This window comes from Pseudomonas sp. TWR2-1-1 (assembly GCF_049897045.1).
Lineage (GTDB): Bacteria > Pseudomonadota > Gammaproteobacteria > Pseudomonadales > Pseudomonadaceae > Aquipseudomonas > Aquipseudomonas versuta.
Window position 1 is genome coordinate 114162 of sequence record NZ_JAFCVM010000006.1, and the last position, 55354, is coordinate 169515.

General features: G+C 59.4%; 50 protein-coding genes and 1 riboswitch (1 of these 51 running past the window's edge). Of the genes, 21 read left to right on the top strand and 29 right to left on the bottom strand.

Translation table 11 applies throughout. The annotated features are described in order from the left end of the window. From ACP7BO_RS16630 to trhA, 3 genes are all read left to right on the top strand, one after another. A protein-coding gene (locus tag ACP7BO_RS16630; RefSeq protein WP_426211521.1) for an Hpt domain-containing protein crosses the window boundary here: on the top strand, positions 1-924 show its 3' end. Its footprint begins 4593 nt before the window's first position; 924 of the gene's 5517 nt are visible here — the last part of the coding sequence; its start codon lies beyond the left edge, outside the window; it ends in the stop codon at positions 922-924. After that, positions 917-1369 carry a chemotaxis protein CheW gene (locus ACP7BO_RS16635; protein WP_060696599.1) on the top strand — a complete coding sequence of 151 codons (453 nt, stop codon included), beginning with the start codon at positions 917-919 and terminating at the stop codon, positions 1367-1369. Before ACP7BO_RS16630 ends, ACP7BO_RS16635 begins: the two co-directional genes overlap by 8 nt. Before the next feature lie 137 nt (positions 1370-1506). Then, a complete protein-coding gene (gene trhA / locus ACP7BO_RS16640; protein ID WP_426211523.1) occupies positions 1507-2124 on the top strand; it encodes a PAQR family membrane homeostasis protein TrhA in 618 nt (205 codons plus the stop codon). A 74-nt stretch (positions 2125-2198) separates the two neighbouring features. Here the strand turns inward: trhA and ACP7BO_RS16645 are convergent, their stop codons facing one another. Both ACP7BO_RS16645 and ACP7BO_RS16650 read right to left on the bottom strand, forming a co-directional pair. Then, positions 2199-3044: a formate/nitrite transporter family protein gene (locus ACP7BO_RS16645; protein WP_426211525.1), complete on the bottom strand. Its 846-nt coding sequence runs from the start codon at positions 3042-3044 to the stop codon at positions 2199-2201. Positions 3045-3223: 179 nt separating this feature from the next. Beyond that, a complete protein-coding gene (locus ACP7BO_RS16650) occupies positions 3224-3625 on the bottom strand; it encodes an acyl-CoA thioesterase (RefSeq protein ID WP_060696602.1) in 402 nt (133 codons plus the stop codon). 195 nt (positions 3626-3820) lie between these two features. After that, positions 3821-3927, top strand: a riboswitch (S-adenosyl-L-homocysteine riboswitch). Between the two features lie 22 nt (positions 3928-3949). Between ACP7BO_RS16650 and ahcY the strand changes: the two genes are divergently transcribed. The 3 genes from ahcY to ACP7BO_RS16665 all read left to right on the top strand — a co-directional run bounded on the left by ahcY (position 3950) and on the right by ACP7BO_RS16665 (position 8536). Continuing rightward, positions 3950-5359, top strand: coding sequence for an adenosylhomocysteinase (ahcY, locus tag ACP7BO_RS16655; RefSeq protein WP_060696603.1), 1410 nt, complete (start codon positions 3950-3952; stop codon positions 5357-5359). A 105-nt stretch (positions 5360-5464) separates the two neighbouring features. Next, positions 5465-6310: a methylenetetrahydrofolate reductase [NAD(P)H] gene (metF, locus tag ACP7BO_RS16660; protein WP_060696604.1), complete on the top strand. Its 846-nt coding sequence runs from the start codon at positions 5465-5467 to the stop codon at positions 6308-6310. A 366-nt stretch (positions 6311-6676) separates the two neighbouring features. Further along, positions 6677-8536, top strand: a complete 1860-nt coding sequence (locus tag ACP7BO_RS16665) for a DEAD/DEAH box helicase (RefSeq protein WP_060696605.1) — start codon at positions 6677-6679, stop codon at positions 8534-8536. 262 nt (positions 8537-8798) lie between these two features. On the opposite strand, the gene ACP7BO_RS16670 is transcribed toward ACP7BO_RS16665, so the two are convergent. Both ACP7BO_RS16670 and ACP7BO_RS16675 read right to left on the bottom strand, forming a co-directional pair. Beyond that, the gene (locus ACP7BO_RS16670) at positions 8799-9377 is read right to left on the bottom strand and encodes a YceI family protein (protein WP_397455495.1); all 579 of its coding nucleotides are present in this window, start codon (positions 9375-9377) and stop codon (positions 8799-8801) included. A gap of 32 nt (positions 9378-9409) precedes the next feature. After that, the gene (locus ACP7BO_RS16675; RefSeq protein WP_426211529.1) at positions 9410-9961 is read right to left on the bottom strand and encodes a cytochrome b; all 552 of its coding nucleotides are present in this window, start codon (positions 9959-9961) and stop codon (positions 9410-9412) included. Between the two features lie 286 nt (positions 9962-10247). Here ACP7BO_RS16675 and ACP7BO_RS16680 point away from each other — a divergent pair, with 286 nt between their 5' ends. Further along, a complete protein-coding gene (locus ACP7BO_RS16680) occupies positions 10248-11654 on the top strand; it encodes an adenosylmethionine--8-amino-7-oxononanoate transaminase (RefSeq protein ID WP_426211531.1) in 1407 nt (468 codons plus the stop codon). Positions 11655-11716: 62 nt separating this feature from the next. After that, on the top strand, positions 11717-12436 hold the full coding sequence (locus ACP7BO_RS16685; RefSeq protein WP_426211533.1) for a 16S rRNA (uracil(1498)-N(3))-methyltransferase: 720 nt from the start codon (positions 11717-11719) through the stop codon (positions 12434-12436). Positions 12437-12490: 54 nt separating this feature from the next. Here the strand turns inward: ACP7BO_RS16685 and ACP7BO_RS16690 are convergent, their stop codons facing one another. Together ACP7BO_RS16690 and ACP7BO_RS16695 are read right to left on the bottom strand one after the other, a co-directional pair. Next, positions 12491-13456 (bottom strand): GlxA family transcriptional regulator, encoded by a 966-nt coding sequence (locus tag ACP7BO_RS16690; RefSeq protein WP_426211535.1) that lies wholly within the window; start codon positions 13454-13456, stop codon positions 12491-12493. Further along, positions 13453-13650, bottom strand: a complete 198-nt coding sequence (locus tag ACP7BO_RS16695; RefSeq protein ID WP_426211537.1) for a hypothetical protein — start codon at positions 13648-13650, stop codon at positions 13453-13455. The genes ACP7BO_RS16690 and ACP7BO_RS16695 overlap by 4 nt, the downstream gene beginning before the upstream one ends. Here ACP7BO_RS16695 and ACP7BO_RS16700 point away from each other — a divergent pair. Beyond that, positions 13649-14290: an HD domain-containing protein gene (locus ACP7BO_RS16700; RefSeq protein ID WP_397455499.1), complete on the top strand. Its 642-nt coding sequence runs from the start codon at positions 13649-13651 to the stop codon at positions 14288-14290. The genes ACP7BO_RS16695 and ACP7BO_RS16700 overlap by 2 nt on opposite strands. A gap of 9 nt (positions 14291-14299) precedes the next feature. Here ACP7BO_RS16700 and ACP7BO_RS16705 read toward each other — a convergent pair whose 3' ends face one another. The 3 genes from ACP7BO_RS16705 to ACP7BO_RS16715 are packed head-to-tail and all read right to left on the bottom strand — an operon-like array spanning position 14300 to position 16843. Continuing rightward, positions 14300-15202, bottom strand: a complete 903-nt coding sequence (locus ACP7BO_RS16705; RefSeq protein ID WP_397455501.1) for a transporter substrate-binding domain-containing protein — start codon at positions 15200-15202, stop codon at positions 14300-14302. 26 nt (positions 15203-15228) lie between these two features. Beyond that, entirely contained in the window at positions 15229-15579 is a 351-nt protein-coding gene (locus ACP7BO_RS16710; protein ID WP_397455502.1) for a RidA family protein, read from the bottom strand. 31 nt (positions 15580-15610) lie between these two features. Beyond that, complete coding sequence (locus tag ACP7BO_RS16715; RefSeq protein WP_426211540.1) at positions 15611-16843, bottom strand: D-amino acid dehydrogenase; 1233 nt, start codon at positions 16841-16843, stop codon at positions 15611-15613. Positions 16844-16951: 108 nt separating this feature from the next. Between ACP7BO_RS16715 and ACP7BO_RS16720 the strand changes: the two genes are divergently transcribed. Then, a complete protein-coding gene (locus ACP7BO_RS16720) occupies positions 16952-17869 on the top strand; it encodes a LysR family transcriptional regulator (RefSeq protein ID WP_426211542.1) in 918 nt (305 codons plus the stop codon). Positions 17870-17989: 120 nt separating this feature from the next. Here ACP7BO_RS16720 and ACP7BO_RS16725 read toward each other — a convergent pair whose 3' ends face one another. The 3 genes from ACP7BO_RS16725 to ACP7BO_RS16735 all read right to left on the bottom strand — a co-directional run bounded on the left by ACP7BO_RS16725 (position 17990) and on the right by ACP7BO_RS16735 (position 21762). After that, positions 17990-19987 (bottom strand): pyrroloquinoline quinone-dependent dehydrogenase, encoded by a 1998-nt coding sequence (locus ACP7BO_RS16725; protein ID WP_426211544.1) that lies wholly within the window; start codon positions 19985-19987, stop codon positions 17990-17992. Between the two features lies 1 nt (position 19988). After that, positions 19989-20360 carry a hypothetical protein gene (locus ACP7BO_RS16730; RefSeq protein ID WP_060696618.1) on the bottom strand — a complete coding sequence of 124 codons (372 nt, stop codon included), beginning with the start codon at positions 20358-20360 and terminating at the stop codon, positions 19989-19991. Between the two features lie 136 nt (positions 20361-20496). Further along, on the bottom strand, positions 20497-21762 hold the full coding sequence (locus ACP7BO_RS16735; RefSeq protein WP_426211546.1) for a cation:proton antiporter: 1266 nt from the start codon (positions 21760-21762) through the stop codon (positions 20497-20499). Positions 21763-21912: 150 nt separating this feature from the next. Here ACP7BO_RS16735 and ACP7BO_RS16740 point away from each other — a divergent pair, with 150 nt between their 5' ends. Beyond that, positions 21913-22746, top strand: a complete 834-nt coding sequence (locus tag ACP7BO_RS16740; protein WP_060696620.1) for a DMT family transporter — start codon at positions 21913-21915, stop codon at positions 22744-22746. Positions 22747-22759: 13 nt separating this feature from the next. After that, positions 22760-23146 carry an MAPEG family protein gene (locus tag ACP7BO_RS16745; RefSeq protein ID WP_060696621.1) on the top strand — a complete coding sequence of 129 codons (387 nt, stop codon included), beginning with the start codon at positions 22760-22762 and terminating at the stop codon, positions 23144-23146. 97 nt (positions 23147-23243) lie between these two features. Here the strand turns inward: ACP7BO_RS16745 and ACP7BO_RS16750 are convergent, their stop codons facing one another. Then, a complete protein-coding gene (locus ACP7BO_RS16750) occupies positions 23244-24398 on the bottom strand; it encodes a murein transglycosylase A (RefSeq protein WP_397455509.1) in 1155 nt (384 codons plus the stop codon). A 121-nt stretch (positions 24399-24519) separates the two neighbouring features. Between ACP7BO_RS16750 and ACP7BO_RS16755 the strand changes: the two genes are divergently transcribed. Beyond that, positions 24520-24969 carry a c-type cytochrome gene (locus ACP7BO_RS16755; protein WP_073509836.1) on the top strand — a complete coding sequence of 150 codons (450 nt, stop codon included), beginning with the start codon at positions 24520-24522 and terminating at the stop codon, positions 24967-24969. 99 nt (positions 24970-25068) lie between these two features. On the opposite strand, the gene ACP7BO_RS16760 is transcribed toward ACP7BO_RS16755, so the two are convergent. From ACP7BO_RS16760 to ACP7BO_RS16775, 4 genes are all read right to left on the bottom strand, one after another. Further along, the gene (locus ACP7BO_RS16760) at positions 25069-25464 is read right to left on the bottom strand and encodes a DUF1090 domain-containing protein (protein ID WP_426211550.1); all 396 of its coding nucleotides are present in this window, start codon (positions 25462-25464) and stop codon (positions 25069-25071) included. 68 nt (positions 25465-25532) lie between these two features. After that, positions 25533-27197, bottom strand: coding sequence for an NAD-dependent DNA ligase LigB (gene ligB / locus ACP7BO_RS16765; RefSeq protein ID WP_426211552.1), 1665 nt, complete (start codon positions 27195-27197; stop codon positions 25533-25535). Between the two features lie 188 nt (positions 27198-27385). Next, positions 27386-28576, bottom strand: coding sequence for a methionine adenosyltransferase (gene metK / locus ACP7BO_RS16770; protein ID WP_397455512.1), 1191 nt, complete (start codon positions 28574-28576; stop codon positions 27386-27388). Positions 28577-28595: 19 nt separating this feature from the next. Then, complete coding sequence (locus ACP7BO_RS16775; RefSeq protein WP_060696627.1) at positions 28596-29591, bottom strand: ArsR/SmtB family transcription factor; 996 nt, start codon at positions 29589-29591, stop codon at positions 28596-28598. A 271-nt stretch (positions 29592-29862) separates the two neighbouring features. Between ACP7BO_RS16775 and tkt the strand changes: the two genes are divergently transcribed. The 5 genes from tkt (at position 29863) to fba (ending at position 35817) form a co-directional block, all read left to right on the top strand. Beyond that, positions 29863-31860, top strand: coding sequence for a transketolase (tkt, locus tag ACP7BO_RS16780; protein WP_426211555.1), 1998 nt, complete (start codon positions 29863-29865; stop codon positions 31858-31860). A 136-nt stretch (positions 31861-31996) separates the two neighbouring features. After that, positions 31997-33052: an erythrose-4-phosphate dehydrogenase gene (epd, locus tag ACP7BO_RS16785; RefSeq protein WP_426211557.1), complete on the top strand. Its 1056-nt coding sequence runs from the start codon at positions 31997-31999 to the stop codon at positions 33050-33052. 26 nt (positions 33053-33078) lie between these two features. After that, the gene (locus ACP7BO_RS16790) at positions 33079-34242 is read left to right on the top strand and encodes a phosphoglycerate kinase (protein ID WP_426211559.1); all 1164 of its coding nucleotides are present in this window, start codon (positions 33079-33081) and stop codon (positions 34240-34242) included. A 32-nt stretch (positions 34243-34274) separates the two neighbouring features. After that, positions 34275-34493, top strand: coding sequence for a hypothetical protein (locus tag ACP7BO_RS16795; protein ID WP_073509861.1), 219 nt, complete (start codon positions 34275-34277; stop codon positions 34491-34493). A 259-nt stretch (positions 34494-34752) separates the two neighbouring features. Then, positions 34753-35817 carry a class II fructose-bisphosphate aldolase gene (gene fba, locus ACP7BO_RS16800; RefSeq protein ID WP_016782491.1) on the top strand — a complete coding sequence of 355 codons (1065 nt, stop codon included), beginning with the start codon at positions 34753-34755 and terminating at the stop codon, positions 35815-35817. Between the two features lie 11 nt (positions 35818-35828). Here fba and ACP7BO_RS16805 read toward each other — a convergent pair whose 3' ends face one another. Together ACP7BO_RS16805 and ACP7BO_RS16810 are read right to left on the bottom strand one after the other, a co-directional pair. Then, complete coding sequence (locus ACP7BO_RS16805) at positions 35829-36224, bottom strand: hypothetical protein (protein WP_426211562.1); 396 nt, start codon at positions 36222-36224, stop codon at positions 35829-35831. Positions 36225-36382: 158 nt separating this feature from the next. Further along, positions 36383-37054, bottom strand: a complete 672-nt coding sequence (locus ACP7BO_RS16810; RefSeq protein WP_397455519.1) for a polysaccharide lyase family 7 protein — start codon at positions 37052-37054, stop codon at positions 36383-36385. A gap of 173 nt (positions 37055-37227) precedes the next feature. On the opposite strand from ACP7BO_RS16810, the gene ACP7BO_RS16815 reads away from it, so the two are divergent. Then, the gene (locus ACP7BO_RS16815; protein ID WP_073509830.1) at positions 37228-37728 is read left to right on the top strand and encodes a M48 family metallopeptidase; all 501 of its coding nucleotides are present in this window, start codon (positions 37228-37230) and stop codon (positions 37726-37728) included. A gap of 55 nt (positions 37729-37783) precedes the next feature. Continuing rightward, positions 37784-38080 carry a winged helix-turn-helix domain-containing protein gene (locus ACP7BO_RS16820; protein ID WP_397455520.1) on the top strand — a complete coding sequence of 99 codons (297 nt, stop codon included), beginning with the start codon at positions 37784-37786 and terminating at the stop codon, positions 38078-38080. Here ACP7BO_RS16820 and ACP7BO_RS16825 read toward each other — a convergent pair. The 10 genes from ACP7BO_RS16825 to betI all read right to left on the bottom strand — a co-directional run bounded on the left by ACP7BO_RS16825 (position 38071) and on the right by betI (position 52432). Further along, entirely contained in the window at positions 38071-38541 is a 471-nt protein-coding gene (locus ACP7BO_RS16825) for a GNAT family N-acetyltransferase (RefSeq protein WP_426211565.1), read from the bottom strand. The two genes, ACP7BO_RS16820 and ACP7BO_RS16825, sit on opposite strands and share 10 nt — an antisense overlap. Positions 38542-38606: 65 nt before the next feature. Further along, a complete protein-coding gene (gene yccS / locus ACP7BO_RS16830; RefSeq protein ID WP_060696637.1) occupies positions 38607-40781 on the bottom strand; it encodes a YccS family putative transporter in 2175 nt (724 codons plus the stop codon). A gap of 139 nt (positions 40782-40920) precedes the next feature. Then, a complete protein-coding gene (locus ACP7BO_RS16835; RefSeq protein WP_397455522.1) occupies positions 40921-42099 on the bottom strand; it encodes an NAD(P)/FAD-dependent oxidoreductase in 1179 nt (392 codons plus the stop codon). 151 nt (positions 42100-42250) lie between these two features. Next, a complete protein-coding gene (dbpA, locus tag ACP7BO_RS16840; RefSeq protein ID WP_232286864.1) occupies positions 42251-43588 on the bottom strand; it encodes an ATP-dependent RNA helicase DbpA in 1338 nt (445 codons plus the stop codon). A gap of 218 nt (positions 43589-43806) precedes the next feature. Next, a complete protein-coding gene (mdtD, locus tag ACP7BO_RS16845; RefSeq protein WP_060696639.1) occupies positions 43807-45237 on the bottom strand; it encodes a multidrug transporter subunit MdtD in 1431 nt (476 codons plus the stop codon). Positions 45238-45378: 141 nt separating this feature from the next. Next, positions 45379-46716 carry a TldD/PmbA family protein gene (locus ACP7BO_RS16850; protein WP_426211567.1) on the bottom strand — a complete coding sequence of 446 codons (1338 nt, stop codon included), beginning with the start codon at positions 46714-46716 and terminating at the stop codon, positions 45379-45381. After that, positions 46716-48158 carry a TldD/PmbA family protein gene (locus tag ACP7BO_RS16855; RefSeq protein WP_426211569.1) on the bottom strand — a complete coding sequence of 481 codons (1443 nt, stop codon included), beginning with the start codon at positions 48156-48158 and terminating at the stop codon, positions 46716-46718. The genes ACP7BO_RS16850 and ACP7BO_RS16855 overlap by 1 nt, the downstream gene beginning before the upstream one ends. Positions 48159-48435: 277 nt before the next feature. Continuing rightward, on the bottom strand, positions 48436-50139 hold the full coding sequence (gene betA, locus ACP7BO_RS16860) for a choline dehydrogenase (protein ID WP_397455526.1): 1704 nt from the start codon (positions 50137-50139) through the stop codon (positions 48436-48438). Between the two features lie 118 nt (positions 50140-50257). Then, positions 50258-51730, bottom strand: coding sequence for a betaine-aldehyde dehydrogenase (gene betB, locus ACP7BO_RS16865; RefSeq protein WP_397455527.1), 1473 nt, complete (start codon positions 51728-51730; stop codon positions 50258-50260). 108 nt (positions 51731-51838) lie between these two features. Then, positions 51839-52432, bottom strand: a complete 594-nt coding sequence (gene betI / locus ACP7BO_RS16870) for a transcriptional regulator BetI (protein ID WP_060696643.1) — start codon at positions 52430-52432, stop codon at positions 51839-51841. 452 nt (positions 52433-52884) lie between these two features. Here betI and ACP7BO_RS16875 point away from each other — a divergent pair, with 452 nt between their 5' ends. Then, on the top strand, positions 52885-54825 hold the full coding sequence (locus ACP7BO_RS16875; protein WP_397457349.1) for a BCCT family transporter: 1941 nt from the start codon (positions 52885-52887) through the stop codon (positions 54823-54825). Positions 54826-55354 lie beyond the last annotated feature (529 nt).

Genomic DNA, 55354 nt, shown 5'->3' on the forward strand with positions numbered 1-55354 from the left:
ATGACCATCGATTCGGTGGCCGGCCAGGGCGTGCACTTTCAAATCCGCCTGCCGTTCAGTGTGTCGCTCAATCGGGCCCTGATGGTGCAGTGCGCCGACGAGCAATACGCCATTGCCCTCAATACAGTCGAAGGCATTGTGCGGGTCATGCCCAATGAGCTCGAAAGCTACTACCAGCTCAACCCGCCGCGGTATCACTACGGCGGGCAAACCTATGAATTGCGTTACCTGGGTGAATTGCTGCAAACCGTAGGCAAGCCCAGGCTGGCCGGTGAAAGCCATTCCGTGCCGGTGCTGCTGGTGCATTGCCAGGACCAGCGCGTGGCGCTGCAAGTCGATGCCCTGGCAGGCTCGCGGGAAATCGTGGTCAAAAGCCTGGGGCCGCAATTTACCGGGGTTCATGGCTTGTCGGGCGCGACCATTCTGGGTGACGGGCGCGTGGTGCTGATCCTTGATCTGCTGGCTTACATCCGCGCCCATCAGGCGCGCCAGCCTTTGCTGCGGGCGCAACAAGAGGCGGTCGGCGCGCTGGAGTTCATCCCGGCGCTGCGTCCGCTGCTGGTGCTGGTGGTCGACGACTCGGTCACTGTGCGCAAAGTCACCAGCCGTCTGCTGGAGCGCAACGGCATGAACGTGATTACCGCCAAGGACGGGGTGGACGCCATGAGCGTGCTCGAAGAACACACCCCGGACCTGATGCTGCTGGACATCGAAATGCCGCGCATGGACGGCTTTGAAGTTGCCACTCGCGTGCGTAATGATCCACGTCTTAAAGACCTGCCCATCATCATGATTACCTCGCGTACCGGGCAGAAACACCAGAACCGGGCCATGGCCATCGGCGTCAACGACTACCTGGGCAAGCCGTACCAGGAGTCGGTATTGCTGGAACGCATCGCCTACTGGAGCAAACTCCATGCTTGATCATCGCGTGGGCAGCCTGACCGGGTTGCTGCTACCGCTTGCGGACCGCTACCTGCTATTGCCCAACGTTGCGATAGCGGAGCTGATCGACTGGCAGCGCGGCGAGCCCAGCAGTGACTCGCCGCCCTGGCATCTGCGCCAGATCACCTGGCGTGACCGTGAATTGCCGCTGATCAGTTTCGAAGCGGCGTGTGGCAGCCCTCTTGTGACCGGCGAACGCGCGCGCATCGTTATCCTCAATACCCTGGGTGGTAATCCGGATCTGAAATTCATCGCCATGGTGGTGCAGGGCATACCCCGCTCCTACAAGGTCGATAGCCAGTTGAGCTTTGTCGACGTGCCGCTGTGCCCGCTGGAACGTGCGGCGGTGCAAGTGGGGGATCACGTGGCCAGGATTCCGGATCTGCTGGCGCTGGAGAGGCTGGTGTCGGGGGAAGAGGTTTGACGGTATCTGCACCGTCTCGCCAGAAGCAGGCGCGCAGTTCTCGACGATCGCCGTATTGCCCTTTAAGGTCGCAACCTTGACCCTTATCTCGTAACAAGGTGACACGGTCGCACTATCGGATCTTGAGGATGTTGCACATGTATCACGGTGAAAAATTCAATGCCTGGACCCACCTTGTGGGCGCGATCCTGGCGGCGGCAGGGAGTATCTGGTTGTTGGTGATGGCGTCTCTGGACGGCAGCCCGCAGAAGATAATAAGTGTGGCGATTTATGGCGTGACGCTGGTGTTGCTGTACAGCGTGTCAACCGTGTACCACAGCGTGCGCGGGCGCTCTAAGGTGATCATGCAGAAGTTTGATCACCTGTCGATTTACCTGTTGATCGCCGGCAGTTACACCCCGTTTTGTCTGGTCACGCTGCATGGGCCCTGGGGCTGGTCGCTGTTCGGCATTGTCTGGGGCATGGCGGTGATCGGCATGTTGCAAGAGATCAAGCCGCGCTCCGAAGCGCGCATTCTGTCCATTGTGATTTACGCAGTAATGGGCTGGATTGTGCTGGTGGCAGTCAAGCCGTTGCTGGCGGCGCTGGGTACCGCCGGCTTTATCTGGCTGGCTACGGGCGGGGTGATGTACACCGTGGGGATTATCTTTTTTGCGCTGGATCACCGTCTGCGCCATGCCCACGGCATTTGGCACCTGTTCGTGATTGCCGGCAGCCTGCTGCACTTTGTGGCCATCGCGCACTACGTGATCTAGCCCTGGTACCCGTAGGGGCGAGCTGTGCTGCTTTGAAAAAGCTCGCGAGCAAGCTCGCTCCTACAGGATTTGGCTCAGGGTTTTTGCGGTTTTTTGGTATCGCTGCGGATTTGGGCGTGGCTGATCAGGGCGAAAATAAAACTGCCGCCGATGATGTTGCCGGCCAGGGTCGGGCCGGCGAATATCAGCCAGAAGTCTTTCCACGGCAGTTCGCCGGCAAATACCAGATACGACACTTCTGCCGTACCGACCACGATGTGAGTGAAGTCACCCAGCGCCATCAGGTAAGTGATGAGGATGATGATCCACATCTTGGCGCTTTCCATCGACGGGATCATCCACACCATGGTGGCAATCATCCAGCCCGAGATAATCCCTTTGGAGAACATCTGGCGGGCGTCGTTTTCCATGACCTTGCGCCCGATTTCAAGAAAGGCCTTGTCGGTCTGGTTATCGAAAATCGGCAGGTGCAGCATCGCGTAGGCAACCAGCAGCGTGCCCATCAGATTGCCCACCAGCACCACTGTCCACAGCCGGAACAGGCGCCCGAAATTATTGAGCGTGGGCTTGCTCATGATCGGCAGCACGGCGGTCAGGGTGTTTTCGGTGAATAGCTGCTGGCGCGACAGAATGACGGCCAAAAAGCCTGCGCAGTAACCGAAGCTGGCGATGACCTTGAAGGCTTCACCGCTGGGCAGGCGCGAGTTGAGTAAGCCCATGGCCATCAACGACAGGCCCATGGTCAGTCCGGCAGCAAGGGCCGACCAGAACAGCGCGGCGATGCTGCGCTCCAGTTCCAGATCGCCCTGCACGCGAATGATTTCGTGCAGTACAGCGGCCCGGGGTGGCTGGTTTTTAGTGACGTCGTGCTCTTCTTCAGCCGACAGGTTGGGGGTCTTGCCGCTTTTTTGAGTGTCCATTGGGGCTCGTCACCGTAAGCATGTGTAAGCGTACGACACGCGCGGTTGCAAGCTGTTCACTCAGGGTGGCCGGTTGATGCATGACGTGTGGGAGCTGGCTTGCCAGCGATGCGGTCTGGCGCTGAGAGCCAGGTGATGCATTCGCCGGCAAGCCGGCTCCCACAGAGCCCGATGTTTGATCAGGCCAGAGTGTCATCCTGAAACTGGTCTTTGACGTATTTGATCTCGGTGCGGCCGTGGGGAGATGGCAAGCCGTCTTCACCCAGGTTGACGAAGACCATTTTGTCGACGGTCAGGATGCTTTTGCGGGTGATCTTGTTGCGCACTTCGCAGGTCAGGGTGATCGAGGTGCGGCCGAACGCAGTGGCAGTGATGCCCAGTTCGATGATGTCGCCCTGGCGCGAGGCGCTGACAAAGTTGATTTCGGAGATGTACTTGGTCACGACACGCTGGTTGCCCAATTGCACGATGGCGTAGATCGCCGCTTCTTCGTCGATCCAGCGCAACAGGCTGCCGCCGAACAGGGTGCCGTTGGGGTTGAGGTCTTCGGGTTTAACCCATTTGCGGGTGTGAAAATTCATATTCGCTCCTGACCGTCTTGCCTTAGATGCCGGGCATGATGTCAGACCACAGCCCTTAGCTCTATTAACCTTGGACTATGGTCTCGATTAAGCAAATGAAAAAGCCTTGGATAAATCCTTGGGAACCAGGGCACGGATGGCTATAATCACCCCCGCTTCAAAACGGTCATATTTACCCAGTACCGTTCCCGCCACCTGTCCGAGGGGCGCTGCAGCAGGTTCAACCTGTCAGGCTCGGATGGGGCGTTGTTTGTTCAGGGCTCCCTGTTCAGGCACTAAACGCACAACGGCGCCCATTCGCGATTAAACGAATGGAGGCTCTTGATGAGCGCTGTAAACACGCCTGCAGGTTTTACCGACTATAAAGTCGCTGATATGTCCCTGGCCCAATGGGGCCGCCGCGAAACCTTCATCGCCGAGTCCGAAATGCCGGCTCTGATGGGTCTGCGTCGCCGCTATGCAGCAGAACAACCGCTCAAGGGCGCGAAGATTCTGGGCTGCATTCACATGACCATCCAGACTGCCGTGCTGATCGAAACCCTGGTTGCCCTGGGTGCCGAAGTGCGTTGGTCCTCGTGCAACATCTTCTCGACTCAGGATCAGGCCGCTGCCGCTATCGCTGCTGCCGGCATCCCGGTATTTGCCTGGAAAGGCGAGACCGAAGAAGAGTACGAGTGGTGCCTTGAGCAAACCATCCTCAAAGATGGCGCGCCTTGGGATGCCAACATGATCCTCGACGACGGCGGCGACCTGACCGAGCTGCTGCACAAGAAATACCCGGACATGCTGAAAAAGATCCACGGCGTGACGGAAGAAACCACCACGGGCGTACACCGTCTGTTGGACATGCTGGCCAAAGGCGAGCTGATGATCCCAGCGATCAACGTCAACGACTCGGTGACCAAAAGCAAAAACGACAACAAGTACGGCTGCCGTCATAGCCTGAACGATGCCATCAAGCGTGGTACTGACCACCTGTTGTCCGGCAAGCAAGCGCTGGTGATCGGCTACGGCGACGTGGGCAAGGGCTCGTCTCAGTCCCTGCGTCAGGAAGGCATGATCGTCAAGGTTTCGGAAATCGACCCGATCTGCGCCATGCAAGCCTGCATGGACGGTTTCGAAGTGGTTTCGCCATTCATCAATGGCCAGAACGACGGCACTGCCGCCAGCATCGACGCTGCGCTGCTGGGCAAGATCGACCTGATCGTGACCACCACCGGTAACGTCAACGTGTGCGACAAGAACATGCTGGCTGCGCTGAAAAAACGCGCCGTAGTGTGCAACATCGGTCACTTTGACAACGAAATCGACACCGCTTTCATGCGCAAAAACTGGGCATGGGAAGAAGTGAAGCCACAAGTTCACAAGGTTCACCGTACTGGCCTGGGCGAATTCGACCCGCAGAACGACGACTACCTGATCCTGCTGGCCGAAGGCCGTCTGGTTAACCTGGGCAACGCCACAGGTCACCCGAGCCGCATCATGGACGGTTCGTTTGCCAACCAGGTTCTGGCACAGATCTTCCTGTTCGCCCAGAAATACGCTGATCTGCCAGCCGAGCTGCAAGCCGAGCGCCTGACTGTAGAAGTGCTGCCCAAGAAGCTCGACGAAGAAGTGGCCCTGGAAATGGTTCGCGGCTTCGGTGGCGTAGTAACGCAACTGACCAAGCAACAGGCTGACTACATCGGCGTTACCGTCGAAGGCCCGTTCAAGCCGGATGCTTACCGCTACTGATTGATCAGACTGTCCGCTTCCCCGGGGGGGAGCGGGCTTGCCCGCGCTGGCAAGCCTGCTCCTGCCGGGGATGCGTCCGGCTTTCGTATTGCCAAGGATTTGACTATGTCTCAAGACCGTCGTTACAGCTTCGAGTTTTTCCCGACCAAGACCGATGCTGGGCATGAAAAACTGATGAATACGGCTCGCCAGCTGGCGACCTACAACCCGGATTTTTTCTCCTGCACCTATGGTGCCGGTGGCTCTACCCGTGACCGCACGATCAATACCGTGCTGCAACTGGAGAGCGAAGTAAAAGTACCTGCCGCCCCGCATTTGTCATGCGTGGGTGACAGCAAGGCTGACTTGCGTGGCCTGCTGACCCAGTACAAAGCTGCAGGCATCAAGCGCATTGTTGCGCTGCGTGGCGACCTGCCTTCGGGCATGGGCATGGCCAGTGGCGAGCTGCGCTATGCCAATGACCTGGTGAGCTTCATTCGTGAAGAGACCGCCGATCACTTCCATATCGAAGTGGCGGCCTACCCTGAAATGCACCCGCAAGCGCGCAACTTCGAAGACGATATCAACAACTTCGTGCGCAAGGCCCACGCTGGCGCCGACAGTGCGATCACCCAGTATTTCTTCAACGCCGACAGCTACTTCCGTTTTGTCGAGCGTGTGCGGGCTGCTGGCGTCACGATCCCGATCGTGCCGGGCATCATGCCGATCACCAACTACAGCAAGCTGGCGCGCTTCTCTGACGCCTGTGGCGCTGAAATCCCGCGCTGGATTCGCAAGCAGCTGGAAGCCTACGGTGACGACATCCAGAGCATTCAGGCCTTTGGCGAACAGGTGATCAGCGAAATGTGCGAACGCCTGCTCGTCGGCGGCGCACCGGGTTTGCACTTCTACACCCTGAACCAGGCCGAGCCTAGCCTGGCGATCTGGAACAACCTCAAGCTGCCTCGCTGACACCCGTACTACTGTAGGAGCGAGCTTGCTCGCGAGCTTTTTAAAAGCAGCAACGCAGAGCTCGCGAGCAAGCTCGCTCCTACAGGTTAGGTGCCGTACCGCTATAGAAAGCCGTTCAGCAGCATGAAATCGGCGCGCCGTGATTGCTCTGTTATACTCCGGGCTTTCCGCCAGGCTTACGCCCGGCCGCTCGTCCTTGTACAAGGCATTCAACCCCGCTACAGCGCAGCTTTCAGCCCGCGCGAGCTGTTTGAATGAGCCTTCAGGACTGGAGCAGGACCGGACGGGATTGCGTCACCTTAAACGCCATTCACGCCAGGCAAGACTATCCCTTTGGGCCAAGCCCTAACTAGAACAGGATTACTCATGTCCTTTGCTTCCCTCGGTCTCTCCGAGGCTTTAGTCCGCGCCATTGAAGCTGCGGGCTATACCGAGCCTACTCCGGTGCAACAGCGGGCCATTCCCGCCGTGTTGCAAGGTCGCGACCTGATGGTTGCGGCTCAGACAGGTACTGGCAAAACCGGCGGCTTCGCTCTTCCGATTCTGGAAAAGCTGTTTCCCAATGGCCACCCGGACAAATCCCAGCGCCACGGCCCACGCCAACCACGCGTGCTGGTCCTGACTCCTACTCGCGAACTCGCCGCCCAGGTGCATGAGAGCTTCAAGCTTTATGCCCGCGACTTGAAGTTCGTCAGTGCTTGCGTCTTTGGTGGTGTCGGCACGAACCCTCAGGTTCAAGCCCTGGCCCGTGGTGTCGACGTACTGGTTGCCTGCCCGGGTCGTTTGCTCGACCTGGCCGGCCAAGGCAGCGTTGACCTGTCCCACGTTGAAATTCTGGTGCTTGATGAAGCCGACCGGATGCTCGACATGGGCTTCGTCCATGACGTGAAAAAAGTCCTCGCGCGTCTGCCGTCCAAGCGTCAGAACCTGCTGTTTTCGGCGACGTTCTCCAAGGACATCACCGATCTGGCCGGCAAGCTGCTGCGCAACCCGGAACGCATCGAAGTGACGCCGCCGAACACCACGGTCGAGCGCATCGAACAGCGCGTTTTCCGTCTGCCCGCCACTCACAAGCGTGCCTTGCTGGCGCACTTGATCACGGCAGGCGCCTGGGAACAGGTACTGGTCTTCACCCGTACCAAGCACGGTGCCAACCGTCTGGCCGAGTACCTGGACAAGCACGGCCTCAGCGCTGTGGCCATCCACGGTAACAAGAGCCAGAACGCGCGGACCAAAGCCCTGGCCGACTTCAAGGCCGGTGCCGTACGCATTCTGGTAGCCACCGATATCGCCGCTCGCGGTCTGGATATCGATCAGCTGCCACACGTGGTCAACTTCGAGCTGCCAAACGTCGATGAAGATTACGTTCACCGTATCGGCCGTACTGGCCGTGCCGGTCGTTCGGGCGAGGCGATCTCGCTGGTCGCTCCGGACGAAGAAAAACTGCTGAAAAGCATCGAGCGCATGACCCGCCAGAAAATCGCTGATGGCGACCTGATGGGTTTTGACTCCAGCACCGTAGAGGCCGAAAAGCCTGAAGTGCGTGAGCGTCCGGATGTGCGTAACCCGCGCAACCCGCCTCGCGGTCCACGTGGCGACGGTCCGGGTACCCCGGGTGGTGGCGGTGGTCGTAAAGACAAGGGCAAGGAAAAGAGCAAGGAAAAGCCGGCAGCCGCTCGCGGCGAGCGTCCTGCTCGTGAGCAAAAGCCACGCGAAGCTCAACCTGCCCGCGAACAGCGTCAGCCAGCGCCGCGTTCGGACGCCAACCGTGCGCCGGACGAGTTCCGTGATGACGATGTAGATAACTTTGGTAACCGCGCTGATTACGTCAGCCCGTACCAGAACAAGAACAACCAGAGCCGTGGTCGCCGTCCGGGCGCTCCTGCTGCGGGCACCGGTGCAGCACCTGCTGCGCGTACCGGTGGTGCTCCACAGGGCCGCCAGAACGGTCCGCGTACCGGCAGCGGCGCCAGCACTGGCACACCGCCAGCCAAGCGCAGCGGCCCACGCAGTGGTGCTCCGCGTGATGGTCAGGCCCGTCGCGAAAACCGTCCGGCCCGTGACGATGCCCGTCAAGAGCCAGCGGTTAAAGGCCCACGCGAGAACCAGCCGAAGATCATGCACAAGGAGTCGAAAAGCGATCGCTTCCCGACACCTGAGCAGCTGGATCAACTGCCGAACCGCCCTCGTGGCGAGAAGCCAGCGCTGCTGACTCGTAACCGCTGAGTTAGCACCGTCTGAAAAATGCCCCCGATTGCGAGATCGGGGGCATTTTTTATGCGCGTCTGGCAGGTCCTGCAGGAGCGAGCGCCTTTATTCTCACGGCCATTGTGGGAGCCGGCTTGCCGGCGAATGCATCACAGGGTTTAACCTGCAGACCGCACCGTTTGCATCGCCGGCAAGCCAGCTCCCACAAGGTTTACTCCGTACAAAAAAACGCCCCGGCTCTTGCGAGCCGGGGCGTTTTTTTAGCCGAATGAAAGCGCGGTTACTTGGCTTTCACGCCTTCGAGCGAGATGTCCAGGTCCAGAGTCTGGGAGGTAGGGCCCGGGCCTTTGATGCCGAAGTCGTTCAGGTTGATGGTGGTGGTCGCGTTGAAGCCAGCGCGTTCGCCGCCCCATGGATCCTTGCCTTCGCCATTGAACGTGGCTTTGAACGTTACTGGCTTGGTCACGCCGTGCAGGGTCAGATCGCCGGTCACGTCAGCAGTTTTTTCGCCGGTCGGCACCACTTTGGTCGACTTGAAGGTCGCGTCCGGGTACTTGCTCACGTCCAGGAAATCTTTGCTGGCGATGTGCTTGTCACGTTCAGCGTGGTTGGAGAACAGGCTGGCGGTTTTCAGGGTGACGTCAATTTTGCTGTCTGCAGGCTTGGCCGCATCCCACGAAAAAGTGCCGCTCCAGTCCTTGAAAGTACCGTGAATGAAGCTGTAGCCCAGGTGGCTGATCTTCCAGTCGATGAAAGCATGCTGGCCTTCCTTGTCGATGGTGTAGTCAGCCGCCATGGCCTGGCCGGCAGTCAGCAGGGCAGTACCGAGAGCCAGTGCAGCGAGGGTCTTTTTCAACATGCGTTCTATTCCTTTTGAGTTGAGGTTGAGCATCAGGCTTTGCGTCCCAGCATACGAGTCAGGGTCGCATCACGATCGATAAAGTGGTGTTTCAAGGCGATCAGGCCATGCAATCCGGCAAAAATCACCACGGCCCACGCCAGCCACAGATGCACGACACCGGCCACATCGGCCTGATCGGGCAAGCTGGAAATCAGTGCGGGTACTTCAAACAGACCGAACACCGGAATGCCGACGCCTTCGGCAGTCGAAATCAGGTACCCGGCAATCATCACCGCAAACAACCCCAGATACAGGAAGCCATGACCGAGTTTTGCGCCAATGCGCGTTGCCCGGCTGTAGCTGTCCAGTGCTGGCGGAGCAGGGCTGATCCAGCGCCACACGACCCGCAGCAACATGACTGCGAACAGCGTCAGACCAATGCTTTTATGCAAGTCCGGTGCTTCCTTGCGCCATGGGCTGTAGTAGTCGAGGCCGACCATCCACAAGCCCAGCGCAAACAAACCGAACACCGCCAGCGCAACAGACCAATGCATGAAAATGCTGACTGCACCATAGCGAGAAGACGAGTTACGTAGCTGCATTGCCGACATCCTGTGGGAACTTGCGCCTAAGACTAATGATTTACCTATCGAATGAAAGCGCATTTATTTGCTGTAAGGCATCGATAAATACGATCAGTAGCCTGAGAGTGGAAAGTTAAGCAAACGTTAACGATGTTTTATGTCGCTCATGTATGCCCGCGAGCGTCTCTAAGTTCAATACCCGTGCTCTGGTTAGGAGTAATGGGTTGTTACACGCTCGCGCATTGCATAGGCTTGCGCGATTGTTTGCCCGCACACGCCGGGAGCCAGCGCCAGGAGAGTGGATATGGGCCTGAATAATCAGTGGATGCAGCGCGACCTTGCCGTTTTATGGCACCCCTGCACCCAAATGAAAGATCACGAGCAACTGCCGCTGATTCCGATCAAGCGTGGCGAAGGCGTCTGGCTGGAAGACTTCGAAGGCAAACGCTACCTGGACGCGGTGAGCTCGTGGTGGGTCAACGTGTTTGGCCATTGCAACCCGCGTATCAACCAGCGCATCAAGGACCAGGTCGACCAGCTTGAGCACGTGATTCTTGCCGGGTTCAGCCACCAGCCGGTGATTGAGCTGTCCGAGCGTCTGGTCAAGATGACACCCGAAGGTCTGACCCGCTGCTTTTACGCGGACAACGGCTCGTCGTGTATCGAAGTCTCGCTCAAGATGAGCTTTCACTATTGGCTGAACCGCGGCCAGCCGGAAAAGAAGCGCTTCGTGACCCTGACCAACAGCTACCACGGTGAAACCATGGCGGCGATGTCGGTGGGTGACGTGCCGTTATTCACCGAAACCTACAAAGCGCTGTTGCTCGACACCATTAAAGTCCCGAGCCCCGATTGCTACCTGCGCCCCGAGGGCGTGAGCTGGGAAGAACATTCGCGCACGATGTTTCTGGCCATGGAGCAGACGCTCGCCGAGAACCACGAGACTGTGGCTGCGGTGATTGTAGAGCCGCTGATTCAGGGCGCGGGCGGCATGCGGATGTACCATCCGCTGTACCTGACTCTGCTGCGTGAAGCCTGTGACCGTTATGGCGTACACCTGATCCTCGACGAAATTGCGGTGGGCTTTGGCCGTACCGGCACCATGTTCGCCTGCGAGCAGGCCGGGATCACGCCGGACTTCCTGTGCCTGTCCAAGGCGCTGACCGGTGGCTACTTGCCGCTGGCTGTTTGCGTGACGACCGACGAGGTGTACAGCGCGTTCTACGACGATTACCCGACCTTGCGCGCCTTCCTGCATTCCCACAGCTACACGGGTAATCCGCTGGCCTGCGCGGCTGCTTTGGCGACACTGGATATCTTCGAACAGGACAACGTGATCGAGAACAACAAGGCCCTGGCTCAACGCATGGCCAGCGCGACTGCGCACCTGGTCGACCACCCCCACGTCTCGGAAGTGCGTCAGACGGGCATGGTGCTGGCCATTGAAATGGTCCAGGACAAAGCCAGCAAAACCGCTTACCCGTGGCAGGAGCGACGGGGCCTGAAAGTCTTTCAGCACGCACTAGAACGCGGCGCCTTGTTGCGTCCATTGGGCAGCGTGGTGTATTTCTTGCCGCCTTACGTGATTACCCCGGAGCAGATCGACTTTCTGGCTGAAGTGGCCAGCGAAGGGATCGACATCGCGACCCGCAGTGATATCAGCGTGGCCGTACCGTCGAACTTCCATCCCGATTTCCGTGACCCCGGCTAAGCCCTGTTTTGTAGCCGCTGGCGCAGCGGCTAGATAAGTAATTTAATTTTCAGAGAACCTACATGAGATTGTCCCGCTTCTTTATCGATGCCCCTTTGAGCCTCGGTGAGCACGAACTGCCTGAAGCCCAGGCGCATTACATTGGTCGCGTGCTGCGTATGGCCGAGGGCGATGCCCTGCAGGTATTCGACGGCTCGGGGCATGAGTTCACCGGACGTTTGCTGGAAGTCGGCAAAAAGCGTGTGCGCGTGCTGCTCGATGAAACCTTTGCCGGGCAAGTCGAATCACCGCTGGCCATTCATCTGGGCCAAGGCTTGTCCCGTGGCGAGCGCATGGACTGGGCGGTTCAAAAGGCCACCGAACTGGGGGTCAGCGAAATCACTCCGATCATGAGTGAGCGCTGCGAAGTGCGGCTCAAGGACGAGCGTGCCGAGAAGCGACTGTCGCACTGGCGCCAGGTGGCGATCAGCGCGTGCGAGCAGTGCGGTCGTTCACGGGTGCCGGTCATTCACCCGCCGGTGTTGCTCAGCGACTGGATCAAAACCACCGAGGCGGACCTCAAGCTGGTGCTGCACCCGGTGTCCGAGCCGCTGGCCAGCCACGCCAAACCCGGGCGTCTGGCCTTTTTGATTGGCCCTGAAGGCGGGTTGACCGATAACGAAATCGAACAGGCCCAGGCGAGCGGTTTCCAGCCTGCGCGCCTTGGCCCACGGGTCCTGCGTACCGAAACTGCGCCGGTTGTGGCCCTGGCCGTGGCCCAGCAGTTGTGGGGCGACTTCTGATTCCGTGCATTCGGGAGCTGGCAAGCCGGCTCCCGTAAAGGCAGCCCCCAGCGGCTACACCATTGCCGAAAAATTCAGCCGGAACTGCTGCGGTGACACTCCCAGCCGGCGCATAAATACGCTGCGCATGTGATGGGCATCGCGAAAGCCGCATTCGTAAGCCACCGTCTTGAGCGCCAGAGCGGCGTTTTCCAGCATCGCCCGGGCGGCGTCCACCCGGGCCCCTTCCACGAATTGCGCGGGGGTGATCCCTGTCTCCCGGGCAAACACCCGCGAGAAATTACGCGGACTCATCGCCGCCGCCTGCGACAGCTCGGCGATGGTCAGATCCGTGCGCAAATTCTCCAGTACAAAGCGTTGTACCGCTGCAACCGGTGAATCGGTGTGGGCGGCGGCGGTCAGAAACGGGCTGAACTGCGACTGCCCGCCTGAGCGCTGGGTAAATACCACCAGTCGCCGGGCTACATTCAGCGCCACTTGCGGGCCGTGATCCTGACTCAAGACATAGAGCGACAGGTCGATCCCCGCAGTGACTCCGGCCGAGGTGTACAGATTGTCGTCCTGCACATACAAACGATCGGCCTCAAGCACTGCGCCGGGGCACAGGCGGGCGAGGGTGGCAACATCACTCCAGTGGGTGGTGACGCGGCGACCGTCCAGCAATCCGGTGCGGGCGAGCATCAGTGCGCCATTGCAGATCGAACCAAAGCGCCGCGACTGACGGCAGAGCTTGCGCAGCCAGGTGTAAAAGTCGGTGCCGAAATCCTCCCCGGGCAGGGCCGGGCCCCCTGTGCACAGCACCAGGTCATAGCTGCTCCGGGCCTCAGTGAAATGCCGGTGAGCCTGAATCGACAGACCGTTCGAGCACCTCAGCAAGCCCGTCTCCAGCCCCAGTACTTCAAGCCGGTATTGCTTGTCGGGAGGCAGAAAAGCATTGGCTTCGGCAAACACATCCATTGGCCCGGTCACGTCCAGCGCCTGCACGCCGGGGAAAACGATCAATGCTACGTTCAGGGTCATGAGAGTTGGCCGTCAGGTGTGTAGAAGATGAAATACCGCAGTCCTGGGATGTGGACAAGCCCGCGCAAGGCGATGGCCTGCATTGCGGCCTGATTGGCACGAATCGCCACTGCGGGTTGATTGTTGCCATTGAGGCAGACGCCCACACTCAATGCCATGGCGCCATCCCGGCGCTCGCTCGAGGAGTTCGTCATGAGTCAGACCATCGCAGGCATCGTCATTCCGGACAGCGCCCTGGCCAAAGCCACCACCGAATACATCCGTGACGTCGAGTCCGATCTGCTCTACAACCATTCGCGTCGGGTATTTCTGTTTGGTGCCCTGAGCGGGCAGCGCAAGCAACTGGCCTATGACCCGGAGCTGCTTTACGTGGGGGCAATGTTCCACGATCTGGGGCTGGTCGAAGGTCACCGTACAGACGACGAGCGCTTTGAGGTGGACAGCGCCAACAGCGCCAAAGCCTTCATGAAGCCGTTTGGCCTGAGCGCTGACGATGTGGAACAAGTGTGGTTAGCCATTGCCTTGCACACCACGCCTGGCGTACCGCACCACTTGCGTCCGAACGTGGCGCTGGTGACGGCGGGGGTTGAAATGGACGTACTGGGCATTGACTACGCGGCGTTCCCGGCCGCGCAACGCGAAGCCGTGGTCCATGCCCACCCCCGTGGCGAGGGCTTCAAGGAATGCATTCTCTGCGCCTTCGCCAACGGTTTTAAGCATCGTCCGCTAACCACGTTTGGCACGGTCAACGCCGACGTACTGGTGGACAGCGACCCGGGTTTCAAGCCGCTGAACTTCGTCGAGATCATCCGCAAGTCGCCCTGGGCATCCTGACCCTGGCCTCTACTGCACCGGGTCACTCACCGGGGTGGCGATGATCTGCTTCAACTCGGCGGTCATGGGGAATTCGAGATTCAAGCCATTGGGCGGGATTGGCTGTTCGAACCAGCGCTGGTAGATGCCGGTGATTTCCCCGGATTGATACAGGTCGGCCAGCGTGCGGTTCACCACGGCGAGCAACTGCGGGTCGTCCTTGCGCACCATGCAGCTGTAGATTTCCCGTGATTGTTCGTCGCCCACCACGATCCAGTGGTGCGGGTCGCGGGCTTTGGCGCGTTCGCCGTAAAGCAGCGCGTCGTCCATATAGAAAGCAGCGGCCCGACCCGTTTCCAGCATCTTGAACGCTTCGCCGTGATCCTTGGCGCTGATGACTTGCATGTTCATCTTGTGATCAGCGTTGTAGCTTTTGATAAATCGCTCATTGGTGGTGCCGGCCGTGGTCACCACATTTTTGTCGCGCAAGTCATCAAAGCCTTTGATGCCACTGTCCTTGGCGGTCAGCAACTGGCCTTTGACGTAAATAAACCCGTACGAGAACGCCACCTGTTTTTGCCGCTCGGCGGTCACCCCGGTGGATCCGCATTCCAGGTCGACGGTGCCGTTTTGCACCAGCGGGATGCGGGTTTGCGAGGTCACCAGGTTGTATTTGACCTTTAACGGTTTGTCGCCCAATTGCTGTTGAATGCGCTCGACGATCTTGTTCGCCAGCTCCACCGAATAGCCCATTGGCTTGCCGCTGTTGTCGCCTACGTATGAGAACGGTACCGAGGCGTCGCGATAACCCAGGGTAATGGTCCCCGAATCGGCAATTTTCTTCAGCGTGCCCTGAAATGGCGCTTCGCTGGCGTGCAGTGAGTGGCTGAGCAAAAGGCCCAGCGTGCAACTGATCAAAGTGAGTTTTTTCATCTTTTTATTCTCCGGTTTCAAACGGGTTAGCGACGAACAGCAATCACACTGATTTCTACCAGCACCTGAGGCCGCGCCAGTTCGGCTTGCAGCGTGGTGCGAGTCGGCGCCTTGCCCGCCGACAGCCAGGCCGACCACACGGCGTTCATGGCCGCAAAGTCGCGCTCAATGTTTTGCAGGTAAATCGTGGCGTTGAGGATGTGGTCCTTGTCGCTGCCGGTCTCGGCCAGCAATGCGTCGATCTTGGCGAGCACTTCCTGAGTCTGGGCACAAATGTCTGTGCTTTGGGTGGGAACCTGCCCCGACAAAAATACCAGCGCCTCAAAGGTCGCCGCGGCGCTTAAACGGTCATTGCTGTTGAGGCGGTGAATCGTCATCGGGGAATTCCTTGTTGGTTGAGTTATACGGTCAGGCGCAGAGGCCCTGCATGTCGATGGAGGTGTTGCGTTGACCTATCAGTTCGCTTAACAGGCGTGCGCTGCCACAGGCCAGGGTGAAACCCAGCGCGCCATGACCCAGGTTGAGCCAGAGGTTGCGATAACCGCTGGCACCGAGGATCGGCACGCCGCTGGGTGTTGCAGGGCGCATGCCAGCCCACTCGATGGCGTCGTCATAGTTGCCGGCATCAGGGAAGGTGCTGGCGGCCAGTTGGCGCATTTGTGCCAGGCGCTTGGGGTCCAGGGAGAGGTCGAAACCGACGATGTCGACCATGGCAGCAATCCGTAATTGCTCGCCAATACGGGCGTAGACGATCTTGCGGTCGTAATCGGTGATGCTCACGTTCGGCGCTTTTTGCGGGTCGCTCAAGGGCAGGGTCAGGCTGTAGCCCTTGAGCGGGTAAAGCGGCAAGTTCAACCCCGGCAAGCTCAGGGCCGGGCTGTTGTGCCCTGCTGCGAGCACCAGTTGATCAACAGGCAAATGCTCATCGCCCATTTGTACGGCACTGACTGCGCCGTTGGCGTGATGGATACGGCTGACGGTTTTTCCCAGCAAAAAGGTGCAGCGCCCGCTCGCTTGCAGATGGGCGAGCAACTGTTGGCAGAACCCATGGCAATCGCCGACTTCCTCGCCGGGGGTATAGATGCCGCCGATAAACGCTGAGTCCTTCAGGCCTGGCTCAAGGGTTGCGCATTCGCTGGCAGACAGGGCTTGTTGAAATGAACTGTGGGCAACTTTGGCCCGCGCCTTGTCGAAGCTGCCCGGGTTGCGGAAGGTCACCAGCTTGCCGTTGCACCGCCATTCAAAACCGCTTAAATGATCTTCTTCGCGCCATTGCTGCAAGGTGGCTTGGCTCAGGAGTGCCAGGCGCAGCAAGTGCGCGCCATTGCGCTGATTCACCGAGCCCCGGCACGCCGCGATAAATGACGCCATCCAGCGCCATTGAGCCGGGTCCATGCGTGGTCGCAACTTGAGTGGCGAGTCACTGCGCAGCATCCAGCCCATCGCCTGCCAGGGCACCCCGGCATCGGCCAGTGGTGCGACATAGCGGTAGGAAAGCTGGCCGCCATTGGCGAAGCTGGTCTGACTGCCGAGCGTGGGCCGGGCTTCGATCACGCTCACTTCAAAGCCGTCGCGCACCAGCGCATACGCCGTTGCCAGCCCGATAACGCCACCGCCGATGATGCAAACCCGCTGTCCCATGTCAGTCCTTAGCCCAATGTTGTTCAGGCTCAGATTAGGGGCAGGTGACAGGCGCTGAACAATGATTAAAGATGCCTTACCCATAAACAAAGGTTATGGACTGCCGCCATGCGCTTGCGACATATCGAAATTTTTCAGGCTATCCGCCAAACCGGTTCAATCAGCGCGGCCGCGCAATTGCTGCACGTCTCGCAACCTGCGGTGAGCAAGGTGCTGCAGCATGCAGAATTGCAGCTGGGGTTTCCCTTGTTTCTACGGGTGCGCGGCAAACTCCAGCCCACCCCTGAAGCGCTGCTGCTGGAGCGCGAAGTGGAGAAGGTCAGCGAGAGTCTGCAAGGCGTACAGCGATTGGCTGAGAGCCTGCGCCGTTCGCCCGGGCACCGGTTGCGGATCGGCAGTACGCCGGCCTTGGCCCTGTCGTTATTGCCGCCGGTGATCAGTGAATGGACCCGGCGTTACCCGGACATCAGCTGTGAACTGGCCAGTGCCCATAGCCGGGAGCTGGTGCAGAACCTGTTGATGCGCGAGCTGGACGTGGCCCTGACATTCAAACTGCCTGACCATCCAGGGCTCAAGGCCCGGGCGTTGGCCCACGGCGTATTGGTCGCGTTGGCGCCGCGGGGCTACTGGCCGGATGAGAGTGAGGGGGTTGCGCTGGCGCTGCATGAACTGGCAGATGCGCCGTTGATCGGCCTGAGCAATGCCGACCCGTTGTTCGCGCGTCTGGACAGTTATCTGAAAACCATTGAGCCGCCGCCGCGTATCAGCATTGCGGTGCAAACGTATTCGCTGGCGCGAGCGATGGTGGAGTCGGGAGCGGGGTTAGCGGTGATTGATCCGTTCACGGCGCTGGGTGCTTCACGGGCGAGTACTTTGATTCGTCCGTTGAGTCCTGCGTTGCCGATTACGCTGTATGCACTGACCCGTGCCGATGAAGCACCGGCGCATACGCTGGAGGGGTTGCTGGAGCTGTTCGCCGAACGGGCCGGCGAACAGTTGCAGCGGTTGCAGGGGGAAGATTCATAACCTGTGGGAGCCGGCTTGCCGGCGATAGCATCACCGCGATCAATCCCGCCGACCCGGTTGCTGGCATCGCTGGCAAGCCAGCTCCCACAAGGTCCGGTCAGACCCTGTGGGAGTCCCGCATCATTTGGGCAGTGCGTACACCACCACTTGATCGCCCACCTGGTCTTTCATGATGGAGTTGCCGCCCGCGACAAACGCCACATATTGCCGGCCTTTGTACTCATACACCGCGGGGTTGGCGACTGCAGGGGCCATGACGTTGTCCGACCACAGTTCCTTGCCGTCATCCAGGGAGTAGGCACGGACCTTGGCATCCATCGAGGCACCAATAAACACCACGCCACCGGCTGTGATTGCCGGTCCGCCGATGGTTGGCGAGCCCATGCTCTCAGGCATGTACCAGCCATACTGCTGCACCGCGCCCATCGGACGACGCCATTTCACATCACCGGTGTGCATGTCGATAGCGACGATTTCACCGAAAGGCGGCGCCCAGCACGGCATGCCGGCCCAGTTCTGCGCGTTCAGCAAGGACATGCCATAGGGTGCGCCGATCTGTGGATAGAAGCCGTTTTCGTTGCCTGAGTCTTTGGGTTGTTTGTCGTACGACGCGCGATCCCACAGCTTGATCATCTGCACGATGTGCGAGGTGTTAACCACCGCCACCGCCACCTGGCTGACCGGGTCGAACGCTACGCCACCCCATTGCACGCCACCGGCACTGTCCGGGTAGGCCAGTACGCCGTTACCTTTGGTCGAAGGTGGCGAGTACATGCCGTTGTATTCCAGGCCGTCCCACATTTTTGAACACTGGCCAAGGCCGACAATATCGGCGATTTTCCAGATGGCGGGCTTCTTGGACTGGTCCAGCAACGGAACAGGTTTGGTCGGGAAGGGTTGTGTGGGTGAGTAGACTTCGCCCTCTGCATCGCCTTTGGGTACAGGGCGCTCTTCAATCGGCCACACGTCTTCACCGGTGCGGCGGTCAACGGTAAACAGGAAGCCCATTTTGGTCGCTTGAACCAGCGCGGCTACAGGTTTGCCATCGACGGTGATGTCCATCAGGGTCGGGGCCGAGTTGATATCGTAGTCCCACAAGTCGTGGTGAACCCACTGACGGGACCATACGACCTTGCCCGTATTGATATCCAGCGCGGTAGTTGATGTCCCTAAAGGAATCGCTTTTGGCCGGTTGCCGCCCCAGTAGTTGGGCGAAGGCGAGGAGACCGGGATGTACAGCAGGCCGAGTGCCGCGTCGTAAGACATGGCCGTCCAGATGTTGGCGGTACCGGTGTTGCCGGCCTCATCATCGGGAATCGGTTTGAACTCCCACTCCAGCTCGCCGGTACGGGCGTTCAGAGCAAACAGCGAGCCGGGTGACTCGACCTCATACTCCCAGTCCTTGCCGGCCCAGCCGACGATCAGCTTGTCACCGATAACGGTCGGCGGTTGCAGCACCGACAGCGGCCATTTGGCGTTGAGTTTGTTCCATTGGTTGATATCAACCACACCGTTTTTGCCGAAGTTTTCGCAGGGTTTACCGGTATCGGCATCCACTGCAAACAACTGCGCGGTCATGTTCCCCAGGTAGACGACCTTCTGGCAGGCAACGCCGGGTTGCGGGTTTTTTTCCTGCCAGTAGGCGACGCCGCGGGACTTCAAGGCCGGCTGGGTGAGGGCCACTAACGGCGACTTGGTGTCATAGCTCCACTTTTCTTTACCGGTCTCAGGCTCAAGGGCAATGATCCGGTAAAAAGGCGTACCGACATACAATGTGTCATTGGCAAAAATCGGGGTGGCGGACCATACAGTGGCCGGTGTTTTACCGGTCCCGTCGGACATGTCGCCGGTGAAATACTGCCAAACCTTGGTCAGTTTTCCGACGTTGTCCTTATTGATCTGGTTCAGCGGCGAATACTTTTGCGAGCTTAACTGGCCATGGAACGAGTCCCACTCCTTGCCATTGGGCAAGGGGATTCTGGCGTCTTCGGCGGAGATACTGGATGGCGCCAGCAGGGGCGTGGGCACTACATAAGCGGTGTCGGCGTGTGCGGTTGAAATACCCGCGAGCATGCAGATGACCGGTGCCGTGAAAAGATGTTTTTTTACTTTATCCATGTCACGCGCTCCTTGTTGGCTTGGCGCAAAATGATTCGATGATCACACCTGCGGCGCACACCACCAGAACAATGGCAGTCCACCACCCGTGCAAGAGGATCGCGCCAAGAAGCGTCCCGAGGACCCCGAGCCAGCTCAAAATCACGAACAGTTTTCTGAGTCCCCCGAACTCATACTTGATCAGCAGCAGGCCAAGAATGAACAGAACGAATTCGCCCAGCATGGTTGTCATTGAGCCGCCAGAGCCGGTAACGCCCGACAATGGCGTGAAAAATCGCCATGCCGTAATGGCCAGGGCGATCAATGCAGTAACAATCATGATGTAGGCGCCTGTATGGCGCCTGGGCGGTGCATAGCCAGCAGAAGTACTCATCCCTTTCTCCTTTACGTTTTATGCTCTCAGGCATTAGGAAAAAGAGTGTAGCCAAGCTTGCAGGAACTGCCGGGAAGAGGTTCCCGGCAGTTTGGTGGTCGCTGCCGGGGCAGGAGGTGCGGTTGTGGATTCCAGATCAGTGTGCGGAATCAGCCCCGACCGGAGCTGGCGCATCCTTGGTCACATGTTTGACCAGTTTGCCGATGGTCAACCCCTGGAACAGGATCGACGACAGCACCACGATGTAGGTGATACTCAGGATCAGGTCGCGTTCCGGGCCCAGTGGCAAGGCCAGTGCCAGTGCGACCGAAACCCCGCCGCGCAAGCCGCCCCAGGTCAGGATGCGGATGGTGCCGCGGGGCACCGTACGCCAGCGGCGCAGCAGCACAATGGCCGGGGCCACGGTCAGCAGGCGCGAGAGCAGAATGGCCAGGGCCAGTACGCTTGCTGCCAGCAAGTGCAGCCACGAGAACGGCAGTAACAGCAGTTCCATGCCGATCAGGGCAAACAGCAGCGCGTTGAGCATGTCATCGAGCAGCTCCCAAAAACCGTCCATGTAGCGACGTGTCATCTCGTTCATGGCCTTGTTGCGGCCCAGGTTGCCGATGATCAGACCGGCCACCACCATCGCAATCGGCGCCGACACGTGCAGTTCACTGGCCATGGCTGAGCCGCCAATCACCAGCGCCAGGGTCAGCATCACTTCGATCTGGTACTGCTCGATGCTCTTGATCATTCGATAGACCAGATAACCGATCAAACCACCGAACACCACGCCGCCAATGGCTTCGTGGGCAAACAGCATTGCAGTGGCGCCCAGGCTCGGGGTTTCGCCCAGTTGCACAATGCCCAGCAATACGGTGAACACCACAACGGCTGTACCGTCATTGAACAGCGACTCGCCGACAATCGTGGTTTTCAGCGGTTTGGACGCGTTGGCGGTACGCAGCACGCCAAGCACGGCAATCGGGTCGGTGGGCGAAATCAGGGCGCCGAACAGCAGGCAATACAGAAAACTGATGTGCCATCCAAACAGGCCGAAGATCCAGTACGCCAGGCTGCCGATCACGGTGGTGGCAATCAGCACGCCGACGGTGGCCAGCAGGCCGATTGGCCAGCGGTAGCTGCGCACGTCGTTGAAGTTTACGTGCAGGGCACCGGCAAACAGCAGGAAGGAAAGCATCCAGTTCATCAGCAGATCGCCGAAATCGATCTGGCCGATCAGCTCCTGCACGCGCTCTTCCAGGCCGGGGTAGCCAATAAAGCTCAAGCCTTGCAGCAGCAGGGAAAACATGAGGGCGGTGACCATTACGCCAATCGTGGGCGGCAGGCCGATAAAACGGAAATTCACGTACGTCAGCAGTGAAGTCAGGCAGATAAACGCAGCTACAAGTTCAAGCATCCGGGATCCTGTGGTGGCGGGAGTGAGTAGAGACCTTGATCGGGTCGGGTCTTGTTTGATGAAAAAGCGCAGTGCAGCGACACATATTCGCTGCGCAGTCATGATTACCGTATAAAAAGATGCCGTTCCATAAAAATAAAGGAGGTAACGGTGCTGGCAACGACGTTGGTATTGATCGCGGCGGTCTTGCATGCGATCTGGAATACCTTGATCAAGTTCAGTGGCGAACGTTTGCTGGTGATTGCATGTATGGACACCGTTGCGCTGCTACTGGTTGCGGCGCTGGTGGGGTTCGTGACATTTCCACCCGTGGAAATCTGGCCGTGGATTCTGGCATCTGCTGTGTTCGAGCTGCTTTACCGGGTGCTGTTGATTCGCGCGTATCGCGTAGGTGACCTGGGGTTGGTGTACCCCTTGATGCGCGGACTCTCGCCACTGGTGGTGCTGGGGTTGACCCTGACGTTTGCCGGCGAAGCCCTCACCGGGCAGCAAATCATCGGTATCTTGCTGATCCCCTGTGGCATGGCCTGTCTGTTGTGGCAGGGCGGCGGCGGTGATCGGCTGCCGTGGTCACTGTTGCCCGTGGTCGCACTGATTGGCCTGTGCATTGGCTGCTATACCTTTCTTGATGGTCAGGCCCTGCGACGCTGGTCGCACCCGCTGGATTATCTGGTGTGGGTGACACTGATCAGCGCCTGGCCGTTCCCGTTGCTGGCGCTGACCCGCAGGCGATCCGCGTTTACCCTGTTTTGGCGAACGCAATGGCGTTTGGGTGTGGCAGTGGGGGTTTGTGTACTGGCCAGCTATGGGCTGGTGTTGTGGGCCATGCAGTTGGGCTCGATTGCCGAGGCCGCAGCCTTGCGCGAAGTCAGTGTGATTCTGGTGGTGCTGTTCGGTATGCGTTACCTCAAAGAACCTTTTGGTGGGCCGAGGCTCTTAGCCTGTGGGCTGGTGCTGATCGGCATGCTCGTGATGAAACTCTAAAAAGGAAATTCCAATGACGGTTGCCTTCTGGTGTGTACTGATTGCCCTCTGCCTGCCCTATGTCTGTACCGCCTTTGCCAAGTTCAGCGACGGCAAGTTCGGGCCCAGTCAGAACCATGATCCACGTACGTTTCTCGACGGTCTGCAAGGATTTGCCAAGCGCGCCCACAGCGCCCAGCTCAATAGCTTTGAAGTGACCCCGGCGTTTGCCGCCGCCGTGATCATTGCCGATATCGTGGGCAATGCGCAGCCAGTGACCATCGATGTGCTGGCGGTGCTATTTGTTACCAGTCGCCTGCTGTACATCATTTGCTACCTGGCGGACTGGGCGATGATGCGCTCGATTGTCTGGTTCATCGGCATGGGGCTGGTGGTCAGCTTCTTTTTTGTGTCGATGTGAGTTCAGGCTGAACATGTAGGAGCGAGCTTGCTCGCGAGCTGTTCGCGATCATGTGAAGCGCTCGCGAGCAAGCTCGCTCCTGCAGTGTTACGCCACGTTACTGCGGCAACGCTGCGCCTTTGGGCCACAGCAGCCAGATGTTGCCCTTCTGCTTCATGTCACCCGCTATTTGCCCGGCCTTGGGGCCAGTGCCGACGAAGAAGTCCGCCCGGACTTCACCGGCAATAGCACCACCGGTGTCCTGGGCGGCAACCGGACGCACGATGGGCTGGCCATCGGCCTGGGTGGTCGACAACCACAACAGGCTACCCAGCGGGATTACCTTGCGATCCACTGCCACGCTGTAGCCGGCCGTAAGCGGGACATTCAGCGAGCCGCGCGGACCTTCGGTGCTGTCGGGGTTCTGGGTGAAAAACACATAGCTGGGGTTGCTGGCCAGCATTTCGTGTACCCGCTCCGGGTGCATCATCGCCCAGGCGTGGATGGTACTCATGGTCACGTCTTCTTTTTTCAGCTCGCCTTGCTCAACCAGCCAGCGGCCAATGGGCTTGTACGGATGGCCGTTCTGGTCGGCATAGCCGATGCGCAGTTGGCGACCATTGTCGAGCTGTACCCGGCCCGAGCCCTGGATTTGCAGAAACTGCAGGTCCATCGGGTCGGTCAGCCATGCCAGCACCGGAGCATTCAAGCCTTTGCTGTTGATGGTTTCGGCGGTGTCGTAAGGTTTGAGCACGCGCCCTTCAAGGCGCCCGCGCAGGCGCTTGCCCTTGAGCTCGGGGTAGATGCTGTCCAGGTTGACCACAATCAGGTCGGACGGAACGCCGTAAATCGGCACATTGGCGGCTTGAGTGGGTTTCAGGCTTCCGGGGTATACCGGTTCGTAATAGCCGGTGATCAACCCGTCTTCACTGCCTTCAGCCGAACGCAGGCTATACACATCGAGATGGGTCTGCAGAAAGCTACTGATTTGCTCTACGCTCGGGCTGGCGCTCAAGGTAGCGGCATCGCTGCACACGCTGCCCCAATTGGGGTCGGCCTTGAGCCGGATACAGGCACTGCGCCATGAAGCAAACCCGCTTTGCAGGTCAGTTCCCGTGACTGGCGGCAGGGCACTGAAGTCAGCTTTTTTGTAAGTGGTGTGGGGCTCCGGTTTTGTGGCGTCCTTGTCGGCATCCTTATCGGAGCCATTGCATCCGGCCAGCAACATGACAATGGGCAATGCCCAGGCCAGAGGCTTGAAAAATGTACTCATCAGCGAGGTTCCTTCAGGTTTGCCGAGTGATCTTCAAGGCAAACCCTATATTCAATAGGGCTATTGGTGTTTGTGTATAACGCGAGGATACTGGCGACCGATTTCTGTGACGTGAGCCACCATGATTGTTAAACGACTGACTGTTGTAATGCTGGTCTGCCTGACGCTGTCGGCGTGTGGTGGAGTTGATCCGGACTCGCCGCTGGGCCAGCGTAAAGCGATTTTCAAGCAAATGCTCAAGACCAGTGAAGACCTGGGTGGCATGTTGCGTGGAAGGATTGCCTTTGACGGACCGCGCTTTACCGAGGGAGCGATCAAGCTTGATGCCCTGGCTCATGAGCCGTGGAAGCATTTTCCTCAAGTGAAGGAGTCCGATCAAACCAGCGCTACCGATAATGTCTGGAAAAAACAGGCACGCTTTCAGGAATTGGCTCGCCAGCTCGAAGCCGCTACTGGCGAACTGGTGGTCGCCAGCCGGATACAGCCCTACAAAGCCGGCAACTTGACGCCTGCAATGCAGAAAGTTGAAGACACTTGCAGCGGGTGTCACAAGGAGTTTCGTAACCACTGAGTGGTATGAAGCTGCAACCTGTTCTGTAGGAGCGAGCTGTTCGCGATCACTCGATCATGTTGAATAGCTCGCGAGCAAGCTCGCTCCTACAGAGGGGGCTTATTTATCCAGCTGATCCAGCGCTTCTTGCAGTTCTTTGCGCGACTCGGCCAGTTTGGTTTTGCGCTTGTCGATCTTTTCCGGATCGCCTTTCTTCATGGCTTTGTCCAGGTCAGCCTGACGCTTGCTGACTTCGTGCTTGGCGTCCAGCACCTTGTTCTCGCGTTCTTTCTTCAGGCCCGCGTCGGTGCAATTTGCAGTCACTTCGCTCAGAGCTTTTTCCAGACCGGCAATCTGACCGGAATTGTTGTGGGCGCGAGCTTGTTCAAGTTGCTGGCTGATGGCCTGCTTCTTGGCCGCGCAGCCCGTCAGTTCCGGCGCCGGGTCTGCCGCCATGAGTGGAGCAGCCAGCAGGCTGCAGACAGTAAACAGGGCGAGAGGGGAAAGAAGTTTCATAAAGAGCTCCATGACAAAAGATGACAATAAACACAATTTTGAAAAGTAATACTGCCGATTTGGGGTTTCTAGTCGAAACCGGCAATACCGGCAGCGCGTAATTCTTCACTTACAGCCTGAACATTCGGGTCCTGCAAAAAAGCATTCACCTGAACTGCGCGGCTGGCGCCGATACCCGGTTGTTGCTGCCAGGCCAGGGCGTCGCGTGCAACCAGCGCTTGCCATGACTGGCCCAGAGGCGCCCCCGCAGTGGGCGGCAGGCCGATAGCCCGCACCCAGCGTTCGAACGGTTGTTGCCGGGCATCATGCAAACTGTTGAGCAAGCGGGTGCTGCTTCGCTCGCCCAAGCCGGCAATGTTAGCAAGCTGCGCGGCATCCAGGGTTAACCAATCGGTCAGATTCTTGATTAGTCCGGCCTGAATCAATGTATTCCAGGTGCCGGGACCGACGAATGGCATGGCCAAACCTTTTTTGCCGCTGAGCCAGCTCAAGCGAGCCAAAAACTGGCTTTCGCATCCGGGTACCAATTGCCAGCAACTGAGCGCGTTGAAACTATCGGGGTCGGGTGCCTGTACTTCAACTCTGTTACTGGCACGCGACACTACGCTGTCCAGGCGTGGGATGGTCATGCCCGCCAGGCTGATGGCGACATGATCACCGGGCCGGATATCCAGGGTCTGCCAGCGCCTGAAGGAGCCTGTGCTGATGCGCTTGATAGTGCGCTCATCAAGGCGCACCGGTTTCAGTTCCAGGATCGGGGTTATGCGCCCGGTGCGGCCAATGTTGAAGGTCACTTTGCGAACTTCGCTGAGTGCTTGAACATGCGGGTATTTCCAGGCTGCGGCCCAGTTCGGCGGTTTTGCCTGCCAGCGATCGGGGGCAGGGCGCCGGCTCTGGCGCAACACCAGACCATCACTGGCAAACGGCAGCGGGTTGTTGTACCAGTGCTCGCGCCACTGCCGGGCCTGTTCGAAACTGTCGACAGGCTGGCTCAGGGTTTGACTGTCGGCAAAGCCCAGGTCACTCAGTTGGGCGAGCCGTTCGGCCTGGGTATCGGGACCTTCGGGCCAGTCCCAGACAAACAGGCCGATGCCTTGCCCTTGCTCACTATTGAGCTGATGACGCGCCATAAGGCCGGCGACTGTGCTGCGGGCATTCAGGCTGCCGGATACGGCTTGTATGTGGTCGGGCAAGCGCCAATACAGTTCGCCTTGCAACACGATGTCCACAGGTTGTGGCAGTTGCCGGGGAATGGCGCTGATGGCGCGTGCCGCACGGCTCCAGTCTTGCCCGGTTTGCCCGTCCCCCCGGCTGATGACCCGGTGCAGTTGCCCTTGCCGGTAGATCAGGGTCACGGCCACCCCATCGACCTTGGGTTGCACCCACAGATCCTGGCGTCCCCTGATCCATTCCCGGACCGCCTTTTCATCAGGCAGCTTCAGCAGGCCGGTATGGGTCACGGGATGAGGAATACTGCCGCCTGCCGTTTTCAGGGGGTTGTCGACAACAGAAGGTTTGAAGCAGTGCTGCCAGCCTTCAAAGCGGGTGCGCGAGTGGTCGTAAACCTCATCGGTGACCTGTGACATACCGAGGCGGTGGTAGCTGTCGTCCCAGGTTTGCAGTTGTTGTTGCAGGGCCTGATAGTCGGCCTTGTCGGGGCAGCTACCGGCCTGCGTATTGAATGCCAGGAGCGCGAGCCAGAACCGGCAAATGAATCGAAGTGTGGCGAGCATCTTGAGCGTCCTTGCCCGGGAAGAATGCTTAAGGCTAGTGAAGGTTTTTTGAGCCGCGTATCAGGAGCTTTACCGGGTATTACATTTGCGAGATCACCCTGGGTGATCTCTGGCAGTTGGCAACTGCTGCAGACACAAAAAAGCCCCGGACAGTCGCCTGTCCGGGGCTTTTTGTGCAGCCGCTTTAGTTAAAAGCCGGCAGCAGCGCGCAGTTCTTCAGCGCGGTCGGTACGCTCCCACGTGAACGTGGTGAAGGTGTCGTCGCCAACAGTTTTGGTCTGTGGCGTGCGGCCGAAGTGGCCGTAAGCTGCAGTTTCCTGGTACATCGGGTGCAGCAGATCAAGCATGGTGGTGATGGCGTATGGACGCAGGTCGAATACTTCACGTACCAGCTTGACGATTTTGTCGTCGGAGATTTTGCCGGTGCCGAAGGTATTCAACGAAATCGAAGTCGGTTGAGCGACGCCGATCGCGTAGGAAACCTGGATCTCGCAACGTTCGGCCAGGCCGGCTGCCACGATGTTTTTAGCCACGTAACGGCCTGCGTAAGCCGCCGAACGGTCAACCTTGGATGGATCCTTGCCCGAGAACGCGCCGCCGCCGTGACGGGCCATGCCGCCATAGGTGTCAACGATGATCTTGCGCCCTGTCAGGCCGCAGTCGCCCACCGGGCCACCGATGATGAACTGGCCAGTCGGGTTGATGTGGAACTGAGTGTCTTTGTGCAGCAGTTCGGCTGGCAGCACATGCTTGACGATCAGCTCCATCACGCCTTCGCGCAGATCTTTGTAGGAGACTTCAGGGTTGTGCTGGGTCGACAGTACGATGGCGTCGATCGCTACAACCTTGCCGCCTTCGTAGCGGCAGGTAACCTGAGACTTGGCGTCTGGACGCAGCCACGGCAGCAGACCGGATTTGCGGGCTTCGGCCTGACGCTGAACCAGTTGGTGGGAGAAAGTGATCGGTGCCGGCATCAGCACGTCAGTTTCGTTGCTGGCGTAGCCGAACATCAGGCCCTGGTCGCCGGCACCCTGATCTTCAGGCTTGGCACGGTCAACACCCTGGTTGATGTCGGGCGACTGCTTGCCGATGATGTTCATCACGCCGCAGGTCGCGCCGTCGAAGCCAACGTCGGAGCTGGTATAGCCGATATCGGTGATCACATCGCGAACGATCTGTTCCAGGTCAACCCAGGCCGAAGTGGTGACTTCGCCTGCGATGATTGCTACGCCGGTTTTCACCAGAGTTTCGCACGCCACACGGGCGAACTTGTCTTCAGCAATGATGGCGTCCAGCACCGCATCAGAAATCTGGTCGGCGATTTTGTCCGGATGCCCTTCAGACACGGACTCGGAGGTGAAAAGGGAGTATTCGCTCATCTCGACGGTTTCCTAATATTTACCGATGGTGAGTGTCGCCAGCCGGCCGCTGAAAGTGGCGGACCTGAATCTGGAAACCATTACGTAAGCCTATATAGAGGCTTTCCCCGGGAACGAGTCCCGCAGCGGTGGCCCAATGGGCCAGATCATCTTGTTCAAAACCTAGCCACAAATCACCGCAAGCTTCGCGGGCCCACGCCTGATTATGGCTACACAACTCTGTTACCAGCAGGCTACCGCCAGGTTGCAACAAGTTGGCCAGTTGCCTGAATGCTTCGGCCGGTGCGGCGAAATGGTGCAAGACCATGTTCACCACGACGCAATCGGCCTGCAGCTGTGCATCCTGCAAAGCGTCGGCCAGAATCAGGCTGACGTTGTCCAGTGACTCGCATTCACACAACTGGCGGGCCAGTTCAAGCATCGCCGGGCTGTTGTCCAGTGCCGTGACCTGGTGAAAGCGACGGGCCAGGTCAGGCAAGAAACTGCCATCGCCGGGGCCCACTTCCAGGGCCGTGGCCGCTGGGCTGAAACTTAGTTTGTCGAGCAAGGCCAGGACGCTATCCCGGTACTGTGGCAAACCTGCGATTAAATCCTGTTGGGCGCGAAACTTTTCGGCAATGCGGGAGAAAAAATCCTGGCTGGCCGCTGCACGTTGCCCATGGACGGCACTGATGCGTGCTTGTACATCGGCGGGCAGCGTCAGGTTGTCGACTTCCTCCAGCAGCGCCGCATGCAGCTTGCCGCCCGGCAGTTCGGTGTGAGGCAGGGCGCGGCGATAAAAAATCGCATTGCCTTCGCGCCGGGTTGCAACCAGATCCGCTTGTGCCAGCACCTTGAGGTGGTGGCTCATGCCTGACTGGCCGGTGGCGAAAATATAGGTCAGCTCCAGCACGCCAAACGAATCGTTGGCCAGCGCGCGCAATACATTCAGTCGCAGCGGGTCGCCTCCAGCCTTGCACAGGGCCGAGAGCTCGTCGCAATCGTCAGGGCGGATTGAAGGCGCGGGTAAGTTCATGGGCCGCAGTCTAGTTACCCGGTTCGCGCCTCGCAAGTTCAATATCAAAACTTTTCGATATTGCTTGATGGGTGGTGCGTTTGTCGGATGGGTTGTGTCTATTAACGAAACGAAATGTCCGATCCTTAACAGGTTGAACGGTTAAGCACAGGAAAAACGCCCCAAGTGACTATCTGTCATTGCCCCGAGGGCAGTGCCTGAGGGAAAATGCTCGCCTTTTTTGCGTTCCGTTTTATTTAAATTCGTTTTTACCAAACCCAGGAGAACAGCGATGCCCAGCCGTCGTGAGCGTGCCAACGCCATTCGTGCACTCAGCATGGATGCCGTGCAAAAAGCCAACAGCGGCCATCCCGGTGCCCCAATGGGTATGGCAGATATCGCCGAAGTACTGTGGCGCGATTATCTGAAGCACAACCCGAGCAACCCTTCGTTCCCTGACCGTGACCGCTTCGTGCTGTCCAACGGCCACGGTTCGATGCTGATCTACTCGTTGCTGCACCTGACCGGCTACGACCTGTCGATCGAAGACCTGAAAAACTTCCGTCAACTGCACAGCCGTACCCCGGGCCACCCGGAGCTGGGCTATACACCGGGCGTCGAAACCACCACCGGTCCTCTGGGCCAGGGTTTCGCCAACGCCGTGGGTTTTGCCCTGGCAGAAAAAGTCATGGGCGCGCAGTTCAACCGTCCAGGCCATGACATTGTCGACCACCACACCTACGTATTCATGGGTGATGGCTGCATGATGGAAGGCATTTCCCACGAAGTTGGCTCCTTGGCCGGCACTCTGGGCCTGAGCAAACTGATCGCGTTCTACGATGACAACGGCATCTCCATCGATGGCGAAGTTGAAGGCTGGTTCACCGACGACACGCCAAAGCGTTTCGAAGCCTACAACTGGCAAGTCATCCGCAACGTTGACGGTCACGACCCGGAAGAAATCAAAACCGCGATCGAGACTGCACGCAAAAGCGACAAGCCAACGCTGATCTGCTGCAAAACCACCATCGGTTTCGGCTCGCCGAACAAACAGGGTAAAGAAGACTGCCACGGTGCTCCATTGGGCCTGGAAGAAATCGCCCTGACCCGCAAGGCACTGAACTGGAACTACGGTCCTTTTGAAGTCCCGGCTGATATCTATGCCGAATGGGATGCCAAGAAAGCCGGTGCTGTTGCCGAGTCCGAGTGGGACAAGCGCTTCGCAGCCTACGCGGCCGAGTTCCCGGAGCTGGCTGCAGAACTGTCCCGTCGCCTGAGCGGCAAGTTGCCAGCTGACTTCGATGCCAAGGCCACTGCCTACATCAATGAAGTGGCTGCCAAAGGCGAAACCATCGCCAGCCGTAAAGCCAGCCAGAACGCCCTGAACGCCTTTGGCCCGCTGTTGCCGGAACTGCTGGGCGGCTCTGCTGACCTGGCTGGCTCCAACCTGACCCTGTGGAAAGGCTGCAAAGGTGTTTCGGCTGAAGACGCCAGCGGCAACTACATGTACTACGGCGTACGTGAGTTCGGTATGAGCGCCATCATGAACGGCATCGCCCTTCACGGCGGCCTGGTGCCTTACGGCGCTACCTTCCTGATGTTCATGGAATACGCCCGTAACGCCATCCGCATGTCGGCCCTGATGAAGCAGCGTGTGATCTATGTATTCACCCACGACTCCATCGGTCTGGGCGAAGACGGCCCGACGCACCAGCCGGTGGAGCAACTCACCAGCCTGCGTACCACGCCGAACCTGGACACCTGGCGTCCGGCCGACGCGGTGGAATCCGCAGCGGCCTGGAAATTCGCTCTGGAGCGCAACGACGGCCCGTCCGCGTTGATCTTCTCCCGTCAGAACCTTAACCACCAAACCCGTGATGCTGCACAAATCGCCGACATCAATCGCGGCGGTTACGTGCTCAAGGACTGTGCAGGCGAGCCTGAACTGATCCTGATCTCGGCCGGTTCCGAAGTGGGCCTGGCGGTTCAGGCTTACGAGAAGCTGACTGAACAGGGCCGCAAGGTGCGCGTGGTTTCCATGCCATGCACCAGCGTTTACGAAGCTCAGGACGCTGGCTACAAGCAGTCGGTTCTGCCGCTGCAGGTCAGCGCGCGGATTGCGATCGAAGCCTCCCATGCAGACTACTGGTACAAGTACGTGGGCCTGGAAGGTCGCGTGATTGGTATGACCACCTACGGCGAGTCGGCGCCTGCGCCTGCCTTGTTCGAAGAGTTCGGCTTCACCCTGGAAAACATCCTGGGTCAGGCTGAAGAGCTGCTGGAAGACTAATTCAGCCTTGTGCGCCTGGCCCCGTCGCGGGCAAGCGCGCTCCCACATGGACGATGTGTGGGAGCGGGCTTGCCCGCGATGGCATAAATGGCGCCATCGCTGTGGTGACGGATTCACCCGCATATAAGAGAACCCCATGCCTCAACCGCGTCCTTACAAAGTTGCACTCAACGGCTACGGCCGGATTGGTCGTTGCGTCTTGCGTGCGTTGTTTGAGCGAGGGGCTGCTGCCGGGTTTGAAATTGTTGCACTCAATGACTTGGCCGATATGGCCAGCCTCGAATATTTGACGCGCTTCGACTCCACCCATGGCCGGTTTCCCGGCGAGATACGGATCGAAGGCGACTGCCTGCATATCAATGGCGACTGCGTGAAAGTGTTCCGCAGTGCCACCCCGGAAGGGATCGACTGGGCCGCGCTGGGCGTGGACCTGGTGCTGGAATGCTCCGGTGTCTACAACACCCGCGCCGACGCACAGCGCTTTCTTGATGCCGGGGCTCCCCGCGTGCTGTTTTCGCAACCGATGGCCAGCGATGCCGATGTCGACGCCACCATTGTTTACGGCGTCAACCAGCACACGCTGACCGGCGAAGAGCGGCTGGTGTCCAATGCTTCCTGTACCACCAACTGCGGCGTGCCGCTGTTGCGCTTGCTGGATCAGGCGTTTGGCCTGGAGTACGTGTCGATCACCACCATTCACTCGGCGATGAATGATCAGCCGGTGATTGATGCCTACCACCACGAAGACCTGCGTCGCACGCGTTCGGCGTTTCAGTCAGTGATTCCGGTCTCCACCGGTCTGGCTAAAGGCATTGAACGCTTATTGCCGGAACTTGCCGGCCGAATCCAGGCCAAAGCAGTTCGGGTGCCGACGCTAAACGTATCGTGCCTGGACATTACCCTGGTCACGGCGCGCGACACGGACGCTGTGGAAGTTAACCGCGTGCTGCGCGAGGCCGCCACCAGCGGCCCGCTCAAAGGCTTGCTGGCCTATACCGAACTGCCGCACGCCAGTTGTGATTTCAACCATGACCCGCATTCAGCGATTGTTGATGCCAGCCAGACCCGCGTTTCCGGCCCCCGGCTGGTGAACCTGCTGGCCTGGTTCGACAACGAATGGGGTTTTGCCAATCGAATGATCGATGTGGCAAAGCACTATCTGCACGTAACCCACCAAAAACCCGTTCTCTAACATTAGAAACTCAGGAACTGCGACCCATGACCGTGTTGAAGATGACCGACCTCGATCTGCAAGGTAAGCGCGTACTGATCCGCGAAGACCTCAACGTCCCGGTAAAGGACGGTGTTGTCACCAGCGATGCGCGCATCCTTGCTTCGCTGCCGACCATCAAGCTGGCGTTGGAAAAAGGCGCGGCTGTCATGGTCTGCTCGCACCTGGGACGCCCGACTGAAGGTGAGTTCTCGGCTGAAAACAGCCTCAAGCCTGTCGCCGAGTACCTGAGCAAAGCCTTGGGCCGCGACGTGCCGCTGGTCAGCGATTACCTCAATGGCGTCAACGTTAAGCCCGGCGAGATCGTGCTGTTCGAAAACGTGCGCTTCAACAAGGGCGAAAAGAAAAACGCCGACGAACTGGCCAAGCAATACGCCGCCCTGTGCGACGTGTTTGTGATGGATGCGTTCGGTACTGCGCACCGCGCCGAGGGTTCGACCCACGGTGTAGCCAAGTTCGCCAAGGTCGCAGCGGCAGGCCCGTTGCTGGCAGCTGAACTGGAAGCTCTGGGCAAGGCCCTGGGTGCCCCGGCCAAGCCAATGGCAGCGATTGTTGCCGGCTCCAAGGTGTCGACCAAACTTGAAGTGCTCAACAGCTTGAGCCAGATCTGCGACCTGTTGATCGTGGGTGGCGGTATCGCCAACACCTTCCTCGCCGCTGCGGGTCACCCGGTGGGTAAATCGCTGTACGAACCGGATCTCCTGGAAACCGCCCGCGCCATCGCGGCCAAGGTCAACGTGCCACTGCCGACTGATGTCGTGGTTGCCAAGCAATTCGCTGAATCGGCTGTAGCAACGGTCAAGCTGATCGACGATGTAGCTGAAGACGACATGATTCTGGATATCGGCCCGCAAACGGCTGCGCACTTCGCTGAACTGCTGAAGTCGTCCAAAACCATTCTGTGGAATGGCCCGGTAGGTGTATTTGAATTCGACCAGTTCGGCGAAGGCACCAAAACCCTGGCCAAGGCGATTGCTGAAAGTTCGGCATTCTCGATCGCGGGCGGTGGCGACACCCTGGCTGCAATCGACAAGTACGGTATTGCCGATCAGATTTCTTACATCTCCACCGGTGGCGGTGCATTCCTTGAGTTTGTTGAGGGCAAGGTATTGCCTGCCGTTGAAATCCTGGAAAGCCGCGCCAAAGCCTGAAAATGACTCAGGCCCTGAAAGGAAGCATGGACATGGTCAAGTTGTTACCGCTGTTAATGATTGCGGGCTTTTTGGCCGGTTGCGCCGGTTCGAGCAAGCCGGCGCCCGAGGCGCCAACCCCTGAAGAGAGTGGTTGCTACCAGGCAGACTGGCAGGCGCAGAGCGTACCGCTGGTCAATAAACGCTCAGGGCCAGAGGCGCTGGAAAAATACGAATCGCCCCGGCCTTCAAAAGAGCACGGGTGCCCGTAAAGCGGGTGAGACATTTTGTGGGAGCTGGCTTGCCAGCGATGGCATCAAGGCGGTTTGCCTGACAGACCGAATTACCTGCATCGCTGGCAAGCCAGCTCCCACATTAAATAGCGAGTAGCTATAGCTGAAGCTGTAACGTTTCAGCTAGACAGAATCCGCATTTCGGGGGTCCGCCCCCGATCTGCAATAACTTGAATAGCAGCCGCCGCTACGGCAGGCTTGCACGATTAACGACCCTCGTCCGGGAGAGACACACACAATGGCACTTATCAGCATGCGCCAGATGTTGGACCACGCCGCCGAATTCGGTTACGGCGTTCCAGCCTTCAACGTCAACAACCTTGAGCAGATGCGCGCCATCATGGAAGCCGCTGACAAGACTGACTCTCCGGTGATCGTTCAGGCTTCGGCCGGTGCGCGTAAATACGCAGGTGCACCGTTTCTGCGTCACCTGATCCTGGCAGCAATCGAAGAATTCCCGCATATCCCGGTGTGCATGCACCAGGACCACGGCACCAGCCCTGACGTTTGCCAGCGCTCGATCCAGCTGGGCTTCAGCTCGGTGATGATGGACGGCTCGCTTGGCGAAGACGGCAAAACCCCGACTGACTACGACTACAACGTGCGTGTCACTCAGCAGACTGTTGCCCTGGCTCACGCTTGCGGTGTGTCGGTTGAAGGCGAGCTGGGCTGCCTGGGTTCCCTGGAAACCGGTATGGCTGGCGAAGAAGACGGCATCGGCGCTGAAGGCGTTCTGGATCACAGCCAGATGCTGACCGACCCGGAAGAAGCGGCTGACTTCGTCAAGCGCACCCAAGTGGACGCCCTGGCTATCGCCATCGGTACTTCCCACGGCGCTTACAAGTTCACCAAGCCACCTACCGGTGACGTGCTGGCCATCGACCGGATCAAAGAGATCCACAAGCGCATCCCTAACACTCACCTGGTCATGCACGGTTCGTCGTCTGTGCCACAAGAGTGGCTGGCGATCATCAACGAATACGGCGGCGACATCAAAGAAACCTACGGTGTGCCGGTAGAAGAAATCGTTGAAGGCATTAAGCACGGCGTGCGTAAGGTCAACATCGACACCGACCTGCGTCTGGCATCGACTGGCGCCATGCGTCGCCTGATGGCCACCAACCCGAGCGAGTTCGACCCGCGCAAGTTCTTCGGCGCCACCGTGACCGCCATGCGTGATGTGTGTATCGCACGTTACGAAGCCTTCGGTACTGCCGGTAATGCCTCGAAGATCAAGCCGATCTCCCTCGAAGCCATGTACCAGCGCTACCTCAAAGGTGAGCTGAACGCCAAGGTCAACTAAGACTCAAGCGTTTAGACAGAGCCCGCAGCGATGCGGGCTTTTTTGTGCATGTCATTCGGGTCGACGCCATTGCCCTTGAGCAGTGCATCGACCAGCGAGCGGGCCATTTCCACCGAATGCACCAGCGACCACACCAGCCCGCGCTCGATGCCGCTGGCCATTTCGGTGATTTCATCCGAGACCTCTTCGGCACTCTTGAGCATGATCGATACATGCAGCAAGGCCTCCAGGGCAGTGACGTCAGGCAACACGGCAAAGGGAGAGCGGGGGCTGATTTTATGGGCGCGGGTGGCGCTGAGGGTCTCGAGCACCGCGGGTGCAGTGCCCAGGACATCAAGAATGCGCCGGGTTGCTTCATCGTGTTGATGATCATCGCGCTTGGAACGTTTGGGCTTGGAAGCTTTCATGGGTTTTCCACGCAGGCCATCATTCGAGCCGCAGACTTGGACGACTCAAGAAGATAGCCCCGTGACTTTCAACGCAGCAAGTGGCACTTGAGGCGAATTCGTATTCCAGGAAGCTTCCTACGTATTTCAGAGAAAGCTCTGACTTAACGGCTCCGGCGTCAGGTTTTGTTGTGGTCAATATCCAGTTTGCTGAACGTGACTTGTGCGCCTTCCTTGCTGTTGCCGGTGTTGTCCTGGACGTAAGCGCCCGCCTTGAAATACAGCGGTTTGGTGCGCCAGGTGGCGCTGATCTTGCTGCTCCACTGTTTGCCGGCGGCCTTGACGTTCAAGGTGCCGCTCGGTGTCAGGTTGATCACGTAGGTGAAGTTTTTGCCCAGCGGTACATTCTCGGCCAGTGTCACCGCTTTGCTTGAGCTGTCAGTGGGGCGGTTGCGCACTTTGGCCACCAGACTGCCGCTGTTGGTGCTGGCCTTGTATTGGTACTCGAGCTTGAGCAGCGGTTGCTGGCTCTGGAATGCATGGATTTGCCCGATCACCACTTTGCCCGATGAAGGCACCTTGTTGACCGCCAGCGTGGCGTTCAAAAAGTTGTTGGCGCTGGGATAAAGCCAGTTGCGTAATGTCCCGTTGGCCTGGGTTTCGCGCAATTCGCTGCGCGGGTAAATGGCATTTTCGGTTTTGCTGCCAGTCACCGGAACCCAGAAAAACAGGGTGCCGGTATCAGAGTGGAAATAGGCGTTCTTGTACCCTTGCAGCAGGCGGGGGGTAGTGATGGTTGCAGGCGGGGTGCCGACAGGAACACTCAGGTTCCAGGTAGCCAGATCAATCATGACGAGCCTTAAAAAAGTGCACTTACAGGGATAAAACCGGTAGCAAGGCTCTACACCAGGGCTTGGAAGGGAAGTCTTTATAAAGCCTGACGGGTGGCCAGCTAAAGTGGTGGCACCGCTTAATCTTGAATTCGCTACACTGGCGCACTTTTTATGTTGTACGTTGGCGCCCCATGACAGTCCTCAAATACCTTCAGGCTTATCCCCAGACCTTGCAGGATCAGGTACGCCAACTGATCGAGCGCGATCAGCTGGGCAGCTACCTGAGCGAGCGTTATCCACAGCGTCATGCGGTGCAAAGCGACAAGGCCCTGTACGCCTATGCGCTGGAACTCAAGCAGGAACACCTGCGCAATGCGCCTTCATTCGACAAGGTGCTGTTTGATAACAGGCTCGATCTGACCCACCGCGCCCTGGGCCTGCACACCACCATTTCGCGGGTCCAGGGTGGCAAGCTCAAGGCCAAGAGAGAGCTGCGCGTGGCCTCGCTGTTCAAGGAGGCGGCGCCAGAGTTTCTGAAAATGATCGTGGTCCATGAGCTGGCACACCTCAAGGAGTCAGATCACAACAAGGCGTTTTACAAGCTGTGTGAATACATGCAGCCGGGCTACCACCAGCTGGAGTTCGACTTGCGGGTGTACCTCACGTGGCGGGACATGCAGGCGGGTCGATGACAACCTGCAGGCGCCTGCACTAGTAGTCGCCAAGCACAGATATCAGGAGTTCTGAATGGAAGTCAGCAAAACCAAAAGCAGCTTTTACCGGCGTTTGTACGTGGCCTGGTTGATCGACAGCCAGACCGCCAGCAGCGTACCGGCCCTGACCGAGGTCACCGGTATGCCGCGCCGTACCGCCCAGGACACCATCGCCGCGCTGGCCGACTTGGACATTGTCTGCGAATTCGAGCAGCAGGACGGGGCCCGCAATCATGCCGGGCGCTATCAGATTCACAGCTGGGGGGCCATCGACAAGGCCTGGATCGGCCAGCATCTGGCGCAGATCAAACAGGTACTCGGTTACCCCTGAGGTGTTTGATCACGGCGCATGCCGATGTGCGGGATGTCATCTTCAAGATAGATTTCGCCCTCGGCGCTAAACCCGTGCTGCTCATAGAACGGCTGCAAATGAGCCTGGGCGGACATGAACACGGGTTGCCCGGGCCAATACTCATCGATATTTTCCAGCGCTTGAGCCAGCAGCTCGTGCCCCAGCTTTTGCCCACGGCCCGCAGGGGCAATGACCACCCGGCCAATGACCACGTCACCGCCCTGGGATTCAGGATCGAGCAGCCGGGCGTATGCCATCAGTTGGTTGTTCTGCCAGCCCATCAGGTGCAGGGTGTCGCCACTGAGGTCTTGTCCATCGACGTCCTGATAGGCGCATTTTTGCTCGACGACAAATACCTCCGAACGCAGCTCCAGTATGGTGTAGAGCTGTTCCTTGCCCAGATCGGTGTGGTGTTTGCAGATCCATTGAGTGGTGGTCACAAGCCTGTCCCTGTTCGAGAAAACGATCACCCGATAGTAGGCGCGAAGCCCGGTGGCGCCAAGTGCTACGGCGCTTTGATCAAATGCGCGGCCAGGGTGCGCAGCGGCCCGAGCTGACGGCAAATCAGCGCCAGCTGGGTTTGCACCAGGCGCTGGCTTTCGTCGAGCTCATCCGGCATCTGTTCCAGCTCATTGGCCAGCGCTTCTTCTTCGTCACTCTGCACCGCCACGGCCTGTTTGGTCGCCAGGCCTTGAGCAATCAGGTCGATGCTGTCTGCAATCCTGCGCCCCGCGCCTTCGATCAAGTGTTCGCGAATCTCGCTGGGCAACTGAGTGTCGCGGTGCGCGCCCAGGCCCGACAAATAGCTGAGCAAGGTGTGTGAGAGCACCAAAAAGCGGAAGCCCATATCGGCATCCTTACGGAAGTGTCCCGGCTCCATCAGCATGTTGGCCAGTGTGGTCGACAGGGCGGCGTCGGCGTTATGGGCATTGCGTCGTGCCAGGCGGTACGCCAGGTCGTCGCTTTTACCCTGGGCGTACTGCTGCATGATCTGGCGCAGGTACTGACTGTTACAGCTCAGGGTGTTGGCCAGTACCTGATTCAGGCGCCGGCCCTGCCAGTCAGGCAAGAACAGGAATACCGCAGCGGCGGCAATCACGCTGCCCACCAGGGTATCGAACAGCCTCGGCAGAAACAGCCCGTAGCCGTCGCCCACCTGATTGAAGCAAAACAGAATCATCAGGGTGATGGCAGCAGTGCTCAGGGTGTAGCGGGTAGTCCGGTTGATAAAGAACACCACCCCGGCCACCACCGCGAACATCGATTGCACCAGCGGGTTGGGGAACAGATCGAACAGCGCCCAGCCCACGGCCAGGCCGATGGCCGTGCCGATGATCCGCTGGCTGAACTTGCGGCGGGTCGCGCCGTAACTCGGCTGGCACACGAACAGCGTGGTGAGGATGATCCAGTAGCCCTGGCTGGGGTGAATCCAGTGCACCATCGCAAAACCGATGGACAGCGCCAGCGGCAGACGCAGTGCGTGGCGGAAAATCAGCGAGGTGGGTGTCAGGTGCTGGCGCAAACGCGACCATACATCCTTGAGGTTGCGCGGCGAGCGGTCCAGCAGGCTGCTGTCGGTGGCATCGGCAAGGCTGTCGGGGTTGCTGGCATCGCTCAGCAAGCGGTCCAGCGTACCGAGGTTGGCGGCCAGCGCCCGCAGTGAACGCAACAGCCCGCGCCAGGCCGGGTTGCTCTGGATGCGCAGGTGTTCAAGGGAGGCGTGCAGGTCGCCCAGCGCCTCGGCAAAACTGTCGTCATAGACGAATGGCTGGCGCAGCTTGATCGACTCCGACAAGCGCTGGCAGGCCACACCTTGCTGGCGTAACAGGCGCTGGCAACGGAACATCACATCGCTGTGGAAGAACGCCTCGGCCAGCGCGTTGTACGGGTAGTGGGACGAGCTGGCGCGTTCGTGGATGTCCTGCGCGAGGAAGTACAGCTTGAGGTAGCGGCTGAGCTTGGACCCGGGCCTGGAGTTGCCGACCCGGTGCAAAATGATTTCCTTGGCGCTGTTCAGGGCGGCCACCACCTTGCCGTTCTGGCGTGCCAGTTCCAGCCGGCCGGCTTCGACATCCAGTTTGCGCACGGGCTCGAACAGCGACGATTTGATCTTCAGGTACAAGCCCAACTCCCAGAACAGGCGCGCCAGGCTTTGCTGCACCGGCTGATGGGAAAACAGCGCCTGCCACAGTACCGACAGCAGCCCGTACCAGGCCGCACCCGCCACCAGCAGCAAGGGCTCGTGCCAGAAATTGAGCACCTCACCGCCGCGTTGATCGACCCCGATCATGGTGTACACGGCCAGAATCAGCGTGGCTGAGGCAATCGCCCCGTAGCGTTCGCCCAGCGCCCCGAGCATGGTCAGGCCGAAGCTGGCCAGCGCCAGTGCGCAGACCATCAACCAGGGGTAGGGGAAGAGTAATTCGACACTGAAGGCCGAGGCGCTGAAACACACCAGGGTCACCAGCAACGCGTTCAGTCGGCCCTGCCAGCTGTCATCGGTCTCGGACAGGGCGCTGGCGATAATCCCCAGGAACAGCGGGATCAGCAGCGACATCTCGTCCTGATACCAGCAAAAAGCCATGCTGCCAGTCAGGGCGATAAATACCCGAACGCTGTAACTGAACTTGTCCCGTGCCCATAAACGGCGCAGTGACTGACTAAAGGAGGTCGATGACATGGAGGTGACGGTGCCTGACTCGTGATTCGCTAAATTGAGCCAGATAAGACGACAGCGCAATGACACTCTTCACATTGGACAGTAAATATTTTTTGACTCAGACCTTGTAGCCGCTGCCGAAGGCTGCAGGGTGACGACGTTAGACGAACTGTGCCGCCGCGTACCCGGAAGCCCACGCCCACTGGAAGTTGAAACCGCCCAGATGGCCGCTCACATCCAGCACTTCGCCGACAAAATACAAGCCCGGGCTTTTCAGCGACTCCATGGTCTTGGATGACACTTCACGGGTATCGACCCCGCCCAATGTCACTTCAGCGGTGCGATAGCCTTCAGTGCCGGCCGGTACTACTTTCCAGCACGCCAGCCTGTCAGCCACTTCCGTCAGTTCGGCCGGGGTGTACTGCTTCATGGGCTTGGACACAAACCAGTGCTCGGCCAGCAAGTTGGCCATCTTCTTGGTGAAAATCTCACCGAGCAGGGTTTTCAGCTCGCTGTTCGGGCGTTCGGCCTGCTGGGTTTGCAGCCAGCTCAACGCGTCGAGGTCGGGCAACAGGTTGATTTCAACCGTGTCGCCGGAGTTCCAGAACGACGAAATCTGCAAGATCGCCGGGCCACTCAAACCGCGGTGGGTGAACAGGATATTTTCCCGGAAGCTCTGATCGTTGCAGCTCACCAGGCAGTCCACCGAAGTGCCCGAGAGCTCGGTGCAAATCTCTTTGAGCTGATCGGTGATGGTGAATGGCACCAGGCCTGCGCGGGTCGCCAGCAAGGTGTGGCCGAACTGCTTGGCCACTTGATAGCCAAAACCGGTGGCGCCGAGGGTCGGAATCGACAGCCCGCCGGTGGCGATCACCAGTGACTGGCAGTTCAACTGATCCAGGGTGGTCTTGAGGCTGTAGCCGGTTTCGGTCTTTTCGATCTGCTCCACCGAGGTGTCCAGGTGCAGGCTGACGCCCGCCTGCTGGCATTCGCTCAGGAGCATTTCGAGGATGTCGCTGGATTTGTTATCGCAGAACAATTGGCCGAGTTTCTTCTCGTGGTAGGGCACGCCGTGCTTGCTGACCAGTTCGATGAAATCCCATTGGGTATAACGCGCCAGCGCCGACTTGCAGAAGTGCGGGTTCTGCGACAGGAAATTGTTCGGTTCGGTGTACATGTTGGTGAAGTTGCAGCGGCCACCGCCCGACATCAGGATCTTCTTGCCCGCCTTGTTGGCGTGGTCAATCAGCATCACCTTGCGCCCACGCCCGGCAGCGGTCAGCGCGCACATCAAACCTGCGGCGCCAGCGCCAATAATCACAACGTCGGTAGAACGCAAAGCGGTGTCCTCACAAAATTCATTTTTACTTGGGGCCTGAACCTATTGTGGGAGCCGGCTTGCCGGCGATAGCAGCAACCCGGTGCATCTGAATCACCGAAGTGCTGTCATCGCCGGCAAGCCAGCTCCCACAGTGGGGTGTCGCTTGGGCTTACAAGACCCGGACGCGCAGTACGCGACCCTTGATTTTACCTTCGCTCAGGCGCTGGGCCGCTTGCTTGGCAATCGTGCGGTCAACGGCCACGTAGGCCTGGAAGTCAAAGATCGCGATCTTGCCGACCTGGGCACCGGGGATGCCCGCGTCGCCAGTCAGGGCGCCAAGGATGTCGCCGGGGCGAACCTTGTCTTTACGGCCTGCACCAATCACCAGAGTGCTCATGGCCGGCAGCAATGGCGCGCCGCCCTGGGATTTGAGGGTGTCCAGGGTTTCCCAGTTCAGCGGGGCTTTCTGCAGTTGCTCGATGGCCTGGGCGCGGTGCGCTTCGGACGGAGCAACCAGGCTGATCGCCACCCCTTTTTCGCCAGCGCGACCGGTACGGCCGACACGGTGAATGTGGATTTCCGAATCACGGGCCAGCTCGACGTTGAGCACCATGTCCAGTGCATCGATGTCCAGACCACGGGCCGCAACATCAGTGGCGACCAGTACCGAAGTCGAGCGGTTGGCGAACATCGCCAGCACCTGGTCACGGTCGCGCTGTTCCAGGTCGCCGTGCAGGCCGACGGCGGAAATACCCTTGGAGGTCAGGTGATCAACGGTTTCCTGAACCTGCTGCTTGGTGAAGCAGAAGGCCACGCACGATTGCGGACGGAAATGCGCGAGCACTTTGGTCACGGCGTCCATGCGCTCTTCAGGCGAGATTTCGTAGAAACGCTGTTCGATCTGGCTGTCCGTGTGCAAGGCCTCAGCTTTTACCTGCTGCGGGTTGCGCATGAACTTGGACGACAGCTGCTTGATACCGACCGGGTAGGTGGCGGAGAACAGCAGGGTCTGACGACGTTCCGGGGTCTGGCGAATGATGTCTTCGATGGCATCGTAGAAGCCCATGTCGAGCATGCGGTCGGCTTCGTCGAGGACCAGGGTGTTCAGGCCGTCGAGTTTCAGCGAGCCTTTGCGCAAGTGCTGCTGGATGCGGCCCGGGGTACCGACGATGATGTGCGCGCCGTGCTCCAGCGAGCCGATCTGCGGGCCGAAGGACACGCCGCCACACAGGGTCAGCACCTTGATGTTGTCTTCGGCGCGAGCCAGACGGCGGATCTCTTTGGCAACCTGGTCCGCCAGTTCGCGGGTCGGGCAGATCACGAGGGCCTGGCAACCGAAGAAACGCGGGTTGATCGGGTTCAGCAGGCCGATGCCGAAGGCGGCAGTTTTGCCGCTGCCGGTCTTCGCCTGGGCGATCAGGTCCATGCCTTTGAGGATCACCGGCAAGCTCTGCGCCTGGATCGGCGTCATCTGGGCATAACCGAGGGAGTCGAGGTTAGCCAGCATGGCGGCGGACAGAGGCAGAGAGTTAAAAGCGGTGGCAATGGTGGTCACGAGACTGGCCTGCAAAACAAAATGTCGCGCAGTGTAACAGCCCTATGGCCTTAGCCTGAACATTCTGGACGAGTTGTCATCTGAACCCTGATAACCCTGTAGGAGCGAGATTGCCTCGCGAGTTGTTAAAAAACTCGCGAGCAAGCTCGCTCCTACGGGATATTGCGTTCTTAGTGCTCCAGGTCGTGCTCGGAGTTGGCCTTGGGCTTGCGCCCGTCCTTGGGTGACAGCTGCAGGAAGATCGCGGCCGCCAGCATCGCCATGATGCCCACTGTCAGGAAGGTCAGCTGGAATGCCCCAAGTACCGTGTCCACCCCCTCTTCGCCGCCATCGCCGGTAAAGCCGCCGAGCAGGGCACCGGCGCACGCCACGCCCAGGCTCAATGACAGCTGCGCCACCACCGACAGCAAGCTGTTGCCGCTGCTGGCACTGGCGTCATCGAGGTCGATCAGGGTCACGGTATTCATGGCCGTGAACTGCAGCGAGTTGATCGCGCCCAGAACAGCCAGCATCCCCAGCAGCAACGGGTAGGGTGTGTGTTCGGTGACCAGGCCCATGCTGGCCAGCATCAGGCCCAGCGCAAAGGTATTGGTCGTGAGCACGGTGCGATAGCCCACGCGCTCAATCAGCGGCCGCGCCACCCACTTGGCCAGCATCGCCGCCGCCGCCAGTGGCAGCATGCTCATCCCCGCCTGTGACGGCGAATAGCCCAGGGCGACTTGCAGCAGCAGCGGCACCAGAAACGGCAAGGCGCCGCTGCCGAGCCGGGCAAACAGGTTGCCCAGGATGCCCACGGCAAAGGTCCTGGTTTTAAACAACACCGGCGAGAACAGCGGGTTGCTGATATTGCCCGCCCGCAGCCAATAGGCCGCCAGGCACGCCAGCCCCGCGAACAGCAGCAACATCACCCGCAGGTGCGGCATGTGCAGCTCGCCCAGGCCTTCCATGGCAATGGTGATAAACACCATCGCGGCGCCAAACAGCACAAAGCCCAGGGTATCGAAGCGGGTACGCTCGCTGCCGCGCAGGTCCGGGATGAAGTGCCAGACCGCCCAGCAGCCGAGTAGTCCGACGGGCAGGTTGATCAGGAAGATCCAGTGCCAGCTCAGGTACTCCACCATCCAGCCGCCCATGGTCGGTCCGATCAGGGGGCCGAGCAAACCGGGGATGGTGATAAAGCCCATGATCCGCACCAGCTCCGAACGCGGATAAGCCTTGAGCACCACCAGGCGCCCGATGGGCAGCATCAAGGCACCGCCCAGGCCTTGGACGATACGTGCGCCGATCAACTCGTTGAGCGTGCCGGACAGCGCGCACAGCAACGAACCGAAACTGAACAGGAGGATGGCGCTGAAGAAGATTTTCTTGGTGCCGAAGCGGTCGGCGATCCAGCCTGAGGCCGGAATCAGCAACGCGACGGTGAGCATGTAGGCAACGATCACGCCTTGCATGCGCAGCGGGTTTTCTTTCAGGTCGCTGGCCATGTCGGGCAGTGCAGTATTGAGGATGGTGCCGTCGAGCGACTGCATGAAAAACGCGATGGCCACTACCCAGGGCAGCCAGCGAAGGACTTCAGGACTTAGAACCGGACGTACGGGCATAGGACCTCTTTTTATGAACAATCGAGAACCCGCTGCGGGGCTGGTTGGCCCCACCCTGTGGGAGCCGGCTTGCCGGCGATGGTCAGGAAAACCCGGTTGTTCCAATCGCCGGCAAACCGGCTCCCACAGTGGGCAGGGTGCTTAAAGCGTCAATGTCAGTTTTTTTACCAGCGCTCCCGGTAACAGGTTTGACGCGGTCTGGCGCTGGTCATAGGTACTGGCCGACAACAGCAGCTCGCGTTCCACGGTCAGTGCTTCAAGCTGGGAACCCAGCAGACTATAGACGCTGTCATCAAAGCGCATGGTGTTGACCGGGGCCTTGATTTCGCCATTCTCGACCCAGAACGTGGCGAAGCGGGTCATGCCGGTCAGGCGTGCCGCCGACTGGTCGGAGTAGTTCAGGTACCACAGGTTGCTGATGTACAGCCCGGTACCCAACTGCTTGAGGATATCGGCCTGTTCCAGGCTGCCCGGCGCCATTGCCAGCGCACTCGGCCCTTCACCCCAGGGGGCGCCATTGGCCTCAAGGCCGTACTCGGCAGCGCTGCGTGAGCCCACCAGTTGCTGGTTGGCCTTGCCGTGTTTGACCAGCGACAGATCCTGGCGCGGATACCCTTCCTCGGAAAACCCCGGGCTCAGGGACTGGCTCACCCGCTCGTCCAGCGACACCAGCGGGCTCAGTTGCGCATCACCGGCATAGAGTTTTTGCAGCGGGCTGTATTTGCTGGCCAGCGCCTGGGCCGAAAACCCGCCCCAGCTCAGCATGCTCATCACTTCTTCCAGTGCCGCCGGAGCCAGATAAGCGCGGTATTCGCCGGGTGCCAGGGCATGCAGCGGGCGATCGAGAAACTCCAGCTGCTCGCGGGCCAATTGCATGCGCCGGGCAAAACGCTGGCTGTCCCAGTACGCCCCGGCGTAGCTGGCTTTCACCGCCTGGCCATTGCTGTGGAACAGGCTCCAGTCAAAGTTGAAGCTGTTGGCCTGGTGCCAGCCCAGCGCGCCTTCGGAGCTGGCATAGCCATAGCTGATCGGGCCGCTGGCATAAAAACCCACCAAGTCGATGCCTTCGGCGCTGCGGCTGATTTCCTCCAGCACCCGGGCGGTGTCCGGCAATGGCTGGTCCTGCACATTGTGGCTGTGCCACGGCTCGGGGTTGAGCAGCAGATAAGGATCAACCGGCAGTAACGGCAAGGTGTCGCGCAATTGCTGCAACGCCTCGGACACGCGCTGTTGATCGACCGTCGGGTCACCGGCCAGGGTGATGCTGACGTCAGCGTGACGACCATTGTCGATCAGCTTCAGGCTCAGGCTTGCCTGTTGCACAAGCCCTGCCTGGCGCACCTTGCCCTTGTTGAAACGAATGAATTGCGAAGCTTCGGCGTTATAGCCCAGGGTGAATTGCTCCGGGCTGCGGATCGCATCGCCCAGCCATTGCACCAGTGCCTTGAACTGCCCGGCCTGACTTATAGGGGTACTCATCAGGCATCGCCTCCAAACACGTCGATATTACTGAACACACAGGCCGGGGACGCATGGCCTACACGGATCACCTGGTTGGGCTCGCCTTTGCCGCAATTGGGGGTGCCCAGCACTTTAAACGTGCTGGCATCACCCACGGCGCTGAGGTTGCGCCAGAACTGCTCGGAGATACCGCGGTAGTTGGGGTTCTTGACCACGCCCTTGAGCTCGCCGTTCTCGATCAACTGACCCCACTCGCAGCCGAACTGGAATTTGTTGCGCGCATCGTCAATCGACCAGGAGCGGTTGGTGGCCATCAGGATCCCGTTTTCGATTGCGCCAACCAGTTGCGCCATCGACTTGTGCCCGGGTTCGATATTGAGGTTGGCCATACGGTCTATCGGTGGACGATTCCAGCTACATGCCCGGCTGTTGGCCACGCCGTCCAGGCCAGCGCGAAATTGCGACAGGGCCCCGCCCAAAGGCCGCAGCAGCAAACCTTCACGGATCAGGAATTCCTTGTGCGCCGGGGTGCCGTCGTCGTCAAAGCCATAGCTGGCCAGTTGCTCGGCAATGGTCGGGTCGAAGGTGACGTTGAGTAGCCTGGAGCCGTATTGCAGGCTGCCGAAGTCGCTGGCCTTGACGAAGCTGGTGCCCGCGTAATTGCGTTCGTCGCCCAGAATGCGGTCAAGTTCCAGCGGGTGGCCGATGGATTCGTGAATCTGCAGAATCATCTGGTCGGGCATCAACAGCAGGTCGCGCTTGCCCTGGGGTGTGTTGGGCGCAAGCAACAACTGCAGGGCCTGCTCGGCGACCTGGGGCGCGGCTCCGATCAGGCCGCAACGGCCGATCACATCGATACCGCCTTGCTGGCCAAAATTTTCACGGCCCAGGCTGCGGGTCTGGCTGTCATTGCCGTCATAGGCGGTCACGCTCATGCCCGGAAAAACAAAACGCTGCGCCCGGCGCAACTCGGCACCCGCACTGTTGAGATAAATCTGCTCGACGTGATTGAGCCCCAGGGACACGTCCCAGCTGACCAGTCGCTCGTCCTTGGGCACGGCCGCCGACTCGGCCCCCAGCAGCTCGAAGCACTGGCTGAGGGACGGGAATGTCTGGTCCAGATCGGGTGAGTAATAGTCGGCGCGCTCCCGGGAAACCGGTTCGAGTGTCAGGTCGAGCAGCGCGTGGGGCGTGATCAGACGGGCCTGGGCTTCGGCACGATCCAGAGCGGCCTGCAAACCGGCCTGCGACAGGTCGTTGGTGGCGGCATAGGCTTCAACGCCGTTGACCCGCACGGTCAGCATCGCGCCCTGGTCGTGACTGAATGCAGGGGGATCTGCAACGTTCTTGCGTACCGACAGGTGTTGCCCGGACTCGCGTACATAACGCAACGAAAAGAACTCGGCCCGGGTGCGCAGCGCGCCAAAGCGCTGCTTGAGCTGAGGGTAGAAATCGAACATGCACAGACCTCCGAACAACGAAAAGTGTATCGAAGCTTGGGTTTGGGAAGTGAAACGAGGCTCTAGAGTAGGCCTGCGGGGAGGCCGGGACAAGCGGGGAAGGGATGAAAGCGGGATGGTGGCGAATACAAGACCCGTAGCAGCTGCCGCAGGCTGCGTCCGGCAGCGAAGCTGTCGTAAGGTCTGAGATCACGGTTTGTCAGACAAACCGCGTTCTCAGGTTTTACGATCGCTGCGCAATCGGACGTAGCCTGCGGCAACTGCTACCGCATCGGTGTTACTGCGCGGTACGGCTCACATCACGCAGCGGCTTGCCGCGTACCGGTGCATCGCCTGCGACGTAGTAGTCGGCAGTGCTGCGCGGCAGTGGCGCACGACCACGGATCTTGTCGGCGATTTTCTCGGCGATCATGATTGTCGGTGCGTTGAGGTTACCGGTGGTGATCAGCGGCATGATCGACGCATCGACTACCCGCAGGCCCTGCATGCCATGCACGCGGCCTTCGCCATCCACGACAGCCATTTCGTCGGTGCCCATCTTGCACGAGCAGGACGGGTGGAACGCTGTTTCCGCGTGTTCACGGATGAACGTGTCCAGTTCTTCGTCAGTCTGCTTGTCGATACCCGGGCTGATTTCACGGCCACGGAAGGCGTCCAGAGCAGGCTGCTGCATGATTTCGCGGGTCAGGCGGATGCCGTCACGGAATTCCTGCCAGTCTTGCTCGGCGGCCATGTAGTTGAACAGGATGCTCGGGTACTCGCGCGGGTCCTTGGACTTGACGTTGATCCGGCCACGGCTTGGCGAACGCATGGAACCCATGTGTGCCTGGAAACCGTGCTCTTTGACCCCGTTGCTGCCGTTGTAGTTAATCGCAACCGGCAGGAAGTGGTACTGGATGTTCGGCCATTCGAACTCTTCGCGAGTACGGATAAAACCGCCTGCTTCGAACTGGTTGCTGGCGCCGATGCCCTTGCCCAGGAACAGCCACTCGGCACCAATGGCCGGCTGGTTGTACCACAGCAAAGACGGGTACAGCGAAACCGGCTGGGTGCATGCGTATTGCAGATACAGCTCCAGGTGGTCCTGCAGGTTCTGGCCGACGCCCGGCAGGTCGTGAACCACCGGGATATCGAGGCTGTTGAGCAGTTCGGCCGGGCCGACGCCGGAGCGTTGCAGCACGGTTGGCGAACCGATCGCGCCGCTGCACAGCAGCACTTCTTTACGGGCCTTGGCCAGAATGCGGGTGTCGCTGTCGCCGACCATGTAAGAAACGCCAACTGCACGCTTGCCTTCAAACTCGATCTTGTCGGTCAGGGCGTGGGTGACGATGGTCAGGGTCGAACGCTGCTTGGCGGTGTCCAGGTAACCGCGAGCGGTGCTGGCACGACGACCGTTTGGCGTCACGGTACGGTCCATCGGGCCGAAACCTTCCTGCTGGTAGCCGTTCAGGTCTTCGGTACGCGGGTAGCCAGCCTGTACGCCGGCTTCAACCATGGCGTGGAACAACACGTTGTTGCCTGCCTTTGGCGTAGTCACGCTGACCGGACCATCACCGCCGTGGTAATCGTTGGCGCCGATGTCCCGGGTTTCCGCTTTACGGAAGTACGGCAGGCAGTTCAGGTAATCCCAGTCTTCGAGGCCTGGCAATTTTGCCCAGCCGTCGTAGTCCATCGCGTTGCCGCGGATGTAGCACATGCCGTTGATCAGGGACGAGCCGCCCAGGCCTTTGCCGCGGCCACATTCCATGCGGCGATTGTCCATGTGCGGTTCAGGATCGGTTTCAAAGGCCCAGTTGTAGCGACGGCCTTGCAGCGGGAACGCCAGAGCCGCAGGCATCTGGGTCCGGAAATCGAAACGGTAGTCCGGGCCGCCAGCTTCGAGCAGCAGCACGGTGACGCCTTCGTCTTCAGTCAGACGGGTCGCCAGGGTGTTACCGGCAGAGCCGGCACCAATGATGATGTAATCGAATTCTTGGGACATAAAATGCACCCTCTTTGAAGTTGGTCAGATCATGGCGAGCGCTTCGCCCTCGATCGCCGGCAAGCCGGGCTCCCACAAGGTTCGTGGGAGCTGGCTTGCCGGCGATGGGGGCGCTGGCTTAGAACACCGAAACGTAATCGCCCAACTCAACCTGTACCGATTTGATCTGGGTGTACTGCGCCAGGGAGCTGATGCCGTTTTCGCGGCCGATACCCGACTGCTTGTAGCCGCCAACCGGCATTTTGGCGTCGGACTCGCCCCAGGCGTTGATCCAGCAAATGCCCGCTTCCAGCTGATGAATGACGCGGTGGGCGCGGTTCAGGTCTTTGGTCACGACACCGGCGGCCAGGCCGAACTCGGTATCGTTGGCGCGGCGGATCACTTCTTCTTCGGTGTCGTAGGTGAGGATGCTCATCACCGGGCCAAAGATTTCCTCTTTGACGATGGTCATCTCATCGGTGCAGTCGCTGAACACGGTGGGTGCCACGAATGCACCTTTGGCCAGGTCGCCCTGGGTCAGGCGTTCGCCGCCGCACAGGAGGCGGGCGCCTTCTTCCTTGCCTTTGGCAATGTAGCCCAGCACGCTTTCCATGTGAGCAAAGCTGACCAGCGGACCGAAGTTCGTGTTTTCGTCTTCCGGGTTGCCGATGCGGATACGTGCAACGCGCTCCAGGATCTTGGCTTCGAACGCAGCTTTAAGTGCGGTCGGTACGAACACGCGAGTGCCGTTGGTGCACACCTGGCCCGAGCTGTAGAAGTTGGCCATCATCGCGGTGTCAGCCGCACGATCCAGGTCGGCGTCATCAAAAATGATCAGCGGCGACTTGCCGCCCAGTTCCATGGTCACTTCTTTAAGCGAAGAGCTGGTGGCGCTGGAGGTGACTTTCTTGCCGGTGTCGGTGCCGCCGGTGAACGAGATTTTCTCGATGCGCGGGTGCTCGGTCAGCCAGGTGCCGACTTCACGGCCGCTGCCGGTCAGTACGTTGAACACGCCGTCCGGTACGCCGGCAGCGGTATAGATTTCAGCCAGTTTCAAGGTGGTCAGCGAAGTGACTTCACTTGGCTTGAAGATCATCGCGTTACCGGCAGCCAGCGCCGGTGCGGATTTCCACAAAGCGATCTGGATCGGGTAGTTCCACGCGCCGATACCGGCCACAACGCCCAGTGGCTCGCGACGGGTGTAAACGAACGAAGTGTCGCGCAGCGGGATTTGCTCGCCCTGAATGGCGGGCACCAGGCCTGCGTAGTATTCCAGTACGTCGGCGCCGGTCACGATGTCGACATAACGGGTTTCGGAGTACGACTTGCCGGTGTCCAGGGTTTCCAGAGCGGCCAGTTCATCGTTGCGCTCGCGCAGGATGTCCACAGCCCGACGCAGGATGCGCGAACGCTCTACGGCAGTCATGGCAGCCCAGATTTTCTGGCCTTTCTCGGCGCTGACAACAGCACGCTCAACGTCTTCTTTAGTCGCACGTTGCACTTGGGCAAGGACTTCGCCGTTTGCCGGGTTGATGGCATCGAAGGTTGCATCGCTGCTGGCGTCGGTGTAACCGCCGTCGATGTAGAGTTTTTGCAGTTCGAAACGGGCCATAAAATCCTCGCAAGTGCATAAGTGGTTGGCGTTGATCGTGAAACTGGCTGCCATCTAACTGGGGCAACTCAGATTCGCGACAGTTCAGGGGTTAAGCGTTGATTGGGCCTAACTCACCTTTTTCGCCAGTTGTAGATCCATGTATTCGTAGCAGATGCGTTGTGCCTGTTCGGTGTCGAAAGCGTCTCCCGACAGGGCACCCCGCAACCATAGACCATCGATGAGAGCTGCCAGGCCTCGTGCTGCATTGCGGGCTTGGGCCTGCGGCAGGACTCGGCGAAATTGGCAGCACAGATTGGAATACAGGCGGTGATCGTTGATCCGCTGCAATCTGTGTAACGACGGCTGGTGCATGCTGGCGGCCCAAAAGGCCAGCCAGGTCTTCATTGCCGGGCCACTGACCTGGCTGGCGTCGAAGTTGCCTTCAACGATCACCTGCAGGTGTGCCCTTGGGCTGTCATCGCTCAGCGCCTGGCGGCGGGCGGTGACGTTTTCGATCAAGACGTTCATCAAGTACCGCATGGTGGCGGCAATCAGACCGTTCTTGTCGCGAAAGTAGTGACTGATGATGCCATTCGACACGCCGGCCAAACGGGCAATCAGTGCAATGCTGGCATCGGCCATCCCGACCTGATCGACCGCCGTTAACGTGGCTTCGATCAACTGCTGGCGGCGTATGGGTTGCATCCCGACCTTTGGCATCTTGCAAATCTCCTTGGGCCTGCGAGCAGTGCAAATCGATCACTGAACGAAGACCAGTCTATTTTGTTTTGATTGAACGTTCAATCAACAAAGAATAAGCTCTGCGACAAATCGTCGCGATTTGTGCCATTTCCCTGGGCATGAATGGCGAAAAACGACACAGCAAACATCTCTGGAACCCCGGATTTGTGTAGGAGCGAGCTTGCTCGCGAGCTTTTTAATCGCGTTACAGGGCTCGCGAGCAAGCTCGCTCCTACAGAAACAGCAGGGTCCGGGCGGGTCCGGTTTTTTAGCGGTGTCTTTATATCACTCGACCGTTGGTCGCTATCTAAGCGTTTGGTCGAGTGGTGCGTTGCCTCAAGTCTTTCTCTCGCGCTGCCTGGAGCATCCGTGCCATGAGTTCTGCTTCTCTTATAAAGACCCCGCCGCAAAAGGTGACGGTCAACGGTTGGGTGTTTTACACCTCCACTGCCTTGATATTGTTGCTGACTGCCATTTTGATCATCGCCCCCGAAGAAGCAGGCCGCGTACTGGGTGTTGCCCAGGAATGGTTGTCGCGCAGCTTCGGCTGGTACTACATGGTGGTGATCGCCGCTTACCTGATTTTCGTCGTGGGCCTGGCGTTTTCGTCTTACGGAAAACTGAAACTGGGGACCAAGCAAGACACCCCCGACTTCAGCTACGGCGCCTGGGCCGGGATGCTGTTCTCGTCCGGTATCGGTATCTCGCTGTTGTACTTCGGTGCATCCGAGCCGCTGGACCACTACTTCAACCCGCCTGAAGGCGTCTCGGGCAGTCATGAAGCCGCGCGTCAGGCGCTGCAACTGACCTTCCTGCACTGGGGCCTGCATGGCTGGGCGATCTACGCACTGGTCGGTCTGGCCGTGGCTTACTTTGCCTACCGCCACAACCAGCCGCTGGCCCTGCGTTCGGCGTTGTACCCGTTGATGGGCGAGCGTTGGGTAAAAGGCGCTGCGGGCCATGCGGTAGACGGCTTCGGCATGTTCGTGACGTTGCTCGGCCTGGTGACCAACCTGGGCATTGGCTCGATGCAAGTGTCGTCGGGGCTTGAGAACCTGTTCGGCATGGAACACAGCAATACCAACTTGCTGATCGTGATCATCGTGATGAGCACCGTGGCCACCATTGCGGCGGTTTCTGGCGTTGAAAACGGCATTCGCCGGCTGTCGAACCTGAACATCGTGCTGTTCAGTGGCTTGCTGATTTTCGTGCTGTTGTTCGGCCCGACCCTGCACCTGCTCAACGGCTTTGTGCAAAACACCGGCGACTACCTGAACGGTATCGTCATGAAAACCTTCGACCTGTACGTCTATGAAGGCGACACCAAAAAGACCGAAGGCTGGTTGGGTCTGTGGACCCTGTTCTACTGGGCGTGGTGGATTTCCTGGGCCCCGTTCGTCGGCATGTTCATCGCGCGTATTTCCCGCGGGCGGACCGTGCGTGAACTGGTAGCAGGTGTATTGCTGATTCCGCTGGGCTTCACCCTGGCCTGGTTGTCGATCTTCGGTAACTCGGCACTGGACCTGGTGGTTAACCACGGTGCGGTGGAGTTGGGCAAAACGGCGCTCGAACAGCCGTCGATGGCGATTTACCAACTGCTTGAGCACTACCCGGCATCGAAAATCGTGATCGGCGTGTCGATCTTTGTCGGCTTTGTACTGTTCCTGACCCCGGCGGATTCCGGGGCGGTCATGATGGCCAACCTGTCCTGCAAAGGCGGCGATGTCGATGAAGACGCCCCGCACTGGCTGCGCATCTTCTGGTCGGTGGTGATCACCCTGGTGACCATCGGCCTGTTGTTCGCCGGTAACTTTGCCGCCATGCAAACCATGGTCGTACTGGCCGGCCTGCCGTTCTCGGTGGTGCTGATCCTGTTTATGTTCGGCCTGCACAAAGCGATGCGCCAGGACACCCAGATGGAACAGGAACAGGCTGAGCTGGCGGCCCGTGGTCGCAGCGGCTTTTTCAGCGAGCGCCTGACGGCCCAGGACCTGCAGCCAACCCAGGCGGTGGTGCAGCGCTTCATGGACAAACACGTGACCCCGGCGCTGGAAGAAGCCGCTGCGCAACTGCGTGCTCAAGGGTTCGATGTACAGACCTTGCTGGGTAAAGCCAAGCGTTGCATGGGCGTGCGGGTCGAGATGGAAGAAGGCAACCCGTTTGTCTACGAAGTCAGCCTGGACGGCTATATGGCGGCGCCGGGCGAGTCCGGCCAGGATGAAGTGCGCAATCGTTACTACCGGGCCGAAGTGTATTTGCACAACGGCAGCCAGGAGTACGACCTGATGGGCTTCACCCCTGAGCAAATCAGCCGTGACGTGCTCGACCAGTTTGAAAGCCATCGCCAGCTCCTTGGGCGGGTTTACAGCTAAGCCACCACGCATTACCTGTAGCAGCTGCCGCAGGCTGCGTCCGATTGCGCAGCAAATCGTAAAGTCTGAGTACGCGGCTCACCTGAAGAGCCGTGTTACCGGGCTGAACGACGGCTGCGCCGCCGGACGTAGCCTCGTGCTACTCGGCAACTGCTACGGCCTGAGATCAGCCCAGGTTTTTGCCCAGCAGCGCGTGGTACACCCCACCACTTTCTGGCGGGTTTACAGCTAAGCCACCACGCATTACCTGTAGCAGCTGCCGCAGGCTGCGTCCGATTGCGCAGCAATCGTAAAGTCTGAGTACGCGGCTCACCTGAAGAGCCGTGTTACCGGGCTGAACGACGGCTGCGCCGCCGGACGTAGCCTCGTGCCACTCGGCAACTGCTACGGCCTGAGATCAGCCCAGGTTTTTGCCCAGCAGCGCGTGGTACACCCCACCACTTTCTGGCGGGTTTACAGCTAAGCCACCACGCATTACCTGTAGCAGCTGCCGCAGGCTGCGTCCGATTGCGCAGCAATCGTAAAGCCT

What these genes read in the sequence shown, in the direction of transcription:
- ACP7BO_RS16690 (WP_426211535.1), bottom strand. Translation starts at nt 13,456, where the DNA reads ATGACCCTGAACGTAGCATTGATCGTTTTCCCCGGCGTGCAGGCGCTG.
- ACP7BO_RS16745 (WP_060696621.1), top strand. Translation starts at nt 22,760, where the DNA reads ATGACGGTTGCCTTCTGGTGTGTACTGATTGCCCTCTGCCTGCCCTAT.
- tkt (WP_426211555.1), top strand. Translation starts at nt 29,863, where the DNA reads ATGCCCAGCCGTCGTGAGCGTGCCAACGCCATTCGTGCACTCAGCATG.
- ahcY (WP_060696603.1), top strand. Translation starts at nt 3,950, where the DNA reads ATGAGCGCTGTAAACACGCCTGCAGGTTTTACCGACTATAAAGTCGCT.
- yccS (WP_060696637.1), bottom strand. Translation starts at nt 40,781, where the DNA reads ATGTCATCGACCTCCTTTAGTCAGTCACTGCGCCGTTTATGGGCACGG.
- ACP7BO_RS16730 (WP_060696618.1), bottom strand. Translation starts at nt 20,360, where the DNA reads ATGAGTACTTCTGCTGGCTATGCACCGCCCAGGCGCCATACAGGCGCC.
- ACP7BO_RS16810 (WP_397455519.1), bottom strand. Translation starts at nt 37,054, where the DNA reads ATGATTGATCTGGCTACCTGGAACCTGAGTGTTCCTGTCGGCACCCCG.
- ACP7BO_RS16700 (WP_397455499.1), top strand. Translation starts at nt 13,649, where the DNA reads ATGAGTCAGACCATCGCAGGCATCGTCATTCCGGACAGCGCCCTGGCC.
- ACP7BO_RS16720 (WP_426211542.1), top strand. Translation starts at nt 16,952, where the DNA reads ATGCGCTTGCGACATATCGAAATTTTTCAGGCTATCCGCCAAACCGGT.
- ACP7BO_RS16815 (WP_073509830.1), top strand. Translation starts at nt 37,228, where the DNA reads ATGACAGTCCTCAAATACCTTCAGGCTTATCCCCAGACCTTGCAGGAT.
- ACP7BO_RS16650 (WP_060696602.1), bottom strand. Translation starts at nt 3,625, where the DNA reads ATGAATTTTCACACCCGCAAATGGGTTAAACCCGAAGACCTCAACCCC.
- ACP7BO_RS16790 (WP_426211559.1), top strand. Translation starts at nt 33,079, where the DNA reads ATGACCGTGTTGAAGATGACCGACCTCGATCTGCAAGGTAAGCGCGTA.
- ACP7BO_RS16715 (WP_426211540.1), bottom strand. Translation starts at nt 16,843, where the DNA reads ATGGGACAGCGGGTTTGCATCATCGGCGGTGGCGTTATCGGGCTGGCA.
- ACP7BO_RS16805 (WP_426211562.1), bottom strand. Translation starts at nt 36,224, where the DNA reads ATGAAAGCTTCCAAGCCCAAACGTTCCAAGCGCGATGATCATCAACAC.
- ACP7BO_RS16710 (WP_397455502.1), bottom strand. Translation starts at nt 15,579, where the DNA reads ATGACGATTCACCGCCTCAACAGCAATGACCGTTTAAGCGCCGCGGCG.
- ACP7BO_RS16760 (WP_426211550.1), bottom strand. Translation starts at nt 25,464, where the DNA reads ATGAAACTTCTTTCCCCTCTCGCCCTGTTTACTGTCTGCAGCCTGCTG.
- mdtD (WP_060696639.1), bottom strand. Translation starts at nt 45,237, where the DNA reads ATGCCCGTACGTCCGGTTCTAAGTCCTGAAGTCCTTCGCTGGCTGCCC.
- ACP7BO_RS16795 (WP_073509861.1), top strand. Translation starts at nt 34,275, where the DNA reads ATGGTCAAGTTGTTACCGCTGTTAATGATTGCGGGCTTTTTGGCCGGT.
- ACP7BO_RS16735 (WP_426211546.1), bottom strand. Translation starts at nt 21,762, where the DNA reads ATGCTTGAACTTGTAGCTGCGTTTATCTGCCTGACTTCACTGCTGACG.
- metK (WP_397455512.1), bottom strand. Translation starts at nt 28,576, where the DNA reads ATGAGCGAATACTCCCTTTTCACCTCCGAGTCCGTGTCTGAAGGGCAT.
- ACP7BO_RS16755 (WP_073509836.1), top strand. Translation starts at nt 24,520, where the DNA reads ATGATTGTTAAACGACTGACTGTTGTAATGCTGGTCTGCCTGACGCTG.
- betI (WP_060696643.1), bottom strand. Translation starts at nt 52,432, where the DNA reads ATGCCAAAGGTCGGGATGCAACCCATACGCCGCCAGCAGTTGATCGAA.
- fba (WP_016782491.1), top strand. Translation starts at nt 34,753, where the DNA reads ATGGCACTTATCAGCATGCGCCAGATGTTGGACCACGCCGCCGAATTC.
- ACP7BO_RS16725 (WP_426211544.1), bottom strand. Translation starts at nt 19,987, where the DNA reads ATGGATAAAGTAAAAAAACATCTTTTCACGGCACCGGTCATCTGCATG.
- ACP7BO_RS16675 (WP_426211529.1), bottom strand. Translation starts at nt 9,961, where the DNA reads ATGCAGCTACGTAACTCGTCTTCTCGCTATGGTGCAGTCAGCATTTTC.
- ACP7BO_RS16670 (WP_397455495.1), bottom strand. Translation starts at nt 9,377, where the DNA reads ATGTTGAAAAAGACCCTCGCTGCACTGGCTCTCGGTACTGCCCTGCTG.
- ACP7BO_RS16820 (WP_397455520.1), top strand. Translation starts at nt 37,784, where the DNA reads ATGGAAGTCAGCAAAACCAAAAGCAGCTTTTACCGGCGTTTGTACGTG.
- ACP7BO_RS16635 (WP_060696599.1), top strand. Translation starts at nt 917, where the DNA reads ATGCTTGATCATCGCGTGGGCAGCCTGACCGGGTTGCTGCTACCGCTT.
- metF (WP_060696604.1), top strand. Translation starts at nt 5,465, where the DNA reads ATGTCTCAAGACCGTCGTTACAGCTTCGAGTTTTTCCCGACCAAGACC.
- dbpA (WP_232286864.1), bottom strand. Translation starts at nt 43,588, where the DNA reads ATGCTGGCTAACCTCGACTCCCTCGGTTATGCCCAGATGACGCCGATC.
- epd (WP_426211557.1), top strand. Translation starts at nt 31,997, where the DNA reads ATGCCTCAACCGCGTCCTTACAAAGTTGCACTCAACGGCTACGGCCGG.
- ACP7BO_RS16665 (WP_060696605.1), top strand. Translation starts at nt 6,677, where the DNA reads ATGTCCTTTGCTTCCCTCGGTCTCTCCGAGGCTTTAGTCCGCGCCATT.
- ACP7BO_RS16680 (WP_426211531.1), top strand. Translation starts at nt 10,248, where the DNA reads ATGGGCCTGAATAATCAGTGGATGCAGCGCGACCTTGCCGTTTTATGG.
- ligB (WP_426211552.1), bottom strand. Translation starts at nt 27,197, where the DNA reads ATGCTCGCCACACTTCGATTCATTTGCCGGTTCTGGCTCGCGCTCCTG.
- ACP7BO_RS16775 (WP_060696627.1), bottom strand. Translation starts at nt 29,591, where the DNA reads ATGAACTTACCCGCGCCTTCAATCCGCCCTGACGATTGCGACGAGCTC.
- ACP7BO_RS16685 (WP_426211533.1), top strand. Translation starts at nt 11,717, where the DNA reads ATGAGATTGTCCCGCTTCTTTATCGATGCCCCTTTGAGCCTCGGTGAG.
- ACP7BO_RS16695 (WP_426211537.1), bottom strand. Translation starts at nt 13,650, where the DNA reads ATGACGAACTCCTCGAGCGAGCGCCGGGATGGCGCCATGGCATTGAGT.
- ACP7BO_RS16855 (WP_426211569.1), bottom strand. Translation starts at nt 48,158, where the DNA reads ATGTTCGATTTCTACCCTCAGCTCAAGCAGCGCTTTGGCGCGCTGCGC.
- ACP7BO_RS16750 (WP_397455509.1), bottom strand. Translation starts at nt 24,398, where the DNA reads ATGAGTACATTTTTCAAGCCTCTGGCCTGGGCATTGCCCATTGTCATG.
- ACP7BO_RS16645 (WP_426211525.1), bottom strand. Translation starts at nt 3,044, where the DNA reads ATGGACACTCAAAAAAGCGGCAAGACCCCCAACCTGTCGGCTGAAGAA.
- betB (WP_397455527.1), bottom strand. Translation starts at nt 51,730, where the DNA reads ATGGCCCGTTTCGAACTGCAAAAACTCTACATCGACGGCGGTTACACC.
- ACP7BO_RS16705 (WP_397455501.1), bottom strand. Translation starts at nt 15,202, where the DNA reads ATGAAAAAACTCACTTTGATCAGTTGCACGCTGGGCCTTTTGCTCAGC.
- ACP7BO_RS16850 (WP_426211567.1), bottom strand. Translation starts at nt 46,716, where the DNA reads ATGAGTACCCCTATAAGTCAGGCCGGGCAGTTCAAGGCACTGGTGCAA.
- trhA (WP_426211523.1), top strand. Translation starts at nt 1,507, where the DNA reads ATGTATCACGGTGAAAAATTCAATGCCTGGACCCACCTTGTGGGCGCG.
- betA (WP_397455526.1), bottom strand. Translation starts at nt 50,139, where the DNA reads ATGTCCCAAGAATTCGATTACATCATCATTGGTGCCGGCTCTGCCGGT.